We start from the raw sequence: 57,216 nt of genomic DNA, 5'->3' as shown, positions 1-57,216 counted from the left end.
ACCCCCTCCTGAGGTTGCTGCAGTCCGGGATCGACACCGTCCGGGTTCCGCTGTCCGACCTGTTAACCGAAACCAGTCGGACCCGGCTGCTGGATTGGGCCAGTCTCGGCGTGCGCTTTGTCGTTTTCAGCACGACGGTGCCGGACGAGGACTCCGTCGTTTGCCTCAATGCCCACGCGCGTGCACTCGCCGGTTTCGAGTTGATTGACATTCGGGGGACCCTCGACGAAGCGATTGCAACAGCCGCCGAGATCGTCCAACGCACAACGGTGCCTGTCACACTGGCAAAGGCGTCCACATCCGCCGCAACGGCGGATGGCAAGGCGTTCGCGCACACAGCGACGACCGGGTATCCGTTGTCAGACTGCGCTGACATCGTCGCCGCATTGGCCCGGAGCGACGAGCCATGCCCCGGTGTGTTGCTGCAACTGGCGTGGGAGGAGCCGGTGGACGCGCTCACGGAGGCCGTCTCACGCATTCAGGGTGCGGGGTCACGCGTTGCGGTCAACGTGCGGCTGTCACACAGCAACCCGGCCGACGCAAACACCGATGATGTTGCCATCGACAGGAAACTGCGCGCCGCGCTCGCATTTGCCACAGACCATGACGTCGTCGTGCAGTGCGACACCTTCGAGGATGTTGATCGCGGCTACCACCCACGCCATGGCTTGGTGGACCGCCTGCACAATTTTCGACACGCGCACGACACCGATTGAGCCTGCCCGCGACCGGCTATCCGGCAAGTAGCCGGACGGCGTAGACCACGCTCAGAAGCGAACCGAACGCAATGACCGCTCGGCGCAGCAACCGCTCGTTCACCTGATGCGACAGACGGCCACCGAGGTAACCGCCCACCGTGCTGCCGACCATCATGGTCACGGCCTCGGGCCAGGCGACCAAGCCCCCGACACCAAAGACGGCGATGCTGATCAGCGTGAACGCCGTCGCGAGGAGGTTCTTTATCGCGTTGGCAACCGAAAACGCACGGAAGCCCAGTAACTGCGCGATCGCCAGCAGAATGATGCCGAGCCCGGCCCCAAAGAACCCGCCATACACCGATGCGAGGAACAGTCCGGCGAGCACGAGCACCTGACTGCGGCTGCCCGCGGTATCCAACAACCACGCCCGCACCCGGTCCCCGAACGCGAACAACGCGGTCGCCAGGGCGATCAGGGCGGGTACGAGGAGCATGAAGAGCGCGGGGTCGATGAAAACGAGGATCAATGACCCGAGCAAAGCCCCCGAAGCGGACACGACGACCAGTCTCGGCAACACCCCTGCTATCGCCTTCAGGTCGGCGCGGTGTGCCGGCAACGCGGCGGCGTTGGACGGCAGCATGGCGAGGTAGTTGGTGGCGTTGGCTACCACGGGCGGCAGCCCCACCCACATCAAGGCGGGAAAGGTAAACAGCGTGGCTCCACCGGCGACCGCGTTCCACACGCCGCCGATCAGACCGACACCGACCAGAAAAACCCCGCTGACTGCGTCCATCTCGACCCTCCTGCACGAACACTAGGCGAGCCTTGCCATTTACAGAAATGAATATTTATCATTGATCGATGAATAATATCGAACGCTTGGTGCTAACCGGAGATGGGCTGCAAGCCTTCCTTGCCATTGCCGACTGCGGCAACCTCACAGCGGCAGCGAGCCAGCTCAGCAAAACGCAATCGGCGCTGAGTGTGCAGTTGCGCAAAGTGGAATCCGCGCTGAACACGCGCCTGTTCACGCGATCGCCACAGGGCATGAGACTGACGCCCGAGGGTCTCACGCTTCTGCCGCACGCCAGGCAGGTCGTCTCGAGCCTGCGAGACGCACAGGCCGTGTTCGAGGATCGCTTGCAGGGGACCGTGCGCGTCGGCTTGCCGGACGATTGCGCCGGGCCGCTGTTGGAACACGCGCTTCGGCGTTTTCGCGAGTCACATCCGGGGGTGGAAGTGGAGGCATTCGCGGGCTGCACATCAGGCTTCGCGGGCCAGATCGCACGGGGTGAGCTCGATGTCGCCGTGCACTCCGGTCCCGAGGCCCTGTCAGCGCACGTGCACTCGGTGGAGTCCACGGTCTGGGCGGCGAACCCGGGCTTCTCGCTCCCCGCAGACGCGCCGGTGCCGCTTGCCCAACTGGACCGAGCCTGCTGGTGGCGTCAGATGACCGAATCTGCACTCGCGCGCGCGGCGCGCCGCTTTCACACCCGTTTCCTGAGCAACGATTTCACAAGCCTGCGATCCGCGTTGCGTGCGGGGCTCGCCGTGGGCGCCCTGCCGGCATCAAGCCTCGACAGCAGCCTGCGTACACTCGGTCCGCAGGACGGTTTGCCGGCGCTGCCGATGGCCGTGCGTTCGATTCTCACGAACACACGCGCCAACCCGAACCTCACAGCGGCGATGCGAGATGCACTCATGGCCACCCGTCCGGCCACACCGACTGACCGAGACGCCGGGGTCTGTCGCCGCTGATGACGGGGTGACGTCGCTCAGAGGATGTAGCGGCTCAGGTCTTCGTCGCCCGAGAGTTCACCGAGTTGGTCGTCGACGTAGGCGGCGTCGACGGTCAGCGTCTGGCCGCTGCGGTCGGCTGCATGGTAGCTCGCGTCCTCGAGCAGGCGCTCCATCACCGTGTGCAAGCGCCGCGCGCCGATGTTTTCGGTTGTCTCGTTGACGCTCGAGGCCACCGCGGCGATGCGCTCGACACCGTCCTGGGTGAATTCAACCGTAACGTTCTCGGTCTCGAGCAACGCGGTGTACTGGCGCGTCAACGAGGCGTTGGTGTCGGTCAAAATGCGTTCGAAATCGGCCGCCGAGAGCGCACTCAACTCGACCCGGATCGGCAGACGGCCTTGCAGCTCCGGCACCAGGTCGCTCGGCTTGCTGAGGTGGAAGGCACCCGAGGCGATGAACAGGATGTGGTCGGTGTTTACCGGCCCGTGTTTGGTGGTCACGGTGCAGCCCTCGACCAGCGGCAGCAGGTCACGCTGTACCCCCTCTCGGGACACGTCTACACCGCCGCCACCCTCACTGCGCCTGGCGACCTTGTCGATCTCGTCGATGAACACGATGCCGTGTTGCTCGACCGACTCGATCGCCTTGCGCTTGACCTCGGCGTCGTCCAGCATGCCGCGCGCTTCCTCGTCGGCGAGCTGCTCGAGTGCTTCGTTGATGCGCATCTTGCGCTTCTGCTTCGGCGCGTTGCCCATGTTGCTGAACATCTGCTGCAACTGCTCGGTCATCTGTTCCATGCCCGGCGGGCTCATGATCTCGACCCCGAGCGGCGAGCCGCTGACCTCGACCTCGACTTCCTTGTCGTCGAGGTCGCCCTCGCGCAGCTTCTTGCGAAACTTCTGACGCGTGCTGGAATCCGGTGCGGGCGTCGATTCGGCGAAGCCGCTGCCACGCGGCGGCGGCAACAGGATATCGAGGATGCGGTCCTCGGCCGCGTCGAGTGCGCGGTTGCGCACCCGGGCCTTCTCGGCCTCGCGGGTGTCGTTGATGGCGATGTCCACGAGGTCACGCACGATCGACTCGACGTCTCGGCCGACGTAGCCCACCTCGGTGAATTTCGTCGCCTCCACCTTGATGAACGGGGCCTTGGCGAGCTTTGCCAGACGCCGCGCGATCTCGGTCTTGCCCACCCCGGTCGGCCCGATCATGAGGATGTTCTTCGGTGTGATCTCGCCGCGCAGCGGCTCGTCGACCTGTTGCCGACGCCAGCGGTTGCGCAGTGCCACCGCGACCGCGCGTTTGGCGTCGGACTGACCGACGATGTGGCTGTCGAGCGCCTGGACGATTTCACGGGGGGTCATTTCAGTCATGGCAGCTCACAGCTCCAGGGTTTCGATGGTGCGGTGGTGGTTGGTGTAGATGCAGATGTCAGCCGCAATCGACAGGCTGTGCTCGGTGATCGCGTGCGCATCGAGCTCGGTGTGCTCGATCAACGCGCGTGCCGCCGCCTGGGCGAAGGGGCCGCCCGAGCCGATGGCGATCAGGCCGTGCTCGGGTTCGATGACGTCACCGTTGCCCGAGATCACCAGCGAAGCCGAATGATCCGCGACCGCCAGCAGCGCCTCGAGGCGGCGCAGCAGGCGGTCGGTGCGCCAGTCCTTGGCCAGTTCGACCGCCGCGCGGGTCAGTTGCCCGCCGTGCGCCTCGAGCTTGGCTTCAAAGCGTTCGAAGAGCGTAAAGGCGTCCGCCGTGCCGCCGGCGAAACCCGCGAGCACCTTGCCCTTGTACAAGCGTCGCACCTTGCTGGCGTTGCCTTTCATCACCGTGTTGCCCAGCGTGACCTGCCCGTCGGCACCGAGCGCAACCTGATTCCCCCGTCGCACCGCGACCACGGTGGTCCCCCGATATTGTTCCAAGGCCCATCCCCTCGATATTGGCTTTGAACGAGACTGAATTTTGACGCATGCTGTGCAAATCACCTGTAAGTGATTGTCTGCACTGCGGGAGTACGGTGGGTATGAACCTTGCCAATTGCAAGAGCACAGCACCACAGAGGTGGCTGGTAACGACCCACCAGTCAGCCCGGGACCCCGAGACCATGAGCGACGCATCGCACCTTTACACGCCCACGCAACGCAGCCAACGCAGCGCCGACTTCGCAGGCGATCAGAAATCCGTGATGAACTGGCTGCGCGACCTGCGCGAGCTGGCCCCCAGCCTGCGCGTGCGCAGCTTCAAGCTCGGCCTGCAGCGGTCGAACCGCAGCCAGAGCGCGAGCGGCAAGCGCATACAGGTGCTCGAGTGGCTGCGCCCCGAATGCCACCACGCCCAGCAGGTACTGCGCCGCAGTTGGCAGGGCCAGGACATTCCGTTGTCCGCCGACGCCGAACGCGCCTGGCAGGACCAGCTCGCACTGCTCACCGAACTGGGCTTCGGCTACAAGATCGCACTGAGCGATGACCTTGCCGACCCCAAACTCACCACCGCTGCGCGGGCCCACGCGTGTGTGCGCACGCTGGATGTGCTGCACCAGCAGCTGTTGATCGCGCGCGAAACCTACCGATCGGCCCCACCGAAGCTGCTCAAGGACGCCTACAGCCTGTACGCGGTCGCCGAACGCCACGGCTTTGTTGACACGCCGGTCGCCGACAACCTGTTGCGCACGGGTGAGACGCGCACCGTCAGCCAGTTGTTCAAGATGCTGTTGCTCGCCCACAGCGTGGACGCCAACGCGCTGCCGACCACCGCGTTGATCGGCCTGAACCGACGGTTGCCGAGTTGGGTCGACCGCGTCACGCTGCGCGTCGAGCACCCCGGCACGCGCAGCCGCGCGCTGGCTTTCGACCTCGCCGACGACGCGCCCCCTCAAGCGGCACCGTTCCGCGCCCGCGCGGGCCGCGCCACCGTGCGCTGGCTGGTGATGGACGCGCTGGCGCAGGACCTCGAATCCCAGCGGGCGTCGGGCGATTTCGACCCGGCGCTGCTACCGCTCTACCGCTTGTGCAAAGGCCGTCAGGACCGCCGTGAGGCGCGCGCGTTTCGAAACGACGCCGTCAATGTGGTACTCGGGCTGAACGATGTGCACGCCAGTGTGTTGCGCGACCTCGACGGTTCGGGCGACGGCGATTGGGCCATGCGGGACCTCAGCCCATCCGGACTCGGACTCAACAAGACCAGTGCGTCCCCCACCGGCTTGCATGTCGGTGCGCTCGCTGCGGTGAGACGACCCCACGCCGACGACAACGGCATCTGGCGTGTCGGCATCGTGCAGTGGCTTCGCCAGCACGCCGACGAACACTACCAATGCGGTTTGCAGCTGTTGAGCACCGAGGCGCGGGCGGTGTACGCCACCTACCGCGTCGACACCGGTGCGATCCTGCGCACCGAGTGCATGCTCATCCCGGCGGCGCACGGCAACACGTCGCCGTGCCTGGTTCTGCCCCCGCGCCGGTTCAAGACCGGCCAGGCGCTGACCCTGCTGAGCGACGCCGCGCCGAGCACGCACTGGCGTCTCAAGGCGATGCTGCGGAACACCAGCTCGGTGTCGGTCTTTTCCCTGGTGCCGACCGAGCGCTAATCGGACGCCGGTTCCATCGACCCGTCCTCGGGCGCTTCCTGTGCGCCGCGGGCGAGCGCACGCGGGTGCGCCTTCTCGTACACCGCGGCGAGCCGCTGATAATCGAGGTGAGTGTAGATCTGTGTGGTGCTGATGTCGGCGTGCCCGAGCAGCTCCTGCACCGCGCGCAAATCCCCACTCGATTCGAGCACGTGTGTCGCAAAGGAATGCCGCAGCATGTGCGGGTGTACGCGCGCCGTCAGCCCCTGCTTGCGCGCGCGCTGCGCAAGCCGCGCCTGCACCGTCCGCGGCGCGATGCGCACACCCCGCGCGGACACGAACAAAGCGGTCTCATCGACTCCTGCCAACTGGGGGCGCACGTCGAGCCAGGCTTGCAATGCCTCATGTGCACACCGCCCGACCGGCACATCGCGCTCCTTGCCGCCTTTGCCACGCACCCGCAACACCGGTTCGCCACCGCTGACCGCCGCGACGTCAAGTGCAACCGCTTCGGAAAGGCGCAGGCCACAGGAGTAGACCAACTCGAACAGCGCGCGGTCACGCCAGGCGAGAGGTGAATCGGGCGCGTCCTCGAGCAGCGCCGTCGCTTCGTCCACCGCGAGCACGCGCGGCAGCGGCTTGTCACGCTTCGGCGGGCTGATGTCCTTGACCGGGTTGTGCTGGAACCAGCCGCGCTGCAAGCCGAAGGTGAAGAAGGTGCGCAGTGCCGACAGCCGCCGCGAGAGGCTGCGGGGTGCCATGCCGGCGCGGTGCCACTTCGCCACCATGGCCTGGACGTCCGCCCGACGCAGGCTGTCCCACCCGTCCGGCCGCAAGGCCACGGCAGCGAGGAGGTCGCGGCGGTAGTTCGACACCGTGTGGGCGGCGTAGCGCCGTTCGGTCAGGAGGTACTGCAGGTAGGCCTCGATGGCCGGTGACGGGTCGCCCGCCACGTCGGTCATGACACCGTGCGACCGAACGCAGCGCCAACGAGGTCCGCAACCTGCTGCAGAAAGAGGTGGCCCTGGTCGCGCGTGAACACGGTCGGGTCCTGCGCGGCGAGCGCCAACACCCCGAGCCAGCGGTCGGTGCGCAAGGGCGCAATCGCCGAGCTGCCGACCGCGTCGGCATCGCCGAACAGGAAGGTGAGCTGGCCCTCGCTGGCCAGCCCGCAGCGGATCAGGTCGTCGTCGCGCTGCGCGCTGAACGCGTCCCACGCGCGCTCGGACGGCGCGACGTGCCGCAGCACGTCACCCGGCGCCGATGCGTCCGCGGCGTCGTGGCTGAGCACGATCGCCACCCGATCGGCACTCGCGACGCGCAACAACGTGGTTTCGGTCGCCGCGGCCATCTCGGTGGCCGAGTCGCTCGCGAGCAGCGCCTGCGCCAGCGCGTGCACGCCCTCGCTGAGCGTCTGGTTGTGGCGCGCGGCCGAAATCATGTCGTCCACCTGCGAGCGCATGCGGCGGTTGCCTTCGCGCAGGGTGGCCACCTGCCGTTCGACCAGCGACACCGCCGCGCCGCTGTCGTGGGCGAGGTTCAGGCCGGTTGCGGCGCCGGGGTGCCGCATGAAGAAGTCGGGGTGATCGGCGAGAAACTGCAGTACCGTCTCGTCGTCCAGACGCTCCAGGGTGTCGACTGCGTCCAATTCGCTCATGCCTCTACATGTCCGTTGAATACAAAGCTGGCCGGTCCTGTCAGCGTGACCGGGGTGCCCTCGCCCGCCCAGCGGATCTGCAGATCCCCGCCCGGCAGGCTGACCGTGACGTCGTCGTCGACCCAACCCCGCGCGCGCGCGACCACCATTGCCGCACAGGCCCCGGTGCCGCAGGCGCGCGTCTCGCCCACGCCGCGTTCCCAGACCCGCAGCGCTGCGCGGTCGCGCCCGTCGATCTGCAGGAACCCGACGTTGACCCGACGCGGGAAATCCGCGTGGTGCTCGACCTTCGGCCCCTGCGTGATAACGGGTGCCGAGACCACTTTCGGCACGCGAATCACGGCGTGCGGGTTGCCCACTGACACCGCGCCGAATTCGATCGACTCCCCGTCAATGTCTAGCGTATACGCCTCCGATTGCAACTCCCGACGGAACGGCAGCGCGCCTGGGCTGAAGTCCGGCACGCCCATGTCGACCACCACCCGACCGTCGCCGAGGCGCTCGAGGGTGATGGTGCCACCGGACGTGTGCACCGGGATGCGGGCACTGTCGGTCAGGCCGCGGTCGGTCACGAACACGGCAAAGCACCGTGCGCCGTTGCCGCACTGCTCGACCTCGAGGCCATCGGCGTTGAAGATGCGGTAGTCGAACTCGACCCCGTCCCGGCTCGGCGGCTCGACCACCAGCAGTTGATCAAAGCCCACACCGGTTCGGCGGTCCGACAGCGCGCGAATCTGGTCTGTGCCGAGTGCAAAGGCCTGTGCCGTCGCATCGATCACCATGAAGTCGTTGCCGAGGCCGTGCATTTTGGCGAAGTCGAGACGCATCTCAGTCGACCACCGCCGACTCGCCGGCGAACAGGTCCGCCACCGTCTCGCGGCGGCGCACGAGGTGCGCGGTGTCACCGTCGACCAGCACCTCGGCCGAACGAGGACGGGTGTTGTAATTGGACGACATCACCGCGCAGTAGGCCCCGGCCGAGTGCACCGCCAGCAGGTGGCCTTCGTCGATCGACAGCGGCCGCTCCTTGCCGAGGAAGTCGGCCGATTCACACACCGGGCCGACAATGTCCCAGGTGTGCTCCGGCACATTGCGTGTCTCCACCGCCTCGATGTTCTGCCAGGCCTGGTAAAGCGCGGGGCGGATCAGATCGTTCATCGCCGCGTCGACCACGGCGAAATGGCGACCGCCGTTTTCCTTGGTGACGTTCACGCGCGTCAACAGAAGCCCCGCGTTCGCGACGATCGCCCGGCCGGGCTCGACAACCACCGTGAGGTCGCGGCCGTCGAGCAACCTTGACATGGCTGCCTGCCAGGCCTGTAAATCGAGCTGCTGTTCGTCGCGGTAGACCACGCCCTGCCCACCGCCGAGGTCGAGCTCGCGAATCGCGATGCCGTCATCTGCGAGTTGATCGATCAGGCCGAGCAGTCGATCCGCCGCGTCGACAAAGGGCTGCACCTCGGTCAACTGGGAGCCGATGTGGCAATCGATGCCGATCACGTCGAGTGCCGCGTGCGACGCCGCCTGCCGGTAGGCGTCGAGCGCGATGTCGTGCGCGATGCCGAACTTGTTTTCCTTGAGTCCGGTGGAGATGTAGGGGTGCGTGTGCGCATCGACGTCGGGGTTGATCCGCAGCGACACCGCCGCTCGGGCGCCGTGGGCCCGGGCCACCTCGGCCAGCGTGTCGATCTCGCTGAGCGACTCGACGTTGAAACTGTGGATGCCGACCTCGAGCGCGCGCTCGAGCTCGTCTACGCGCTTGCCGACGCCCGAGAAGACCACCCGGTTCGCGTCACCGCCGGCGGCCAGCACGCGCTCGAGCTCGCCGACCGAGACGATATCGAAACCCGAACCGAGCTTTGCCAACACGCTCAGCACACCGAGGTTGCTGTTGGACTTGACCGCAAAGCACACGCGGTGCGGCCAGGGCGCGAGTGCCTGATCGAAGGCGTGCCAGGCCGACTCGATTGCGGCACGCGAATAAATGTACAGCGGCGTGCCGAAACGCTCGGCAAGCTCGGGCAGGGCATGGCCCTCGGCGTGCAGTACGCCATCACGGCGTTCAAACGGGGTCACGGTTGGTCCTCATCGGGCTTGCGGTTCGGGTCGTCCTCGGACGAGTCGGTGACCACCGCACCCGGCAACGCAGTCGCAGCCTCGCCGGGCAGGTAGAGGTCGCCCTTGTTGCCGCAGCCGCTCAACACGGCGACGCAGGCCGCGGCGGCGAGCACGGTGGTGCGCATCGGAAGGTCTCCAGGTCAGTAGGAGAAGTGTACACCGCCACCTTGGTACACACAGCGCACGCCGGCCGGAAAAACATCGCTTTGACAGGGCAGGTTTGATACAAAGCACAGCCACGGCGGGGCGCCCTGAGCGCCCGCCACGCACCGCCGTACGGTGCCGCTCAATCGACCAGCGCACGGGCCACCCATGACCGCCGACACCCTGCGTATTGCCACGCGTAAAAGCCCACTCGCCCTCTGGCAGGCCGAGCGTGTGGCGTGTCTGTTGCGTGCCGCGCACCCGACGCTCGCCGTCGAGCTGGTGCCTTTCGTGACCCAGGGCGACAAACTGCTCGACAGCCCGCTGGCGAAAATCGGTGGCAAGGGCCTGTTCGTCAAGGAGCTCGAGGTGGCGATGCAGGAGGCGCGCGCCGACATCGCTGTGCACTCGATGAAGGACGTGCCCGTGGTGCTGCCCGAGGGCTTTCACATCGCCTGCATCCTCGAGCGCGAAGACCCCCGCGACGCACTGGTCAGCCCGTCACACGCATCGCTCGCCGCCTTGCCCGAGGGCGCGCGCGTCGGCACGAGCAGCCTGCGGCGCGAAGGGGCCGTGCGCATGGCGCGTCCCGACCTCGAGATCGCCATGTTGCGAGGCAGCGTCAACACCCGCCTCGCAAAGCTCGACGCCGGCGACTTCGATGCGATCATCCTCGCGTGCGCCGGGCTCGACCGGCTCGGGCTGGCCGAGCGCATCCGCGAGCGGCTCGCACCGGAGGTGTCCTTGCCCGCCGTTGGCCAGGGCGCAATCGGCGTGGAATGCCGGCTCGACAATGCCCGCATCAACGCCCTGCTCGCACCGCTGCACTGCCCCGACACCGCCACCTGCCTCGCGGCAGAGCGGGCGATGAACCGCCGTCTGGACGGTGGCTGCCAGGTACCGATCGCGAGCTTTGCCACGCTCCAGGGCGGCGAGATCCACCTGCGCGCGCAGGTGTCACACCCGGCGGGCGGGCCCCACTTCGCAGCCGCTTCGCGCGCACCGCGCGAACAGGCCGACCAACTCGGACGGTCCGTCGCCGAGACCCTGCTCGCCGACGGCGCCGACGTGGTCTTGCGCGAGCTCGGCTTGCAACCCGGACGCCACGGGCCGGGGTGATGCAGTCCCTGCGGGTGCTCGTCACCCGACCGGCGCACCAGGCCGACGCGATGATCACCCGCCTGCGCCTGGCCGGTCACCTGCCGCTGCCCTGCCCCACGCTCGCCATCGAGGCCGTCGACGCCGCGCCGATGTCGACCGACACCGGCACCGACGAGCGCGCTTGCGACATCGCAATCTTCGTCAGCACCAACGCCGTGCACATGGCCGCGGGCCCCGAACCACTGACACGGCAACTCGACGGCGTGTCGTCGGTGTTTGCCATCGGCGCGGCGACGGCCTGGGCACTGCACACCCACGGGGTGCGAGCACACACACCGCCCGACGGCGATTTTCGCTCCGAGTCCCTGCTGAACCACGCGGTTTTCGCGGCCGTGGCTGGCAAACGCGTGTGCGTTTTCAAAGGCGCAGGGGGCCGCTCGCTGCTCGCTGACCAGCTCCGCGCGCGCGGTGCCGAGGTCGACGAACGCGTGGTGTACAAACGACGCCCCACAGCTGATTCAGAAACAAAACACACGCAAAATCAGCACTTTTGTGCAGACGTGATTCAAGTGGGCAGTAACGAGGCGCTCGACAACCTTGTTACAATTACGCCCGCACCAATGCGCGATCGGTTGTTCACAACAGCGTTGATCGTCAACAGTGAACGCGGCAAGCGACATGCTGAAACGCTCGGATTCAGCGCACGGATTCAGGTCGCCCACCCAGCGGGTGACGACGGGCAATTGGCCGCACTGGCCCGACTGGCCATTCCAGAGACAACGACACAATGAAGAGCAAACACACAGCACCGCCGACGGCCGCCTCGGGGGATTCCGCGGGCACGCCGTCGCAACCCGACGCGCAGAAAGCGTCGGGCAACGGATTGACCCTGGTTGCGTTCGCACTGGCTCTGGCCGGTATCGGCGGGGCGTGGTACTCCCACAGCAGCTTGTCCGCGCGACTCGGTGCGGTGCAATCGGACCTCGGCGCCCAGCTCGAGGCCGCCCGCGCGGAGACCAACAGCAGCGTGTCCGGCCTCGGTGACACGTTGAAAGCCGAACTCGACACCATCGCCTCGCGTGCGGCGACGCTCGAGGCCGCCGGTTCCGCGCTTGATAATCGCGCGGCGGAACTCGAATCCCGCACCGGCGACCTCGGCACCGCTCTCGACGAAACGCGCTCTGACGTGCAAGCCACGCGCGACGCCCTGTCTGAAGCGACCGAAACACTGACGCAGTCGATCGAATCAAGCAACCAGGCACTGGGCGATTCATTGCAAGCCCGGTCCGACGAGCTGAACGCCACGCTCGAGACCCGCACCGCCGAACTCGACAGCCGCCTCGACATGCGCAGCACCGAGATCGCTGGGCTGGTTGAAGCGCGCAGTGATGAGCTCACCGGCCTGGTTGAGACGCGCACCGGCGAGCTCAACGACAGCCTGCAAGCCACGCAGATGAAGATCAACCGCAGCCAACGGGCCTGGTTGCTCAGCGAGGTCGAATACCTGCTACGAACCTCGGTACACCGCGTTGTGCTCGCCGGCGACACCAATTCGGCGGTGGAAGCGCTCAAAGCCGCCAAGGCGCAACTCAAGGTGCTGGCCGAGGTCGAGTACCTGCCCGTGCAACGCGCGATCAGCGCGGAGATCACCGAGTTGCGCAGCGCCGACCAGCCCGACATCGAGCAACTGATCGTCGACATCCGCGCCCTGTCGCGCTCGGCCGGCGCCTTGCGCATGGCCGGCAGCGAGCCAGCGCCCGACACCGCACAACCGGCCGTCAGCGCAGCCCAGTCACCCGCTGCCGAGACGGCTGACAGCGGCATCGGCAAGCTCGCGTCCAGCCTGCTCGCCAGCCTGCGCCAGAACGTCAGCATCCGAACCTCGGGCGGTCAGCAGTACGGCGAGGGTGGCGAAGGCATCTTCAAAGCCACCGAAGAAGAGAGCACCAACGCCGAGCTCGTGCGTTTGAACCTGCAGGCGGCACAGCTCTCCGCCATGCGCCGCGATCAAGAGGGGTTTGACACCCACATGGACAACGCCCGCACCCGCGTCACATCGCTGTTCGACCCGGCGCAGGCCGACACCCAGGCGTTCATCTCACAACTCGACCTGCTGGCCGAAGTCAGTGTGGTGCCGCGCGCCGAGCAACTGGGCAGTGCGCTGCGGTTGCTGGTTGAAACCAACAAGAAAATCGGGGACCAATCATGAGGGCCATTCTGATCACGGCGGTCATCGTCGCCATCGTCATTGCGGCGGCGGTGTTCCTGCAGCAGGACGCCGGTTTCGTCAGCGCGCAGTTCATGGGCGCGTCCTACGAGGGGCCACTCGCCATCGTCGCTCTGGCTGCGCTGGTCGGTTTCATCGCGCTCTACGTGCTGGTGCGGCTGCTGGGCTGGTTGTTCAACGCGCCAGCGCGCTTCGGCAAGATTCTCAACCGACGCCAGGCCGACGCCGCGCTCACGCGCCTGTCCGAGGGCAACATTGACCTCGCCGAAGGTCGCTTCGCCCGCGCCGAACGGGTGCTGGCCAAGGATGTGCCAGCCGGGCCCCAGGCGACGCTGCACTACATGGCCGCCGCCGAGGCCGCCAACGCCGCGGGCAACAGCGAACAACGCGACGCCTACCTCAAGCGGGCGATCACACAAAACCCGAACGCCAAGAACGCATTGCACATCCTGCAAGCCAGGATGCAGCTGGCGGGCGACGACTACGAAAGCGCGCTCGACACGCTGGAACGGCTGCGCGGCCACGACCCGCGCAGTGCCGTCGTCCAGGGCCTGCGCGCGCGCGCATTGCGCCGCGCGGGGCGCTACGACGATCTGATTGACCAGCTCGGCGAACTGCGCAAGCGCAATGCCCTGCCCGACGCCGAACTCGACGCGCTCGAGGTGGAGACGGCCTCGGCGGTGTTGGCTGACTGCGACGACACCGGGGTCGCAAAAATCTGGAAAGCGCTGCCGGCGTCGACCCGTGACAACGCAGCGGTGATCGAACGCTACGCCCGTCGGCTGCTCGCGATGAACGACCTCGGCAGCGCCGAGCGTGTCGTCGGTGACAGCCTCGGCCGCGCCCTGTCGGACAACCTGGCGCAACTCTACGGCAGCATCGCGAGCCAGGACGGTGCCCGCCAGCTCAGCCGGGTCGAGTCGCTGCTCAAGTCCAACGAGAACAGCGCCAGCCTGCTCGCCGCGGCCGGCCAGATCTGCCTGCGTCAGGAACTCTGGGGCAAGGCCAAGAGCTACCTCGAGCAGTCCGCAGCGATCGCCGACAGCGCAGCGGCACAGGCCGGCCTGGCGGAAGTGGCGCGCCAGAACGGCGAAGCGGAGACGGCGAGCGCGCACTTCGAGCGCGGTCTGAAACTGGCGCTGAACTGAACGCGATCAGCCGCCTGTCGGTCCACCACAGCACACGCGCAACACACGGCGCGTGTGCCAGTGCAGCACCAGGCCACTGGCCCAGGCGAGCACGAGAATCATCCACCAGATCGCAGTGACATCGAAGCCGGCCCAACTGATCAGCAACGGCAACAAGAGCGCAGGCAGCACCAACGAGCGCGCCACTCCGACCCACATCACCGCCTGTGGGCGTTTGACACCCTGCAGCACACCGCCGTTGACGTGGATCAGCGCGTACGCCGGCAGGGCGAAAGCCTCGATCCGAAGGTAACCGACGCCGATCGCAACCACCGTGGCATCGTCGGAGAAGGTCGTCATCACCAGCGCGCCGAAGAGCACCATCAACACCCCCCCGAAGACCAGCAGGATCGCCGCGGCGCGGATGCAGGCGGTCCACGCCGCGTAGACACGTGCGTACTGCCGGGCACCAACGTTGTTCGACGTCATCGCGAGTGCCGCCTGGTTGATTGCCATGACCGGCACCAGCACGAGTTGCTCGATGCGCAAGCCGATGCCGTACGCCGCGACCGCTGCAGGGCCGAACGCGTTGATGTAGGCGTTGGCGAGAAAGAAGAACGCCCCGATCGAACTCAGGCTGGCCGCGAGCGGCGCGGCCTGCGCGAGCAGCCGGGCCAGCCGTGCCGGACGCGGCCTGAGTGCGTCGCAGAGAACCCTGTCAACGAGACCAGTCCGGCGCAGGTGAAACCAGAGGTAGAGCGCCCCGGTGCCCTGCACCAGGAGTGTCGCGAGCGCGATACCGGTGATGCCCATCGCGGGGACACCGAAACCGCCGTAGATGAACCAGGGGTTCAGCACCAGGTTGGCAAAGAAGCCCGCGATCAGCACGTTGCGAAAGACCGCGGTACGGCCCTGTGCGGTGAGCCCCGCGTTGATTGCGAACGGCAGCAACAGGCAGGGGGCGCCGAGGTAGAGCGTGCGTGTGTAGTCGACCGCAGCGTCGAGGTAGGCGCCGTCTGCACCGAGAAACCGCAACACCGGCTCGACTGCGACCAGGCCGAGCACGACGATGACGACACTGAACAGCAATGCCACCACCACGAGCTGGTAACACCACGCCCGTGCGGCCGCCCGGTCGTCGGCGCCGAGCGCGTTGCCGATCAACGCGCCCCCGCCCGCACCGACCGCAGCGCCGAGCACGATGAAGACGAAATACAGCGGGAACGACAGCGAGAGCCCCGCCAGGGCCTCGGTGGAAAGCTGCCCCGCGTACCAACTGTCGACGACGTTGAACAACACGTTGAAGAGGTTACCCACCGCCGCCGGCGCCGCCACCCGCCAGATCAGCGACGAGATCGGGTCCCGGGTGAGGTTCGGCGCGTCAGTCATGGCGTGTCTTGGTGCGGCTGACGCCGAACAGACTCAACAGGGTGACATCGCGCGGCCCCGGCACGACCGTGAAGGCCTCCCCGGCCTCGATCGTACCGGGTGTGACCACCGCGAGGTAGGTGCCACAGCGCCCACTCTCGGCCATGTGACGCGCGGCGCGGGGGTGGCGCAGTGCCGCGTTCAGTTTGGCGCACGGAATGCGGGGCAGGCTCACGCGCAACACGCAGTCGGGAAACTGCCAGGTGTCGCCGACGTACATGTCGGCCTCGAGTACCCCCGCAATGCTGAGATTCTCGCCGAGCCCGCCCGACCTCAGCGGTTCGACCTCACCGCGATCGCCAAGCAGGGCTTGCCAGAACGGCGCGTGCTCCACCGGGTAGGCATGAACGGCCTTCTCCAGGCCCCCGTGCACACTCAAGTCGGCCTGTTCATCGCCCTCGAGGCCGAGGCGCCGCACCGCACAACGGCCGGCAACCGGCTGCTTGGCGATGCTGGAGAGCACCTGTCGGCCACCCACCGGGAGCGGCCGAGCCGCGCCGCAGTGCACGCCCAACACGCACGGCGAGGCGGCGCTAGCGGTGGTCACAAGCCAAGGGTGTCCCAGAGTTCATCGACGCGGCTTCGCACGGCCTCCGACATGCGGATCGGCTCACCCCACTCGCGGGTGGTCTCACCGGGCAACTTGTTCGTGGCATCAATGCCCATCTTCGAGCCGAGGCCCGACACCGGCGAGGCGAAGTCGAGGTAGTCGATCGGGGTGTTGTCGATCAGCGTCACATCGCGGCTCGGGTCGACGCGGGTGGTCATCGCCCAGATCACGTCTTTCCAGTCCCGCGCGTCGACATCGTCGTCGACCACGACGACGAACTTCGTGTACATGAACTGACGCAGGAACGACCAGACGCCCATCATCACGCGCTTGGCGTGGCCGGGGTAGGCCTTCTTCATGCTCACCACCGCCAGGCGGTAGCTGCAGCCCTCGGGTGGCAGGTAGAAGTCGACGATCTCCGGAAACTGCTTCTGCAGGATCGGCACGAAGACTTCGTTCAGGGCCACACCGAGGATGGCGGGTTCGTCGGGCGGCCGACCGGTGTAGGTCGAGTGGTAGATCGGCTTGTCCCGCTGCGTGATGCGGCTGATGGTGAACACCGGGAAGCGGTCGACCTCGTTGTAGTAGCCGGTGTGGTCACCAAAAGGGCCCTCGTCTGCGTCGTCGTCGGGCATCAGGTGGCCCTCGAGCACAATCTCCGCGCTGGCGGGGACCTCGAGATCGGAGTCGATGCATTTGACAAGCTTGGTTCGCTCGCCCCGCAACAGGCCGGCAAAGGCGTGCTCAGCCAGGCTGTCGGGCACCGGCGTGACCGCGCCCAGGATGGTCGCCGGGTCCGCGCCGAGCACGACGGCAATCGGAAAGGGCTTGCCGGGGTGCTGCCGCTGCCAGTCGGCAAAATCGAGCGCCCCGCCGCGGTGCGCCAGCCAGCGCATGATCACCCGGTTGGGCCCGATGACCTGTTGGCGGTAGATGCCCATGTTCTGCCGGGACTTCGTCGGGCCCCGCGTGACCACCAGGCCCCAGGTAATCAAGGGGCCGGCGTCACCGGGCCAACAGGTCTGGATCGGGTAGCGGCCCAGGTCCACCTCGGCGCCGACGAACTGCTCGGCCTGGCAGGGCGCGCTGCGCACGCGCTTCGGTGCCATGTCGAGCACCTTCTTGAAGATCGGCAGCGTCTGCCAGGCGTCCTTGAGGCCCTTGGGGGGGTCGGGCTCCTTGAGGAACGCGAGCAACTTGCCGACTTCGCGCAGGGCGTCAACCGAGTCTTCGCCCATGCCGTAGGCGACCCGCTCGGGTGTGCCGAACAGGTTGCCCAGCACCGGCATGTCGTACCCGGCGGGGTTCTCGAACAGCAACGCCGGTCCGCCGGCGCGCAACACCCGGTCGCAGATCTCGGTCATCTCGAGCGCTGGGCTGACGGCCACGCGGGTTCGCTTGAGCTCACCCATCGACTCGAGTCGGGTCACGAAATCCCGCAAGTCACTGTACTGCACAGCTCACCTCTGTGGATCCGGGTGCGTGGAGGCTGGCCCTCGTTGGCCAGCCGGGGCCTCACCGCCGCAGCGTGCCGATCAGGCAGCGAGGCCGTTGTGGCGCAGCAGGGCATCGACCGTGGGTTCGCGGCCGCGGAACGCAACGAAGGACTCCATGGCCGGCCGTGAACCGCCGCGTTCGAGCACTTCCTGGCGAAACGCCGCCCCGGCGACATCGCTGAAGACGCCCTCCTCCTCGAACCGCGAGAAGGCGTCCGCCGACAGCACTTCAGCCCACTTGTAGCTGAAATAGCCCGCCGCATAGCCGCCGGCGAAAAGGTGCGAAAACCCACACTGAAAGCGGTTCTCGGCCGGTGGCCTCAACAACGACACCTCGGCGCGCACCGCGTCGAGCGTGCCTTGCACGTCGACCGCATCCTCGCCGTCGTGGCTGTGAATCAGCATGTCGAACAGGCCGAATTCGACCTGCCGAAGCATCTGCATCCCCGCGCCGAAGTTCTTGGCAGCCTGCGCACGGGCCAGCAGTTCCTCGGGAATGGCGTCGCCGGTCTCGTGGTGTGCCGCGATCACGTCGAGCGACTCCCGCTGCCAACACCAGTTCTCGAGGAACTGACTCGGCAACTCGACTGCGTCCCACTCGACACCGTTGATCCCCGCAATCGCCGCGTTGTCGATGCGGGTGAGCATGTGGTGCAAGCCGTGACCGAACTCGTGAAACAGCGTGGTGACCTCCTGGTGGTCAAACAGCGCAGGTGCGTCGCCGATCGGTGGCGTGAGGTTGCACACCATGAAGGTGGCCGGCAACTGGACATCGTCGCCCACCCGGTTTCGGTCGACACAGCCCGCCATCCACGCCCCGCCCCGCTTCGATGGCCGGCTGTAGAGGTCGAAATAGAAGTTGCCGATCTCATCGCCGTCACGCGAGATGCGGTAGAGCTGCACGTCGTCGTGGTAGCTGTCTGCACCCGCCACGGGCTCGATCGACACGCCGAACAGGCGCTTGGCCACAGCGAACAGTCCGTTCACGGCCCGGTCGGCCGGGAAGTAGGGTTTGAGCTCTTCGCTGGAGATCGCGTGTCGCTTGAGGCGGAGCTTCTCGGCGTAGAAACCTGTGTCCCAGGGTTGCAATTCACCGTCGAGGCCATCCTCGGCCGCAAAATCGCGCAGCGCCTGGAGCTCCTCTTCGGCGACCACCCTGCTCCGCCCGGCGAGGTCGCGCAGGAAATCGGTGACCTCGGTGGCGCTGCCGGCCATCTTGGTCACGAGCGACAAGGCCGCGTAACTCTCGAAACCCAGGAGCGACGCTTTCTCCTGGCGCAGGGCCAGCAGTTCGTCGATGACCGGTCCGTTGTCCCACTGACCGGCGTGCGGACCCTGGTCGGAGGCCCGCGTGTTGTAGGCGTTGTACACCGCTTCACGCAGCGCGCGGTCCTCGGCGTAGGTCATCACCGCGATGTAGCTCGGCATCTGCAGGTTGACCACATAGGCACCTGCCCCCGCCTGCTCGGCCATCTGTGCGAGCAGCTGCTTGCTGTGCTCGGGCAGACCGCGAAGACGCGCGTCGTCGTCCAGGGTGATCGACCAGGCGTTGGTCGCGTCCAGGAGCTGGTCCTGGTATCGGCTGCCAAGTTCGCTCAAACGCAAACTGATCTCACGGTATCGCTCACGCGCCTCGCCTTCGAGGTCGACACCGGACAGCCGAAAATCGCGCAGCGCCTTGTCAACCACCACGCGTTGTGTGGCATCGAGTCGGTCGTACTCCGGCCCGGCCGCGATCGCAGCATACTGGTCGTACAGCGCCCGGTTCTGGCCGAGGTCGGTGTAGAAGGCCTGCAGTGTTTGCAGGCCGGCGTTGTAGGCATCACGCAGCGCGTCGGTGCTCATGACCGCGTTGAGGTGCGACACCGGTGACCAGTAGCGGTCGATGGCATCGCAGCTGTCGGTCAGCGGCTCGACGAAGTTCTGCCAGCTTGGATCGGCCACGACCGAGAGCGCGTCGATGTCGGTCTGGGCCGTGTCGAGCACGGCTTGCAGCGCCTCGGCGATGCTCGCGGGGTCATAGGCGGAGAAATCCGGTAGACGGCGGTGCGTTTGGACCATGGGTTCAGACATCCAGGTTGGCGACGGTGAGCGCGTTGCTTTCAATGAAATCGCGGCGGGGCTCCACCTGGTCGCCCATCAGCGTGGTGAACACCTCGTCGGCCGCGACCGCGTCCTCGATGCGCACCTGCAACATCACGCGGCGCGATTCGTCCAGGGTGGTTTCGAACAGCTGTTCCGGGTTCATCTCACCAAGACCCTTGTAGCGCTGGATGTGCAAACCGCGTTTGGTCTCGCGCATCAGCCACTGCACGGCGCCGCGAAATTCGGAGACCGGCTGTGCCTTCTCGCCCCGTCGAATCTCGGCGTCCTTTCCGACCAGCCCGCTCAGGGTATCCGACATGTCGGCAATCAGGCCGTACTCCGGCGATTCGAAAAAGTCCCGGTCAAGCTTCAGTTCAACCGAGTTGCCGTGCACCGCGCGGGAAAACAGCACCTCGAAACCGGTCTCACCTGTGACCGGCTCGACCTGCCAGGCCGACTCATCGGGCTCGTCGCGATTCATCCGGGCTTGCATTGTTTTGCACCAGACTTGTATTTTTTCAGCGTCGCTGCGTGTCGTGTCGTCGACCCTCGGCACGTCCACCAGCGCGTCAAGCAAGCCGGCGTCGTAACGCCGAGCCAGCCGTCCGATCATCTTCTCGACCCGCTGAAAGCCATGGCACAGCTGGGCGAGCGCGTCGCCGGTGATGCTTTCGGCACCCGCGCCCGGCACCAGGCTCGCCTCCTGCAGTGCCAGTTCGGTGAGGTAGCTGTTCAAGGCGTCGTCGTCCTTCACGTAGCGCTCGTTCTTGCCCCGCCGCACCTTGTACAACGGGGGTTGCGCGATGAAGACATGGCCGCGCTCGATCAGTTCCGGCATCTGGCGGTAGAAGAAGGTCAGCAACAACGTGCGGATGTGTGAGCCGTCGACGTCCGCGTCGGTCATGATCACGATGCGGTGGTAACGCAGTTTGTCCGGGTCGAACTCGTCCTTGCCGATGCCGCAACCGAGTGCCGTGATCAGCGTGCCGATCTCGGCTGACCCCAGCATCTTGTCGAACCGCGCTTTCTCGACGTTGAGGATCTTGCCTTTGAGCGGCAGGACGGCCTGGGTGCGGCGGTCGCGCCCCTGCTTTGCCGAGCCCCCTGCCGAGTCGCCCTCCACCAGGAAGAGCTCGGCCTTGGCCGGGTCGCGCTCGGAGCAGTCGGCCAGTTTCCCGGGCAGGCCGGCGATGTCCAACGCGCCCTTGCGCCGGGTCATTTCGCGCGCCTTGCGGGCGGCCTCCCGCGCCCGCGCCGCGTCGATGATCTTCGCGCAGATCACCTTCGCCTCGTTCGGGTGCTCGTCCAGGAAGGTGGCCAACTCGCTGTTCGTGATCGATTCGACCACACCTTTCACCTCGGACGACACCAGTTTGTCCTTCGTCTGCGAGGAGAACTTCGGGTCCGGCACCTTGACCGAAACCACGGCGGTCAGACCCTCGCGCGCGTCGTCGCCCGAGGTCTGCACTTTTTCCTTCTTGCCCAGACCCGCCTTGTCCATGTAGGCGTTCAGGGTGCGCGTCAACGCCGCGCGGAAGCCCGCCAGATGCGTGCCGCCATCCCGCTGCGGGATGTTGTTGGTGAAGCAGAAAATGCTTTCCTGGTACGAGTCGTTCCACTGCAGCGCGACTTCGGTGATCACCTCGTCCTTTTCGAGGTTGAAGTAGATCGGCTCCGGGTGCAGTGGCGTCTTGTTGCGGTTGAGGTGTTCGACGAAAGCAGAGATGCCACCGTGGTACTCGAACACGTCCGCCTTGTCGCTGCGCTTGTCGGTCACGCTGATGCGCACACCGCTGTTGAGGAACGAGAGTTCACGCAGGCGCTTCGCCAACACGTCGTAGTGGAAATCGGTGTTGCTGAAAATCTCAGAACTCGGCAGAAAGCGGATCTCGGTGCCGCTGCGGTCGGTTTCGCCGACCACCTTCAACGGGTAGTCCGGCACGCTGTCGGTGTACTCCTGCTTGTGCACCTCGCCGTCGCGCCAGATGGTCATGGTGAGTTTGCTGGACAGCGCGTTGACGACCGACACACCCACACCGTGCAGGCCACCGGATACCTTGTACGAACTGCTGTCGAACTTCCCGCCGGCGTGCAGCACGGTCATGATGACCTCGGCCGCAGACCGGCCCTCCTCCGGGTGGATGTCGGTGGGTATGCCGCGCCCGTCGTCGCTGACCGACACCGAGTTGTCGGCGTGGATGGTCACGGTGACCTCCGAGCAGTGTCCCGCAAGGGCCTCGTCGATCGCGTTGTCCACGACCTCGAAGACCATGTGGTGCAGGCCCGAGCCGTCGTCGGTGTCGCCGATGTACATGCCAGGGCGCTTGCGCACGGCATCCAGCCCTTTCAAGACCTTGATATTGCTGGAATCGTAGCTGTTCGGGTCAGTGGGCTCTGTGGGGTCGCTCATGGCAGATCCAGGGGTTCACGAAACCCCTCATTATACCACCAATTTGACCTCACCTTGTTTCACGTGGAACACCCTAGCCGCCTGATCTGACAGCACTTTTTGCGGCTCTACACCCGTGACAAAAAGCTGGTGTCCGAGACCGAGCAAGCGCTCGAGCACCGCCTGACACCGCGCCGCGTCCAGTTCCGACGCGAGGTCGTCGCAGAGCAGGATCATGCGTCGCCCCCCCTGCTGGTGAAAGTCGTCCGCCTGCGCCAGCGTCAACGCGTAGAGCACGGCTTTTTGCTGCCCGCGGGACAACACCTCGCGTGCCGGCTTGCCATCGACGGTCAGCACCATGTCGCCGCGGTGGGGTCCCACTGACGTCACACGGTAGCGCAAGCAATCCGCGCGGTGCCGCTGCAGCGCAGCCGCGAGGCCATCGTCACCCCGCCACCCCTGCGCATGCTGGCACGCGACTGCGAGGGTGTCCGCGAACGCGCTCGTGTAGGTGGGCAGCAACGCAGCAATGCGGTCGATGTAGGCCTGTCGACACGCCGCAATGGCGTCGCCGTACTGCGCGAGCTGCTCGTCGATGGCGTCGAGCAACGCCGCTTCCGGTTGGCCCTTGAGCACCGCGTTGCGCTGCTCCAGCGCGCGCGCATACCGTCGCCAGGGAAACCGCTCGCGCTGTTCCACGTGGAACACGCCCCAATCCACAAAGCGCCGACGCAACACCGGGCCGCCTGACACCAGCGCGTGGCTGTCTGGCGCCACGGCGCGCAGCGGCATGTGCGCGGCCAGGTCCGACACGCGGTTCACATCGTGTCCATCGACACGCACCCGGGTTGTGCCGTTCCGGTGCTTTTCGATTCCGAGACGGTGGGTGTGGCCGGCGTCGCTGTTCAACGCAGCAGACACCCGCAACAGTCCCTGGTCACGGCGTATCAGGTGACGCAGCTGGGTGGAGCGAAACGATTGCCCGGATGCCAGCACGTGCAGCGCTTCGAGCACCGAAGTCTTGCCGGCGCCGTTCTCACCGTGGAGGTAGTTCAGCGCTCGGTCACACGGCAGTTGCGTGTCCGCTATGACGCGGAAATTCTGAATGTGCAACGACGTCAGCTGCATGACGAGACCCCGAACACGCCGCGCACCGGGGTCCTCAAAGCCGCATGGGCATCACAACGTAGCGGTGGTCGTCGTCGTCGGCAGCGGTGACGAGCGCACTGCTGTTGCCGTCGTTGAGTTTGATCAACACCGTCTCGCAGTCGATGGCCTGCAGCACATCGAGTACGTAGCCCACGTTGAATCCGATTTCGATCGGGTCGCCACCGTACCCGATGGCGATTTCGTCTTCGGCTTCTTCCTGCTCGGGATTGTGTGTCTGCACGGTAAGCACATCCTTGCCGAATTGCAGCCGAACGCCTTTGTATTTCTCGTTGGCGAGAATGGCGACACGGGCCAGGGCTTGACGCAGCGTTTCGCGGTCAATCGTGGCGATGTGCGGGTTGTCTGCCGGCATCACACGCTGGTAATCGGGAAACCGACCGTCGATGAGTTTCGACGTGTACTGCAGGTCCCCCAACGTGAATTGCACGTGGTTCGCTGTCATCGCGACGTGCACATCCGCGTCGTTGTCGGCGAGCAAACGCAGCAACTCCTGAACGCCTTTGCGCGGGACGATGGCCTGGTGCTGGCTGTCGAGATCGATGACCACGGGGTATTCGCTGAGCGACAGTCGGTGGCCGTCGGTGGTCACCGCGCGCAGGTTGCCTGGGGACAACTCCAGAAGAAGCCCGTTGAGGTAGTAACGCACATCCTGCAATGCCATCGAGAAGGCGGTTTTTTGCAACGCGCTGCGCAGCGCCCGTTGGGGCAGACTGAATTCCACCGGGTCTTGCAGGGCGTCGGTGCGGGGAAACTCGTTCGCTGCGAGTGTGGACAAGTTGAAGCGACTGCGGCCGGCCTTCAACGTGGCTTTGTTGCCGCTGACGGACAAGGCCACCTCGGCGCCATCGGGCAAGGTCTTGCAGATGTCCAGCAGCTTGCGCGCGGGCAGGGTGGTCTGGCTGTCGTCGCCCATGACACCGTGCACGGAATCGCGGAGCTCGATTTCGAGATCGGTTGCGGTCAGCGATAAGGTGCCATCGGTGAGGGACACCAACACGTGAGACAACACGGGCATGGTCTGGCGTTTCTCTACGGCGCCGATCACACGTTGAAGCGGGGCGAGAAGGTCTTCACGGGAGAGGGACAGTTTCATTAAATATACCTGTATATATTTAAGAAAATAGTAATAATAATAAGCACGGTGGATATGTTGAAAAGACGAATATGTCTTTCAATTTCAGTACTTTGTGCTTGTCGGAGTTGTGGGAAACCAGGGGTGGATTCGACTTGGCAAACTGTTGACAAAACCGGCTCGACATCGCTCAACAGGCTGTGCCCAGCCGTGTGTCGGGGTTGTCCACAGAGTTGATCACAGGGCATGGGCTCAACTCTCGATGGCGCGGCGCAGGGTGAGGTAGTCGTCGTTCAGCCGCGAATCCGTTTCGCGCAGGCGGGCGATCGTCTTGCACGCGTGCATCACCGTGGTGTGGTCCCGACCACCGAAGGCGTCGCCGATCTCCGGCAGACTGTGGGTGGTCATTTCCTTGCTCAGTGCCATCGCGAGCTGCCGCGGACGCGCGATCGAGCGGGTCCGGCGTTTCGACAGCAGGTCCTTCATCGGTATCTTGTAGTACTCGGCGACCGTTTTCTGGATGTTGGTCAGCGTGATGAGCTTGTCCTGCACCGAAATCAGGTCCCGCAGCGCCTCCCGGGCAAAATCGACGGTGATCGCCTGGCCAGTGAACTGGCAGGTGGCAATCACGCGGCGCAACGCGCCCTCGAGCTCGCGCACGTTCGAGCGCACCCGCTTGGCGATGAAAAACGCCACGTCCGAGGGCAGTTCGACACCGGACTGCTCGGCCTTGCTGTGCAGGATGGCCACCCGGGTTTCGAGCTCCGGCGGGTCGATCGACACCGTCAGGCCCCAGCCGAAGCGCGAACGCAGCCGTTCTTCCAGCCCGTCGACTTCCTTGGGGTAGCGGTCGCAGGTGATGATGATCTGTTGGCGGCTTTCCATCATCGCGTTGAAGTTGTGGAAGAACTCCTCCTGCGAGCGTTCCTTGCCGGCAAAAAACTGGATGTCATCGATCAGCAGGGCGTCGAGCGAGCGGTAGAACTGCTTGAAATCGTCGATGGTGTTGCGCTGCAGCGCCTTGATCATCTCGCGTACGTAGCGTTCGGAGTGCACGTAAGCGATGCGTGCGTCAGGCTTGTATTCTTGCAGGGCATGACCGACAGCCTGCATCAGGTGGGTCTTGCCGAGTCCGACGCCGCCGTAGATGAACAACGGGTTGTAGCCACAGCCAGGGTTCTCGGCGATGCGCATGGCTGCCGCGCGGCCGAAGTGGTTCGACTTGCCCTCGACGAAGCCTTCGAAGGTGTAGTTCGGGTTCAGCTCGGAGCAGAACGGGGTCTTGCCCGGGGGCATGTGGCGGTTCGGGACGCGGTTGCGCTCGACCGCTGCGGCCGGCGCGACCGACCGGGCCGGCGCCGCGTCGACGGTCTCGAGGACCCGCTCGGTGCGGGCCGGTGTGCTCGCGTGGTGACCGATGGCGAGTGCCACGGTCGCCTGTTTGCCGGCGACGGTGCTGGCGACGTCGATGATGCGGTCGAGGTAGTGCTTCTCCACCCAGTCCAGGACGAAGCGGTTGGGTGCCAGCAACCGCAGACCCGACCCGACCACCTCGGCTTGCAGCGGTTTGATCCAGGTGTCGAGCTGCCGTGTCGTCAACTCGGATTCGAGCTGCGCGAGACAGGCGTGCCAAAGCGGTGCGGACAACAGGGTCTCCCGGTGGTGGTGCCAGCTGACGGGTGGGCGTGCTCTCGGGAGCCGTTCACAGGAACGGCCGGTCTCCGGCGCGGGGGGGCGGTCCGGCACCGCGCTGCGACGGCAGCTCGGGGCGGTGCCCACGGTGACGGCGACTGGCCACCTCACCGCGAGCGGCGGGTGGTCCTCACTCCCGAGCCGGGTGTCCAGGGGCACACGCGACGGTTTGTCAGGCGACGCAACGTTGTACTGGTGTTGTTGTGCGTTCGGGTGTGACCGCGGGGCCGGGCACGGGGTACGGGGGCGCTGAGGCGCGCGACCCGGTGCCACGCGTGCCACTTCGGCGTGCGGTCTGTCGCTAGTCTATCGTGGCAGGGGGCAGTTATCCACAGGCGTTTTTCGCGGGCACGAAGCGAATTTACTTTGACGGCAGGAGCGCGTCGGCATACTATGTCCGGCTTTGCTTTCGGCAGAGCCCAGTCCGAGGATCAGGCCATGAAACGTACTTTCCAGCCCAACACATTGCGACGCAAGCGCACCCATGGCTTCCGCGCCCGCATGGCCACCCGCGGCGGTCGCGCTGTCATCCGCGCACGCCGCGCCAAAGGCCGCAAGCGCCTCGCACCGTCCTGATCCGGGACCGTGAGCACTTCGGCCGCGATCGACGTCTGCTGAAGCCCGCCGAGTTTCAGCGCGTGTTGCGCGGCGGAGTGCGTGTCGGCGGGCACTATTTCCGCCTCGTGGGGCGGGTGAGCGACGACGCCAACGGCCGCCTCGGCCTCGCAATCGCCAAGCGGTCACTGAAACGCGCCGTCGACCGAAACGCCGCCAAGCGCACGCTGCGGGAGAGCTTCCGGCGTCAGCAGACCGCGGTAGTGGGGTACCTTGACGTGGTCGCAATGGCCAACCCCAGCGTGCGGGGCGCAACGCCGGCGGCACTGCGCAGCGAGCTCGAACGGCAGTGGAAACGGTTACGGCAAAAATGCGTCGCATCCTGATTCTGCCGATCCGCTTCTATCAGCTGTGCTTGAGTCCGTACTTTCCGGCCAGTTGCCGGTATCATCCGACGTGCTCGGCGTATGCCATCGAGGCGATCACGCGGCACGGCGCGCTCCGCGGCGGCTGGCTCGCGCTGCATCGCATCGTGCGCTGCAATCCGTGGAGCCTCGGGGGACACGACCCGGTGCCACCGCGCGAAGACGCACCTGATAACCCGTCACAGCCTTGATACCCCTGTATGGATAACCAACGCCTGTTTCTCTATGCCGGACTCGGCCTGATGCTGATGCTGATCTGGCAAACCTGGCAGCTCGACTACCACTACGTGCCGCCGGTCGCCGACACCGTCGATGCCACGCAATCCGCCGGTGCAACCGGTGACGCTGCCGTGAACGACGACGGCGCGCTGCCGAGCAACGTGGTGCCGAGCGCCGGCGCGGCACCGACGGTGAACACCGCGACGGAGGCACCCGAGGGTCAATGGGTGCGTGTCCGCACGGACCTGCTCAACATCGAATTCGACTCCCGCGGTGCCAACCCGGTGCTGCTCGAGCTGCTTGATTACCCCGAGGCACTCGAAACACCCACGCGCCTGGTGCGGGTGTTCGAGCCGGGCCCCGCTCGCGTGGTCCAGGTGCAAAGTGGCCTGCAGGCCCGGACAGGGCAGGGCACAGCGCCGACCCACCAGGACATCTACCGCAGCACGGCAACCGAGTTCGAGCTCGGCACGTCCGACACCCTCGAAGTGCCGTTCACCTGGTCCGAGGACGGCGTGGACGTCACCAAAACCTGGGTCTTCACGCGCGACAAGTACGGTTTCGAGGTGGTCTACGATGTCGTCAACAACAGCGATGCACCCTGGCAGGGATGGCACTACGGCCAGCTGATGCGCTCGGCGGTGGGCGACGACGCGAGCGACGGGTTCATTCGCTCTTACACGGGTGGCGTGCTCAGCACACCGGCGGAGGTCTACGAGAAGATCGACCTCGAGGACATCGCCGAGAAAGACGTGCGGGTCGAAGCCGACAGCGGCTGGGTGGCCATGATTCAGCACTATTTCGGCGCCGCGCTGATCCCGGAGCAGGGCGGCCAGACCACCTTCTACAGCAACTATGTGCGCAACACCGACCGCTACATCCTCGGCGCGGCATCGGGCGTGACCTCCCTGCAACCGGGCGAATCAGCGCAGTTTCGCGCGACCGTGTACGCTGGGCCAAAAATACAAGACCGGCTCGAATCCTACGCCGAGAACCTCCGCTTGACTGTCGACTTCGGCTACCTGACCGTGCTCGCGCAGCCGCTTTTCTGGTTGCTCAACAAGATCCACGGCTTTGTCGGCAACTGGGGTTGGTCGATCGTCCTGCTGACGGTGTTGATCAAGGCCTTCTTCTACAAGCTCTCGGAGATGGGCTACAAGTCGATGGCGCGCATGAAGGCGCTGCAACCCAAGATGGTCGAGCTCAAGGAACGCTACGGCGACAACCGCGAGAAAATGGGCCAGGCCACCATGGAGCTCTACAAGAAGGAGAAGGTCAACCCGCTCGGCAGCTGTTTTCCGATGCTGATACAGATCCCGGTCTTCATCGCGCTCTACTGGATGCTGATCGAGTCGGTCGAGCTTCGCCAGGCGCCTTGGTTGCTCTGGATCGAGGACCTTGCGGCCAAGGACCCGTACTTCGTGCTGCCGGTGTTGATGGGCATTTCGATGTTCGTCCAGCAGAAGCTCAACCCGGCGCCAGTCGACCCGATCCAGCAGAAGGTCTTCATGATCATGCCGTGGATGTTCATGGTGTTCTTCATGTTCTTTCCGGCGGGCCTGGTGCTGTACTGGATCGTCAACAACGTGTTGTCGATTGCGCAGCAGTGGTACATCACCCGCGTGGTGATCGGCGAGACCTCGACCAAACCGGCGTAGGCGTGACGGCCCCGTCCGACACCATCGTCGCGGTGGCCACACCGGCCGGGCGGGGCGGTATCGGCGTGGTGCGGCTCAGCGGGCCCGCGGCGCACCGCATCGCCGCCACGCTCTGTGACGGCGAATTGGACCCGCGGCGGGCGCACCACCGCCGGTTTCTCGACGACAGCGGCGGGGTGATCGACGACGGCATCGTGCTGTTCTTCGCCGCCCCTGCCTCATACACCGGCGAGGACGTGGTCGAGTTGCAGGGGCACGGCAACCCGGTGCTGCTCGACGCGGTGGCGTCGCGGTGCTGTGCTCTCGGCGCACGGCCGGCGCGCCCCGGGGAATTCACTGAACGGGCGTTTCTCAACGACCGACTCGACCTCGCCCAGGCCGAAGCCGTGGCCGACCTTATCAACGCCAGCACCCTTGGCGCGGCACGGGCCGCCACCCGCTCGTTGCAGGGTGCGTTCTCCGAGTCGGTGGCCGAGCTCTCGGATGCCCTGACGGCGCTGCGCGTGCACGTCGAATCGGCGCTCGACTTCCCGGACGAGGACATCGATTTCCTCGCCGAGGCGCCGGTGCGCAACGAGCTGGCCGCGGTGCGCGACCGGCTGCAACAGTTGCACGCGCGCGCCGAGGCCGGCATGCGCTTGCAGGACGGGGCGGTCGTGGTGCTCGCCGGTCAGCCCAATGCGGGCAAGTCCAGCCTGGTCAACCGCCTGGCGGAGCGCGATGTCGCGATCGTCACTGACGTGCCCGGGACCACGCGCGACGTGCTCAAGGTCATGCTCGACCTCGACGGTGTGCCGGTCGAACTCGTCGACACCGCCGGGATGCGCGACGCGCGTGACGCGGTCGAACGTGAAGGGGTGCGCCGCGCACGCGCGCAGCTCGACGAAGCCGATGCGGTGGTGCTGGTGTTCGACCTCACGCTCGGGGTCGGCGAGGCGGACCGCGCGCTCGCGGACGCCTGTGGCGACACCCCGATCTGCTGGGTCGGGAACAAGGCCGACCTGTCCGGTGCGGCCCCCGAACCGCCGGACCGCGCGCCGCTGATCCGGGTCTCGGCGCGCACCGGCGAGGGCCTCGACGCACTGCGGGCGGCGCTCGTTCGCCGGGTGGTGCCCGAGCGGGACGCCGCCGGCGGCACGGTCAGCGCGCGCCGTCGACACCTGGCGGCGCTGGACGCCGTGTCCGTGGCCCTGCAGCGTGCGGCGGAGACGCTCGCCAGCGGCACCGGTGGCGAGCTTGTGGCGGAGGACCTGCGAGCGGCGCATGCGTCGCTCGAGTCGATCACCGGCCGGTTCACCGCCGACGACCTGTTGGGTGAAATATTTTCGTCATTCTGCATTGGCAAGTGACCAAAGCTTCAGGAATGTGAAGCAAAAGCCCGTCGGCGCGACAGACTGGCCCCGAGCTTGCACACGGATGGGAGACAGATCGCCCTCGGCAGATCCACCACCCGCCTTGAAGCCAGTTTCGGAACGGTCCTATGAATAAGATGTTGCCAACGCCCACGCGAATCAAACACGAACGTGAGATCACGGTTTTGTTGACGACGCTGAGCGAACACACAACGGCGTGCGAGAAGCGCATCGTTGAGCTCGAAAAGCGCCTGAAAACGGAATCCGAGGCCGCCACGCAACACAAGCGGGCCGCACGCAAGGCAGAACAACAAGTTGCGACGCTGCGCCAGCGGCTCGAGGACGGCAAAGGTGAAGCGGCTGCCCTCGCAACCGACCTCAAGTTGGCCCGAGCGGCGCAGAAGACCGCCGAGAAAGACTCGGCCGCTGCACTTGCGGCTCGAACCGCCGTCGAGGGCAAGCTCGCCACGGCTCAGGCGGAGCGCGATGCACTCACGGTCGAGATCGCCAACGCCGAAAAGGCGGCCGACGCGTTTCGCGCTGACATTGCGTCACGCGACGCTGCGTTGGCGGATGCGCGTTCGGAAATTGACGCTTTCGAAGCCATGGTGGCGGAATTCCGCGACACCGATCAGGCGCTGCGCGAGCGGATTGCCTTGCTCGAGGGGCAACTGTCCGACGAGCGCACCAAGGCGGGCAAGGACCTGTTGCTCCGGATCATGGAACTCGAGACGATGCTCGAGGCCGAGCGCAACAAGGTCGGCGACCTGCAGGAGCTGCCGAGTGTGGTCAAACTCGAGACCCGTTCGGTGGCGGCCAACGCAAACGCGATCAAGACCAGTCGACGTGTGAGCGGCGGCAAGCGCTGAACGCCCGCAGGTTCAACGCCGGCGCAGGCTGACCCCGGCGCTCGTCAGAGCTCGCTCAGGTCGACCGTCTGCGCCTCGCGCGCCACCTCGGCCGGCCAGCCGTGCACCTCGTTGAGATGGTCGACCAGGCCCTGTTTGGCCCGGTCGTTGCCGTGCACGACGTACACCGGCGGCGTCGTGCGAAACCCCCGCAACCACCGCATCAGATCGGCCTGGTCACCGTGCGCAGACAACCCACCCACCGTGTGTACGGTCGCGCGGTTGTCGATCCACCGTCCGTGGATCTTCACCTGATCTTCGCCGTTGACCAGTCGCCCGCCGAGCGTGCCGGGCGACTGATACCCACAGATGACCACGTGCGTGCGCGGGTTGGCGAGGTTGTTCTTGAGGTGGTGCAGAATGCGACCACCGGTACACATGCCGGAGCCTGCGATCACAATAGCTCCGCGCTTGTATTCAGCGATGGCCTTGCTGTCCTCGACCGACCGACTGAAGTGCAGATTCTGCAAGCGTGGCATGTCGTGTATGCCCTTGCGCAGGCGTGTGGATTCGTCGTCGTAGAGCTGCGGGTAGTCCCAGTAGACCTTGCTGGCCTCGATCGCCATAGGCGAATCCAGAAAGACATTCCAGTTTGACAGGCCCCAGGCGTCGTAGTGGGTACCGAGGTGGTAGAGCAACTCCTGGCTGCGGCCGATCGCGAATGCCGGGATCAGGATGTTGCCGCCGTCGCGGTGGGCGGCGTCGACAATCTCACCGAGCTCCCGGATGGTGTCCTCGCGGTCGCGGTGGTGACGGTTGCCGTAGGTGCTTTCCATGATGATCGCGTCGGCTTCTGCAACGGGTGTGGGGTCGTTGATGATCGGTGTGTCGTGCTGGCCGATGTCGCCGCTGAACACCAGGGTGCGCGATACCCCGTTCTCGCTAAGCTGCAATTCGACAATGGCCGAACCGAGGATGTGGCCAGCGTCCAGCAAGCGTGCCGATATACCCGGCAGTACCTCGAAACGCGCGCCGTAGCGGTGGCCGACGACCCGGCCCAGCAGCGTCTCGACGTCAGCAGGTCGGTAGAGCGGCTCGCGCAGGGCCTCACCGTCCTTGCGCCGTTTGCGGTTGTACCAGTCAGCGTCGTACTCCTGCAGCCTGGCCGAGTCTTTCAAAAGAATATCGATTAGGTCCGCGCTGGCGTTCTGCGTGTGGATTCGGCCGCGGAAGCCGCGCTTGTATAAAAGGGGTAGCCGGCCCGAGTGATCGATGTGCCCGTGCGACAGCACCACGGCATCCACTTCGGCCGCGTCGAACGGAAAGGCGTCGCGGTTGAGCGCGTCAGCCTTGTGCGAACCCTGAATCAATCCGCAATCGAGCAGCACCGTGTGACCGTTGCACCGCAGGATATGGCAGGAGCCCGTGACGGATTCCGTGGCGCCGTAGAAGGTCATGTCCATGGTTGAGGGTGTTCCGAATATCGCGTGGTAGGGCTTGAAAAACGCCGGTGCGTCCCGAGATTGGGGAGTGCAGGCGGCGGGTCTCCGAGTAGAGCGCCGGTTGCACTATCGCTTAATCAACGAGGATACACGACATGACAACCATAGACTTTTCGCCGCTCTACCGCACCACCGTGGGCTTCGACCGCATGGTCAATCTGCTCAACGCTGCGGTGGGCTCCGAGCCGTCGAGCTACCCGCCGTATAACATCGAAGCGACGGGCGAGAACACCTACAGCATCAGCATCGCGGTCTCCGGTTTCGGCGAAGACGAAATCGACCTCGAGGTCGAACGCGGGGTGCTGGCGGTGCGTGCGCGCAAAGCCGAAGACACCACAGAACGGCGCTATCTGCACCGCGGCATCGCGACCCGCAGTTTCGAGCGCAAGTTCAACCTCGCCGACCACATCGAGGTGACCGGTGCCCGGCTGGTCAACGGTTTGTTGACCATCGAACTGGTGAAGGAGCTGCCCGAGGCGATGAAGCCGCGCAAGATCGCCATTGGCGGTGACGCGACCCGCTCGATCGAGCACGAAGCTGCCTGAGCCATTTACCTGGCGATAAAACACAAGCCCGTCTCCTGACGGGCTTGTGCCGTCAGGAGACCCGCAGCGTCTCGCTCAACGCGGTCAGCATCGCGTGGCAGCGTTCCAGCTGGTCGAGCTCGAGGTATTCGTCAGCCTTGTGCGCCTGGGCGATATCGCCCGGGCCACACACCACGACCGACATGCCAAGCTGCTGAAAGAGCCCCGCCTCGGTGCTGAAGGGCACCGTGTGCGCCTCGTGCTGGCCGGTGAGCTCGGCGACGATGGCGTGGGCCTCGTTGTTGCCCAACGGCTCGAGCCCGACCACCTCGCCGATGGTTTCGACCTCGATCGCCGCGTCGGCGTGCACCGCGCGCATGGCCGGCAACAGCTCACCCTGCACGCAGCGATCGAGCTCGCGCCTGACGAAGTCGGCGTCGGTGTCCTGCACCGGGCGCATCTCCCAGTCGACTTCCGCCGTGCTCGGTATCACGTTGTGGGCCACGCCGCCGCGCACCGCGCCGACATTGATCGTGGTCCACGGCGGGTCGAAGGGCGAGGACACCGGCGCCCGCCGTTTGAGTTCGTCTGCGAGCGCGAGCAGTCGGGAGACGTAGCGCACCGCGTATTCGACGGCATTGACCCCGTGCGCTGGCGCCGAACCGTGGCCGGCCAGGCCGCTGAAACGCGCGCTGTACTCGCAACACCCCTTGTGGCCGTTGACGATGCCCATGCTGGTCGGCTCGCCGATGATGGCCACGCCTGGCCGGGTTGTCCGTTGCGCAAGGGTCTCGACCAGCGCGCGACCGCCGAGGCAGCCGACCTCTTCGTCGTAGGTGAACGCGAAGTGCACCGGCCGCGCGGTGGCCGCGTCGGCGAACAGCGGGGCGAGGTCCAGACACGCGGCGATGAACCCTTTCATGTCACAGCTGCCGCGGCCGTGCAGCCGGTTGCCGATCGCCGTCAGTGTGAACGGGTCGGTGGCCCAGTCCTGGTCGGCAACCGGCACGACATCGAGGTGCCCGGACAGCACAACGCCACCGTCGGTGTCCGGGCCGAGCGTGGCGTACACGTTGGCCTTGTCGCCGGCGCGGTTCGGCAGGAGCTCGACGCGCGCGCCGACGTCGGCCAGGCGCGCCGCCACGCACTCGGCGATGTCGAGGTTGCTGCGCGACGAGACGCTCTGGAACGCGACCAGCTCACGCAACCAGGCCACAGTGGTGTCGATCATGCTGTCGGGTGCACGCGGGCGGGCGGAGTCCGCAGTGTGGACTGCAGCGCTCCCGCTGCCAACGTTCGGTCAACGCGGTCGACGACCCGCGGCGTGCAGGGGTCACGCTTTGGCGAGGCGGTCTTGGTGACGACCGCTGTGCGACGCTAAACTACTCGGCTGCCCACACGCTTGGCATAACCATGCAGTACCCAACCCGATACGACGTCATTGTCGTCGGTGGCGGCCACGCCGGCACCGAAGCGGCGCTCGCGGCCGCGCGCGTCGGTGTGCGCACCCTGCTGCTCACGCACAACATCGAAACCATCGGGCAGATGAGTTGCAACCCGGCGATCGGCGGGATCGGCAAGGGGCACCTGGTCAAGGAGATCGACGCGTTGGGTGGGGCGATGGCCGTGGCCGCCGACCGTGCCGGCATCCAGTTCCGCACGCTCAACGCGCGCAAGGGCCCGGCGGTGCGCGCCACGCGTGCGCAGGCGGACCGCACACTCTACCGCTCGGCCGTGCGCGCACGGGTTGAACAGCAGCCCGGTCTCGACCTCTTCCAGGCCTCGGTCGATGACCTGGTGCTCAGCGGCGACACCGTCAGCGGTGTGCGCACGCAGACCGGCCTGACGTTTTCGGCACCCTGTGTGGTGCTGACCGCCGGCACCTTCCTCGCCGGACTGATCCACATCGGAGAGGTCAAGACCCGGGCCGGACGCGCGGGCGACCCAGCGGCCGAAACCCTTGCGGCGCGCTTGCGCGACCTGGACCTCGGCGCGGGTCGTCTGAAAACCGGCACGCCCCCGCGCATTGACGCGCGCAGTGTGGATTTCTCGGTGATGAGCGAGCAGCACGGCGACGACCCGCTGCCGGTGTTCTCCTACCTCGGTTCGGTTGCGGACCACCCGCGTCAGATCCCGTGTCACATCACCTACACCAACGCGACGACCCACGGCATCATCGCGGACAACCTCGACCGGTCGGCGATGTACAGCGGCGAGATCGACGGCGTCGGACCGCGGTACTGCCCCTCGATCGAGGACAAGGTGGTCCGCTTCGCCGACCGGGACCGGCACCAGATCTTCGTCGAGCCCGAGGGGCTCGAGAGCACCGAGTTGTACCCCAACGGCCTGTCCACGAGCCTGCCATTCGATGTGCAACTGCAGTACATCCGATCGATAGCGGGGTTCGAACAGGCCCACATCACCCGGCCGGGCTATGCGATCGAGTACGACTTCTTCGACCCGCGCCGCCTGTCCGCGAGCCTTGCAGTCAACAGTGTTCAGGGCTTGTATTTTGCGGGGCAGATCAACGGGACTACCGGTTACGAGGAGGCCGCCTCACAGGGGTTGCTCGCCGGCCTCAACGCGGCGCGGGCGGTGCGCGGCCTCGAGCCGTGGTGGCCGCAACGCGACCAGGCCTACCTCGGTGTGATGGTCGACGACCTCGTTACCCAGGGCACCCACGAGCCCTACCGCATGTTCACCAGCCGGGCCGAACACCGACTGATCTTGCGCGAAGACAACGCGGACTGGCGTCTCACCGAACGCGGCCGTGAACTCGGCCTGGTCGACGAGCGGCGCTGGCGCGCCTTCGACACCAAGCGCGAGGCGGTCGAGCGCGAACGGCAACGCTTGCACACCGGTTGGTTGCGCCCGGGGCAAGTGGCGCCCGAGGTCGAAGTGGCGTTGCTGGGCGAGCCGCTGAAGAAGGACCAGCGGTTGGCGGAGTTACTGCGCCGACCGGGCGTCGACTACGCCGGCCTCGTCGAGGCGGGACTCGGTCCGGCGGCGCCCGCGAACGCGGCCGTGGCAGCGCAGGTCGAGGTGCAGATCAAGTACCAGGGCTACATCGAGCGCGCGCAGCAGGAGATCGCGAAGGCGTCGCGTCACGAGCACACCGCCTTGCCGTCGGATTTCGACTTCGGTGCCGTGCACGGGCTCTCGGCCGAGGTTCAGCAGAAGTTCCTCGAGCACCGGCCACACACGGTCGGGCAAGCGAGCCGGATTCCGGGCGTGACGCCGGCGGCCGTGAGCCTGTTGCTGGTGCACCTCAAGAAACACCGACAGCGCGGCGGCGCGTCCGCGCGCGAGGCGGGATGACGCCCGGCGAGCGCCTCGACGACGGGCTCGCGCAGCTCGATATGACAGTGACCCCCGAGGTCCGTCAGCGCCTGCTCGATTTCACCGCGCTGCTGCTGCGCTGGAACCGCGTGACCAACCTCACGGCGGTGCGCGAGCCGATTGCCGTGGTCGATCGCCACATCCTCGATTGCGCTGCGGTGCTGCCCCACGTGCGCGGCGCGCACGTGCTTGACCTCGGGTCGGGTGGCGGGCTGCCGGGGCTGATTTTCGCGATCGTTCAACCGCAGTGGCAGCTCACGCTGCTCGACAGCAACGGCAAGAAAACGCGGTTCCTGACCCAGGCGGCCATCAGCCTCGGGCTCGACAACGTGGCGGTGGTCAACGCCCGCGCGGAAAGCTGGCAGAATGGTCGGGATTTTGACACCGTCATCTCGCGCGCGTTTGCCGATCTGGCGGCCTTCACGCGCATCGCGACGGCCTATGTGCGAGCCCGGGGCACGATTGTGGCGATGGTTGGCAAAAAAACAGGCCACACTCTGGGTGAGGCCATCGACGACTGCACCGTGGTGTCGGTGGACGCGTTGCGCGTGCCCTTCACCGACGGTGAGCGGCACGTGGTCAGCTTGCAACGGACCGAGACGGCAACACCATGACGCGCATCATCGCGATCACCAATCAGAAGGGCGGGGTCGGCAAGACCACGACCTGCGTCAATCTGGCGGCGTCGCTGGCGGCGACCAACCGCCGTGTGCTGCTGGTCGACATGGACCCCCAGGGCAACGCCACCACCGGGTGCGGTCTCGACAAGGACGACCTCGCGCGCAGCGTCTACCACGTGCTCGTCGGCGAGAGCACGGCGGCGGACGCGATCATGCCGGTGTCCGACTACCAGTTCAGCGTGCTCGGCGCCAACAGCGAATTGACCGCGGCCGAAATCACCCTGATGGACAAGCTCGCGCGAGAACAGCGCTTGCGCCGGGCGCTCGAGCCAGAGCGGGAGCATTTCGACTACATCCTGATCGACTGCCCGCCCTCGCTGAACCTGCTCACACTCAACGCGCTGGTTGCCGCCGACGGCGTGATGATCCCGATGCAGTGCGAGTACTACGCGCTTGAAGGCCTGTCTGCGCTCATTTCAACCATTGAGGACGTGCGCCACTCGGTCAATCCGCGGCTGACCATCGAGGGCCTGTTGCGCACCATGTTCGACGGCCGCAGTAACCTCGGCAACGATGTGTCCCAGCAGCTCGTGCGACACTTCGGCGACAAGGTCTACCGCACCATCGTGCCCCGGAACGTGCGCCTGGCGGAGGCGCCGAGCCACGGCCGGCCGGTGCTGTACCACGACAAATCGTCGCGCGGGGCGTTGGCCTACCTCGCGCTGGCCGGCGAGATCATCCGGCGCGACGCGCTGCAGCGCAAAGCGGCCGAGCCCGAGCGACAACCCGATGCGGACCGACTGGCGGAGAACGCGACCGATGAGTAATGGCAAGCGTGCCCTGGGCAAGGGGCTGGAGGCGCTGTTGGGCGGCGGGTCCGACCTGAGCGCCCTCGAACGTCCACTGGAGCGCGACGGCAGCCTGTCGACGATCCCGATCGAGCAGATCACCCGAAGCCCCTACCAGCCGCGGCGTCAGTTCGACGATGAGGCGCTCGACGAACTCGCCGATTCCATCCGGGCGCAGGGCCTGGTGCAGCCGATCGTGGTGCGCGCGGTGGGTGACCGCTACGAATTGGTCGCGGGCGAGCGTCGCTGGCGGGCGGCGCAACGCGCGGGCCTGCACGACATGCCAGCGTTGGTGCGCACACTCGACGACCGCGCCGCCGCGGCCATTGCGCTGATCGAGAATATCCAGCGCAAGGACCTCAACCCGCTCGAAGAAGCCAGCGCGCTCAAGCGGCTGCAGCAGGACTTCTCGCTGACCCACGCCGAGGTCGCCGAAGCGGTGGGCCGTTCGCGCGCCGCCGTGAGCAACCTGCTGCGGCTGCTCGACCTGCACCCGGAGGTCAAGGCACTGGTCGACAGCGGTCGGCTCGAAATGGGCCACGCGCGGGCGCTGCTGTCGCTCGAAGGCAGTGACCAGCTCGCTGTGGCGCAAGCGGTGGTCGAGCGCGGCCTCAGCGTGCGCGCAACCGAGGCGCTGGTGAAGGAACGGCTCGACCCGGGCAAGCGTCCGCCGGCACGCCGCGCGCCGGACGACCCCAACATCCGCAAACTCGCCGAGGAACTCGGCGAGCGCCTCGGCGCGCCGGTGGAAATCCGCACCGCGAGCAAAGGGCGCGGCGTTGTGGAGATTCGTTACAGCTCGTTGGTCCAGCTCGACGGTATCCTGGGTCGAATTCGCTAAGCCATTGATCCGCTTTGTCTTGACCCCTTGTGTTGTGAATCCTATACTTGAGTTGATAGTTTCGCCGCGCACCGTGGCGGCCGGGGAAAATGCGAAATAGCCTATTTTATCAAAGGGTTATTTCGCAACACGACACGAGCACCGCAACGCGATGACCTCCAGACCTCCGGCCATCCGATTGTTGCTCCGCCTGCAGGCGGTGGTGGTGCTGTCGGTCCCCGTGCTGTGCCTTGCGGTGGGGTCGGACTGGGCCGTATCAGCGCTCGTGGGCGGACTGGCTTACTGGTTACCCAATCTCGCGTTCGCAGCGCTGGCGTTTTCACGCCAAGGCGCGCGCGCAGCGGGTGCGATCCTCGCCGCGTTCACGCTCGGTGAGGTCATCAAGCTGGTGGCGGTCGCCAGCGCGGTGGCGCTGGCGCTGGCCTACTGGCCGGGCGTCCAGCCCTTCGGACTGCTGCTCGGCGTGGTCGCCGCGCAATCCGTGGTGTGGTTATTTCCGCTTGTCGACGGCTACCGCCGGCGGCAGGCCAAATTTTCAAGGGCATGACGTGGCATGGCGGGTACAGCAAAAGAGTACATTGAGCACCACCTCACCAACCTGACGTTGGGTGTGCACCCCGAGAACGGTTTCGGCTTTGCGCACAACGGCAAGGAAGCGGCCGAGATGGGTTTCTGGGCGATCCACGTGGATTCGATGTTGTGGGCCATCGGCCTCGGGTCGTTGTTCTGCTGGGTGTTCAAGCGCGTGGCGGACAACATGCACTCGGAGGTCCCGAGCGGCTTGCAGAATGCGGTTGAGATGATCATCGATTTCATCGACACCGCGGTGAAGGAGTCGTTTCACGCCAAGAACGCGCTGATCGCACCGCTGGCGCTGACGGTGTTCGTGTGGATCCTGCTCATGAACGTGATGGATCTCGTGCCAGTCGACTGGATCCCCACCTTCGCCACGGTCTTTGGCGTTCACTACATGAAGGTGGTACCGACCACCGACATCAACGTGACCTTCGGCATGTCGCTGTCGGTCTTCGCGTTGATCATCTACTACAGCCTCAAGGTCAAGGGGCCGGGTGGCTTCTTCGCGGAGCTGGCCTTCCAGCCGTTTCCGAAGTGGATGTTTCCGGCCAATCTGCTGCTCGAGGGCGTGGGGCTGATCGCCAAGCCGCTGTCGCTTGCGTTGCGGTTGTTCGGCAACCTCTACGCCGGCGAACTGATCTTCATCCTGATCGCGCTGTTGCCCTTCTACCTGCAATGGACACTGGCACTGCCCTGGGCAATCTTCCACATCCTGGTGGTGGTGTTGCAGGCGTTCATTTTCATGACACTCACTATCGTCTACCTCGCCATGGCGCACGAGCACCACTGACGGCGGTATGACACCACGGTTTTTTCTTTCCACAACCCAAACTTGAATCGATCTGGGAGTTAACAATGGAACTCGGACTCAAATACATCGCTGCCGCCATCATGCTCGGTTTCGCCGGCGCCGGTACGGCCATCGGCTTCGGTCTGCTCGGTGGTCGCTTCCTCGAAGGCGCGGCGCGTCAGCCGGAAATGGTCCCGATGCTTCAGACCAAGATGTTCATCGTCGCCGGTCTGATCGACGCCCTCGCGATCATCGCCGTGGCCATGGCGCTCTACCTGCTGTTCGCAGTCTGATCTTCAACAGACCTATTCGACGGCTCCAGGGCGTGGTCCCGGTGCTGTCCGATAGCCTAACTGAGGGGTAGGACATGTATTTCAATGCCACATTGCTGGGCCAGGCGATCTCCTTCGGGTTGTTCGTGTGGTTCTGCATGAAGTTTGTGTGGCCGCCGATCATCGCTGCGATGAACGAGCGGCAAGCGAGAATCGCGGACGGGCTCGCGGCGGCTGAGAAAGGCGCCGAAGCGGAAGAAGTTGCCAAGCGCGAAGCCGAGCAACTGATTTCCGACGCCAAGGCCCAGGCTGCCGAGATCATCGCCCAGGCGCAAAAGCGGTCCAACCAGATGGTCGACGAGGCGCGTGATGAAGCGCGCAGCGAAGGCGATAAGGTGAAGGCGGCGGCGCAGTCGGAAATCGACCAGGGTGTTGTCAGTGCCCGCGAGGCCCTGCGTGCACAGGTGTCGGCACTTGCCGTGACCGGTGCAGAACGCATCCTCGGTCGGGAAATCGACGCGAACGCCCACGCGGAAGCGCTGGACGATCTGGTCAAGCAGCTCTGAGGGTGACCTGAGATGTCAGAACTCAGCACAGCAGCCCGGCCCTACGCCAAAGCGGTGTTCGAAATGGCGCACGCCGACGGCGAGATGCAAGCGTGGAGCGATACGCTGTCCACGCTCGCGGCGGTGGTCAGCAACGACGACATGCGCGGCTTGCTCGAATCGCCCGCGGCGACGGCAGCGGCACGGGCCGATGCGGTCTGCCAGGTGTGCGGCGACAGCCTCGGTGACAAGGCGAAGAACGTGGTTCGGCTGATGGCCGAGAACGATCGCCTGTCGCTGATGCCCGAAGTGGCGCGTCAGTACGAGACGCTGCGCAGCGATGCCGAGGGCACCGTTGAGGCAGACGTGCGGACTGCCATGGCACTGACCGACGAACAAGCTGCAACGCTCGCCGAGGCGCTCGGCAAGCGCCTGTCGCGTACCGTGAAGATCAACAGTGTGGTCGATGAATCGCTGCTGGGCGGCGCCATCATCCAGGCCGGTGACTTGGTTATAGACGGTTCCATCCGGGGCAAGCTCGAGAAGCTTGGACAAGCGCTGAACCGCTGACCCCCGACGACGACCGAACACAGGAAAATTCGATGCAACTCAATCCATCTGAAATCAGCGAGCTCATCAAAGAGCGGATCGGCAATTTCGAATCCGGCGCTGAAGCACGCACCGAGGGCACCATCGTCAGCTTGAACGACGGGGTGGCGCGTATTCACGGTCTGACCGACGCCATGTACGGTGAGATGATCGAGTGTCCGGGCGACACCTTCGCCATGGCACTCAACCTCGAGCGCGACTCCGTCGGTGCGGTGGTTCTTGGTGGCTACTCCCACCTCGCCGAAGGCGACAAGGTGCGCTGCACCGGCCGCATCCTCGAGGTGCCGGTGGGCGAAGGCCTGCTCGGACGCGTGGTCGACGTGCTCGGCAACCCGATTGACGGCAAGGGCCCGATCGACGCGGCCGGCACCGCGCCGATCGAGAAGGTGGCACCGGGCGTTATCACGCGCCAGTCGGTCAGCCAGCCGGTCCAGACGGGCCTGAAGTCGATCGACTCCATGGTGCCGATCGGCCGCGGCCAGCGCGAACTGATCATCGGCGACCGCCAAACCGGCAAGACCGCGGTGGCGATCGACGCGATCATCAACCAGAAAGGCACTGGCATCAAGTGCGTCTACGTCGCCATCGGCCAGAAGCAGTCGTCGATTGCCGGCGTGGTGTCGAAGCTTGAAGAGCACGGTGCGCTCGACCACACCATCGTGGTCGCCGCCGGCGCCTCGGACTCCGCGGCCCTGCAGTTCATCGCGCCCTACGCGGGTTGCTCCATGGGTGAGTACTTCCGCGACCGCGGCGAAGACGCGCTGATCATCTACGACGATCTGACCAAGCAGGCCTGGGCCTACCGTCAGGTGTCGCTGCTGCTGCGTCGCCCGCCGGGCCGGGAAGCGTACCCCGGTGACGTCTTCTACCTGCACTCGCGTCTGCTCGAGCGTGCGGCGCGAATCAACGAAGCCGAGGTCGAGAAGCTCACCAACGGTGAAGTCACAGGCCAAACCGGCTCACTGACGGCCCTGCCGATCATCGAAACGCAGGCCGGTGACGTCTCGGCCTTCGTACCGACCAACGTGATCTCGATCACCGACGGCCAGATCTTCCTGGAATCCGATCTGTTCAACGCGGGTATTCGCCCGGCCATCAACGCCGGTGTGTCGGTCTCGCGGGTGGGTGGAGCGGCCCAGACCAAGATCATCTCGAAACTCGGCGGCGGTGTGCGTCTCGCGCTCGCTCAATACCGCGAGCTCGCGGCCTTTGCCCAGTTCGCATCCGACCTCGACGAGCAGACGCGCAAGCAGCTCGAGCGCGGTGAGCGCGTGACCGAGCTCATGAAGCAGAAGCAGTACTCACCGCTCAGCATCGGCGAGATGGCGATGTCGCTGTACGCGGCGAACGAGGGCTACCTCGATGACGTTGACGTCAACAAGGTGGTGGATTTCGAGGAAGCGCTGCACGACTACGCGCGCAGCAACCACGGCGATCTGATCCAGCAAATCAACGACACCGGTGCGTACTCTGACGAGATCCTCGAGGGCCTGAAGGCCGTCCTGGACGGGTTCAAAGCCAACGGCGTCTGGTAAGACGGAGCGGACCCATGGCAGGCGCCAAAGAAATACGGACGAAGATCAAGAGTATCCAGAATACTCAGAAGATCACGAAGGCGATGGAAATGGTCGCGGCGAGCAAGATGCGCCGTGCCCAGGACCGGATGTCTGCGACGCGACCGTACGCGAAAAAGATGCGCGAGATGATCGGGCACGTGGCGGCCGCGGACGCGGAATACCACCACCCCTACCTGACCAACCGCGAGACGAAGCGGGTGGGCATGATCGTGGTCTCCACCGACCGCGGTCTGTGCGGCGGCTTGAACATCAACCTGTTCAAGAAGGCTATCAGCGAGCTCGCGACCTACCGCAGCGAGGGCGTCGAGGTCGACGTCTGCCTGTTCGGTCGCAAGGCGGGCAGCTTCTTTCGGCGGCTCGACTGCAACATCGTGGCAGAGGCCTCCGGCCTCGGTGACGCGCCCGAACTCGACCAGATCATGGGTGCGGTTCAGGTCATGCTGCAGGCCTACGACGAGGGCAAGATCGACAAGCTGATCCTGGTGCAAAACGACTTCGTCAACACCATGACGCAGTCGCCCGAAGCCGTGCAGCTCGTGCCTGTGGTGCCGGACTCCGACGAATCCCTGTCTCACCACTGGGATTACCTCTACGAGCCCGATGCCAAGGACGTCGTCGACGGGGTCATGACCCGCTACATCGAGTCGCTGGTGTACCAGGCCGTGGTCGAGAACGTCGCGTGTGAAATGGCGGCGCGGATGGTCGCCATGAAGGCTGCGTCGGACAACGCCGGTACGCTCATCAACGAATTACAGCTCGTGTACAACAAGGCCCGTCAGGCTGCGATCACGCAAGAGATTGCCGAGATCGTGGGTGGCGCAGCGGCCATCTGATGACACAGCCAACAACCAGTTACAGCATTTCCAGGGGAACGAAACAATGAGTTCTGGAACCATCGTAGAAGTCATCGGCGCGGTCGTCGATGTCGAATTTCCGCGCGACGCGGTGCCCAAGGTCTTCGACGCTCTGAACGTCGGCAGCGCCGATCTCGTGCTCGAGGTCCAGGGCCAGCTCGGTGACGGCGTGGTCCGCACCATCGCCATGGGCGCCTCGGACGGTTTGCGCCGCGGCCTCGACGTCGAGAACACCGGCGCGCCGATCTCCGTGCCGGTGGGCACTGGCACACTCGGCCGCATCATGAACGTCCTCGGCGAACCACAGGACGAGCGTGGCGACGTGGTCACCGATGAGAAGTGGGCGATCCACCGCAGCGCGCCGAGCTACGCCGAGCAGTCGGGCTCAACCGAACTGCTCGAGACCGGCATCAAGGTCATCGACCTGCTCTGCCCGTTTGCCAAGGGCGGTAAGGTCGGCCTGTTCGGCGGTGCGGGTGTGGGCAAGACGGTCAACATGCTCGAGCTCATCAACAACATCGCAACGCAACACTCGGGCCTCTCGGTGTTCGCCGGCGTGGGTGAGCGCACCCGCGAGGGCAACGACTTCTACCATGAGATGTCCGAAGCCGGCGTCATCAAGCTCGACCAGCTCGACGAGTCCAAGGTGGCGATGGTCTACGGCCAGATGAACGAGCCGCCGGGCTGTCGCCTGCGCGTGGCACTGACCGGTCTGACCATGGCGGAGTATTTCCGCGACGAAGGCCGCGACGTCCTGCTCTTCATCGACAACATCTACCGTTACACCCTCGCCGGTACCGAGGTGTCCGCACTGCTCGGCCGCATGCCGTCGGCGGTGGGCTACCAGCCGACGCTGGCAGAGGAGATGGGTGTGCTGCAGGAGCGGATCACCTCCACCAAGACCGGCTCGATCACCTCGATCCAGGCGGTCTACGTCCCTGCGGACGACCTGACCGACCCGTCGCCGGCGACGACCTTCTCGCACCTGGATGCGACGGTCGTTCTCTCGCGTGACATCGCGTCACTCGGTATCTACCCGGCGGTTGACCCGCTCGATTCCACCAGCCGTCAGCTCGACCCGCTGATCCTCGGCGACGATCACTACGACACCGCCCGCGCGGTGCAGAACACCCTGCAGCGCTACAAGGAACTGCGTGACATCATCGCGATCCTCGGCATGGACGAGCTCTCCGAAGAAGACAAGCTCATTGTCTACCGGGCGCGCAAGATCCAGCGCTTCCTGTCGCAGCCCTTCTTCGTGGCTGAGGTCTTCACCGGCGCACCGGGCAAGTATGTCTCGCTCAAGGACACCATTGCGGGCTTTCAGGGTATCGTGAACGGCGAGTACGACGACCTGCCCGAGCAGGCCTTCTACATGGTCGGTTCGATCGAAGAAGCCGTCGAGCGCGCCAAGAGCATGTAAGGTCAGGCGCGACCTGATTCCGCCGCCCACACCGGGCGTGCGGCCGGGTCGGCCGAGCAAACAACACGGGGGTTGCTGTGGCAACGATCAGCGTCGAAATAGTCAGTGCTGAACGCGCGATGTGGAGCGGCGAGGCGGAAATGGTGGTCGCCAGTGCGGAGGCCGGTGACGTCGGCATTTCACCCGGCCACGCCGCGTTCATCTCGCGGCTGCGCCCGGGCGAGGTGCGCGTCATCAACGGCGACGAAGAAGAGGCCATTTTCGTATCAGGTGGCATACTCGAGGTGCAGCCGAAGCAGATCACCGTCCTCGCCGACACCGCCCTGCGCGGTGACGAGATGGACGAAGCCGCTGCCGAAGAGGCTAAGCGCCGCGCCGAAGAGATGATGGCGAACAAAAGTGGCGAGATCGACATCGAGCGCGCCCAGGCAGAGCTGGTGCAAGCGGCGGCGCAGTTGCAGTTCCTCAAGAAGATCCGCTCGAAGAAATAGCGGCGTTTTCGGCACGGAACGGCAGAAAAGGGGGCATAACGCCCCCTTTCTTGTTTGTGGCCACACGGATTTCACGACACGGTCAAAAGGCCTGGCCAGGCCATCAACACGCACTATCCTTGGGCGTGAGGGGCGGGTATTCGCCAGGTGTCCCTTGAGTTATCCCCCTCTACTGCCGCTTTAGCTTTCTCTGTACCGAGCGTTTTGGATCCATGAGCCTTTCTATTGTCATTCTCGCGGCCGGCAAAGGCACCCGGATGAACTCGGCTTTGCCGAAAGTGCTGCAGCCCCTGGGTGAGCAGGCCCTGTTGCACCACGTGATCGACACCGCACGTCAGCTCGAGCCGTCGCGCATTTGCGTGGTCGTCGGGCACGGTGCCGACGCGGTTCGGGAACGCACCGAGGCGGACGTGAGCTGGGCGATGCAGGCCGAGCAGAAGGGCACCGGACACGCCGTGCAGCAGGCCTTGCCGGAGATTCCCGACGACGACCACGTGTTGGTTCTGTACGGGGACGTGCCGCTGACCCGGGTGGAAACCCTGGAACGGCTGTTGGCCAACCGCGACGGGGTCGGTCTGCTGACCGTCGAACTCGACAACCCGACCGGCTACGGTCGGATCGTGCGCGCCGGCGGCGCTGTCACCGCGATCGTCGAGGAAAAGGACGCGAACGACGCGCAGAAGGCCATCACCGAAACCAACACCGGCATCATGTCCGGACGCTGCGGCACCCTGCTCGCGTTGCTCGACCAGGTCGGCTGTGACAACGCGCAGGGCGAGTATTACCTGACCGACATTGTCGGCCTTGCCCACGCCGAAGACCTGCCGATCCACACCGCCCAACCCGACGCCGAGTGGGAAGTGCTCGGGGTCAACAACCGCGACCAGCTCGAGCAGCTCGAGCGTTTGCTGCAACGCAACCGCGTGCAGCGGCTGCTGGACGACGGCGTGACGGTCAAGGACCGTCAGCGCCTCGACATCCGCGGCCGAGTGCAGACCGGACGCGACGTGGTGCTCGACGTCGGCGTGGTGCTCGAGGGCGACGTGCGCCTCGGCGACGGCGTCGTGGTCGGGCCCTACTGTGTGGTGCGCGACAGCCACATCGCGGCGGGCACCGTGTTGCAGCCACATTGCGTGGTGGAGAACGCCCGTGTCGGCGAGGCCTGCAAGCTCGGCCCCTTTGCGCGGCTTCGCCCCGGCGCGGCGCTGGCCGGGCACAACCACGTCGGCAATTTCGTCGAGATCAAGAACGCCGCCGTTGGCGAGGGCAGTAAGGTGAACCACCTGAGCTATGTCGGTGACGCCGAGCTCGGCGAGCGTGTCAACGTGGGCGCCGGCACCATCACCGCAAACTACGACGGGGCCAACAAACACCGCACCGTGTTGGGCGACGATGTGTCAACGGGCTCAAATTCTGTGCTGGTCGCGCCGATAAGCGTGGGAGCGGGTTCGACCATCGGCGCCGGCAGCACCTTGTCGAAGGACGTGGACGCCGGTGTGTTGGTGTACACACGGGCCCCCGTCAAAACGCGGGCGGACTGGTTGTCCCCCAAGAAAAAAGCAGCAAAGGGCTAACTGAGAATGTGCGGAATCATTGGTGCACTGGCGCAACGCGATGTCACTCCGATCCTGATTGAAGGGTTGCGGCGGCTCGAGTACCGCGGCTACGACTCGGCGGGTGTGTCGGTTGTCCTCGACGACGGTTCAATCGGCCGGGTGCGCGCCATGGGCAAGGTGCAACGGCTGGCTGACGCGCTCGACGCCTCGCCGGTGGCGAGCCAGATCGGCATTGCGCACACGCGCTGGGCCACCCACGGCGAACCCAGCGAGCGCAACGCGCACCCGCACAACAGCAGCGGCAAGGTCTCGTTGGTGCACAACGGCATCATCGAGAACCACGAGGAGCTGCGCAGCGAACTCACCGCGGCCGGCTACAGCTTCACCTCCGAGACCGACACCGAGGTGATCGCGCACCTGTTACACCGCGAGCTCGAGCGGGTTGGCGAGTTCCTGCAAGCCGTGCGCACCACCGTCGCGCAGCTCGAGGGCGCCTACGCCCTCGCCATCATCAACAGCGATGAACCGGACCGGATCATCGCGGTGCGGCGTGGCAGTCCGCTGTTGCTCGGTGTCGGGGTCAAGGAGTACTTCCTCGCCTCGGACACCTCGGCGTTGATTCCGGTCACGCAGCAGTTCGTCTACCTCAACGACGGTGATCTCATCGACGTGCGGCGCAGTGGCTACGCCATCGAGGACGAGCACGGCGAACCGGTGATGCGTGAGCTGAAACGCTCGGAGCTCAGCGATTTCTCGGTCGACAAGGGCGACTTCAAGCACTTCATGCTCAAGGAGATCTACGAGCAGCCCCTCGCGATTCGCAAGACCATCGAGGGCCTCGTGCACAACGGTGAACTGGTGCTTGACCACGTCGGGCAGATCGACCAGGCCATGTTGGCGCAGGTCGAGCAGATCCACCTGGTCGCCTGTGGCACGAGCTCCTACGCCGCCGGCGTGGCGCGCTACTGGCTCGAGCAGTACGCCGGCGTGCCCGCGAGTGTCGAGATCGCGAGCGAGTACCGCTACCGCACCGTTCAGGTGCCGAAGAACACGCTCTACATCACCTTGTCGCAATCCGGCGAAACCGCCGATTCGATGGCGGCGCTCGAAGAGACCAAGCACAACCCCAACTACCTCGCCTCGCTTGCCATTTGCAACGTGCCCGAGAGCAGCATGACGCGCGAGGCGGATGCCACCCTGCTGACCCGTGCGGGCACCGAGATCGGCGTGGCGTCGACCAAGGCCTTCGTGACCCAGCTCGCCGCTCTGCTGGCGCTGACCGGCCTGGTGGCGCGCGCAAAGGGCTGCGACGAGCAGGTGGTGCGCGACATTGCGACCGGCCTCGAGGCCTGTGCCGGCCTGGTCGAGCAGGCGCTTGAGATGGACACGGAAATCGAGCGTTTCGCCGAGGATTTCGTCGAGAAGCACAACGCGATCTTTCTCGGCCGAGGGCCTTTTTTCCCGATCGCGCTTGAGGGCGCGCTGAAGCTCAAGGAAATCTCCTACATCCACGCCGAGGGCTACCCGGCCGGCGAGCTCAAGCACGGCCCCCTCGCGCTGATCGACAACGACATGCCGGTGGTCACCGTGGCCCCGAACGATGTGCTGCTCGAAAAGCTCAAGGCCAACATGGAGGAGGTTCGCACCCGCGGTGGTCAGCTCTACGTGTTCGCCGAGCAGAGCTCGGACATCAAGGACGCCGACGGCTTCAAGATCCTGCGCCTGCCGGACTGCCCGGAGTCGGTCGCGCCGATCGTGTTCACCATCCCTGTGCAGCTGCTGAGCTACCACGTGGCGGTGATGCGTGGCACCGACGTGGACCAGCCGCGCAACCTAGCCAAGAGTGTGACCGTCGAGTAGGCGCACACCCGGGTGGCTTCGGGCAACCCGACACTCGGACCGAAAAAGGCCGCGGTGACGCGGCCTTTTTTTGTGCCCTGCCAGCGGGTTCAGCGGGTGGCGGTGTAGAGCTCGTTGTCGCCGATCTCACGCAGCAGCGGGTTCTGTCTCGCGCGGACCGTCGGCTGGGCGGGGCGACCGTGGTCGAGCACCGCGTCGCCTGCGGCGTACAGCGTCGCGCCGCTCTGCAGCGCGATGGTGGTCGAGACCGGCACCACGGCAATGCCAAGTTTCGCGAGCGACGGCAGCTTGCGTTCGAGCACGGCAATGGTGGCAGGGTGCGGGTGGCCAATGGCCACGGCGTGCCCGTCGCGCAGCGCCCGTGTCACGAGACGGTCGAACTGCCGGCTGATCACGGTCTCGGACACCTCGTGGTCGAGGAACACGTCGCGGTCGCTGGTGGCGATGCCGTAGCGCGTCGCAATGCGGTTGGCCGGTGAGCGACCAATCGTCCGGCTGTCGACAAAGAACACGTTGCGGTTGGCAATCTCGGCCATCATCCACTCGAGCCGCGGTGCGTTGCCCATCATCAGGCTGCCCTGGTGGTTGTTGATGCCGGTGTACCCGTCAAAAGCGCCGAGGTTGCTGCGCAGCGTGGCCATGAAAGTCGGGTGGGCCATGTCGGCTTCAAGCTGGTTTGGATACGCCGCCCGGTTGCCGATGGCCTGCATCGGCATGTGCAACATCACTTCCTTGCCGAGTGTCCGCCCGAGGTTGGCGAAGTGCTGATCGAACGGCGTGTGCGGCAGGATCGACAGGGTCAGGGGCGCGGGCAGTCGGGCGACACGCTCGCCGTAGCGCCGGTTGTGTCCGACATCGTCGATGATGATCGACACCGTGGCGCGGCTCTCGGCCAACGCCGCCGTGACATTGGGCAGGGCGTCAGCGGCGTGTGCAAGCGGGGACAGGAGGGTCAGCGGCAGGGTGATGCCAACAGCCAGGTTGGCCAGCCAAGGTGTGATGCGCACGCACGGTCCCCACAGGAGTATAGACGACGCGTAAAATTATACGGAGAAGGGTCGGCGTAGCGCCACGTTGACATTGGGCGTTGTTAGTGCTGCCGATCTGAGACAGCGCGACGCCGCACCGGCCGGGTCGATCGGCCGGGGGGCGTGGGCCGCTTCAGGAGTCGCGCGCAGCGGAGCGGGTGATGTCCAGGCCCCGCAGCAGGTTGACGGCTTCGTACAGCGTGTAGTCGCTGTTGGCGATCTCGCGCAGTGTGGTGGGCGCGTTCGGGTCCAGTTCGGCGGCGTCAGCGGCGTCGGCCGACTCGGCGTCAGCTTCGTCGTTCGGGTTGCTCAGGTGGCCGCTGAGTGACGACTCCGAGATCGGCGAGAGCCGGTTCGCGCTCTCCTGCTGCAGCTGGAAGTTGCCGACTTCGATATCCGGCACGATGCCCTCGGCCTGGATGCTGCGGCCATCCGGCGTGTAGTAACGCGCGGTGGTCAGCTTCACGGCGCCGCCGTTTGGCAGGTCCTGGATGGTCTGCACCGAGCCTTTGCCGAAGGTGGTGTGGCCGAGGATGATGGCGCGGCGGTGATCCTGAAGCGCACCGGCGACGATCTCGGACGCCGAGGCCGAGCCCTGGTTCACCAGGACCACGAGCGGCGCGCCGTTGAGGATGTCGCCGCGGCGTGCGCTGTAGCTCAGGTGGTTGTCGCGGTCGCGGCCGTCGGTGTAGACCACCAGCCCCTCTTCGAGGAAGGCGTCCGACACGCCCACTGCCGCGGACAGCACGCCGCCGGGGTTGTTGCGCAGGTCCAGCACCAGGCCGCGCAGGTCGTCGCCGTGGCGATCGGTGAGTTCCCGCACCGAGCTGACCAGGTTGCGCGTGGTCTTGTTCTGGAAGCTCGAGATGCGGACGTAGCCGAAACCGCCTTCGATCAGGCGATCACGCACGCTGCTGACCTGGATGATGTCGCGCACGACCTCGATGGTTAGCGGGGCGTCTGCCCCCTCACGCACGATCGTCAGCGAAATCGGGCTGCCGGGTTTGCCCCGCATCAGTTTGACGGCGTCGTTGAGTGACAAGCCTTTGACGGATTTGTCGTCCAGGCGAATGATGAGGTCCCCGGCGAGCACACCGGCGCGTTGGGCCGGGGTGTCGTCGATCGGTGAGACCACCTTGACGAAACCGTCCTCCATGCCGACCTCGATGCCGAGGCCGCCGAATTCACCCGAGGTGCCGATGCGCAGCTCGTTGTACTGCTCCTCGTCGAGGTAGGCCGAGTGCGGGTCCAGCCCCGAGAGCATGCCGCGGATGGCGAGTTCGAGCAGGTCTTCGTCGCTGACTTCTTCGACGTAGTTGCGTTTGATGCGGGTGAAGACGTCCGTGAAGGTGCGCAGTTGGTCGATCGGAATCGCGCCCGGGTCATTGCGCGTTGCCAGCACACTGTGGCCGAGCGTCAGGGAGGCGCCGATCAAGACCCCGATCAGTACACCAAGGTAGTTTTTTCTGACTGCGGGCATATCGCGGGGTCCTGTGCACGAGGCTGTGTATACGGTTTGTCTGCCAAAACCGCACAAGGGTTCACTGACACAGATTCTACACAGTCTGTGCCAGCCCAAGGGTAGCGCTTTTACCTACGGGATTTCCGTGCGCTGCTCGTGGTTTCAACTCGGTGTGGTGGTCAGCCAGTCGAGCGGATCGACCGCCTGGCCCTCCAGGCGAAGCTCGAAGTAGAGCTGTGCCTGCTCGACCGACCCCTCGGCTCCGACCACCGCGACCGGGTCGCCCGGCGCCACCCGGTCGCCAACCGAAACCAGCAGGCGCTGGTTGTTGCCGTAGACCGCCATCATGCCGTTGCCGTGGTCGACCACCGCCAGGAGGCCCTGGCCCCGCATCCAGTCGGCAAACACCACCACGCCGGCGTCGACGGCGTGCGCGGTGTCGCCCGCGACGGCGTCGATCTGGATTCCGCGTGAGGCCTGCTTGGTCGCGGGCGTCTTCTCACCAAAACGCGTGCGCACCCGACCAACCAACGGCCACGGCAGGCCGTGGTCCGCCAGTGCCGTGTCGGCGGTTTCGAGTGTGTGTCGGACCGCGTCGGTCTCGGCGTAGAGCGTGATCAGGTTGTCGCCAGCAGCCTCGATTGCGGTTTCGAGCTGCAGCAACACCGGCTGACGGCTGGCCTGGAGGTGTTTGAGGTTGCTGCGCTCCTGCCGCAGTGCCTGTTCATCACCGGTGAGCGTGCGTTGCACCGCATCGGCCTCGTGCACCGTGGCCATCACGTCGACCAGAGCGAGGCGCGCGTGCCCGCGCTGGCGGGCCAGGTGGTCGTTCACGGCGGCGATGTACCGCTGGGTTCGGCGCCAGCCGCGCGGCGGGGTGCGGTACTGTTCGGCGCGCTGTTGCTGGACGCGGTGCAGCCGCCAGGTGGCTCGGATCTGTGCGCGGACGTGCGCTTGCTGGGCCGCACTGATGTCGCGCCGCGCTTCAATGGTGCGTCGCAGCGCGGTCAGCACATCGCTGCTTTCGTCGATGCGCGTCTGCAACGCGTCGATGCGCGTTTCGGCGTCGCCGATCGTGCGGTCCACAGCCGCCAGTTCGGACAGCAGGGATTCGTGGGTTTGGTGGCGGGGCGCGGGGCGCGGTGCCTCGGCAGGGGTGCCGCTGTCCAGGCGGGCAAGCAGCTGTTCGCCCGCCGCCACGGGCACCTGTGCGAGCGGCCCGGCCGCCAACCCGAAGACCGTCAGGAGAAAGAACCTCGAAACCACAGCGGACCGCGTGTTGGGGCAGTCCTTTCAGTATAGGAAGCACTCGCCGCAGCGGGGCGTGAAATCACTCGATCCAGTTGATCTCGCGCGCCGTGTGCGGACCGATGCGCGAGCTGCGCAGGCTGTGGGCCATGACCGAGCGAAACTCGGACGTCGGGATGCGGCCGGCCATGATCTCGGCAGAGCGTTGCGGGTAGAGCGGCTTGCGTGTGGGGTTGGCGTAGCCCTGGGGGAAAATCGGGTTGCCCACCTGGTTGTATTTATCCGTTGCGCCCACCGTGTGCAGCAGCTCGTGCGCGACCACGACGATGTTCTGCGACGTCTGGCGCGGCTCGGCGAAACCGTGCACGAGTCCGATCAGGCCTTTCTGCATGCCGATGCTGTGAGGCAGGTACTTCGGTCGGTTGGCGCCGTGCAGCACCAGATAGATGCGCACCGTGCGCCAATTCCAGAAGGCCTCGGGTGAGTTGAAAGCGGCCCACAGGCGCATCCGCAGTTGCCAGAGGATCAACCAGGCCACGCCGTCGAGTTCGGGGTAGGGCGGCGGCAGGGTGTTCAGCGTCGGTCCGAGCCGGACCCGGGTGGGCACTGGGTTGGGCAGCTTGTAGCGCTCGGCCTCGCGCGCCATCCAGCGGTCGATGATCTCGAAGTCCGCGGTCTTGAGCGTGTCAATGTAGTCGAGGACGTCGCGGTCGGGGGTGGCCGCGATCGGGTAGACGACCACGGGCAGCGCAACGCCCCAGTTGCGCGAGTAGAGCAGCTGAACCGCTGCCACGAGCAGGAACGACAGCAAAAACACGGCGAGCGTGGCTTGCCTGATCGTTGCCCATCGCATGTTCCGGTCCCCTGTCTCGGCTCGCTCGTCTCAGCCCGGTGTGAACACCCCCACCAGACCCTCCTTATCGGCCGGAATCGGCAATGCTCCAGAGCTTGTCGCCCTGCAAGCGGCTGCGCATACTGGCGAGCCGGATTTCTGGACGTTTCCACATGGGTTCCGCCGCCGCGCACCGCACCGTTCACCGGCTCGACTACCAGCCGCCGCCGTTCTGGCTCGACGCGGTGTGGCTGCAATTCGACCTCGACGACGCGTCCACGAGGTTGCGCAGTCGCTTGACGGTGCGCCGCAACCCCGACGTCGCCAACCCCGAAGGGCTTTGGACGCTCGACGGCGAGGCGTTGACCCTGCTGGGTGTGCGGATCGACGGGCAGCCGTTGGCGCGTGCGGCCTACGAGGTGGACGAGCACGGCCTGACGCTCCGCGGCTTGCCCGAGCACTTCGAGCTCGAAGTCGACACGCGGATCGCACCGGCGGACAACACCGCCTTGAGCGGCCTCTACGTCAGCAACGGGGTCTACTGCACCCAATGTGAAGCCGAGGGCTTTCGGCGTATCACCTACTTCCCCGATCGCCCGGACGTGCTCGCGCCCTACCGCGTGGTGTTGCGCGCCGACAGGGCCCGCTGCCCGGTGTTGTTGAGCAACGGCAACCCGGTCTCGACCCGCGCCATCGACCCGCGGCGTGTCGAAGCGGTCTGGGACGACCCGCACCCGAAGCCGGCGTACCTGTTCGCCCTCGTTGCCGGTGACCTCGCCTGCCGCAGCGATGCGTTCACCACGTCGGCGGGGCGCGAGGTGTCGCTGAACATCTTCACCACCGACGCCTACATCGACCGCACCGCGCACGCCATGGCCTCGCTCAAGCGGGCGATGGCGTGGGACGAACAGCGCTACGGGCTCGCCTACGACCTCGACGTGTTCAACATCGTCGCGGTGGACGATTTCAACATGGGGGCGATGGAAAACAAGGGCCTCAACATCTTCAACACCAAGTACGTGCTGACCGACGCCGAGACCGCCACCGACACCGACTTTCTCGGCGTCGAGTCGGTCGTCGCACACGAGTACTTTCACAACTGGACCGGCAACCGGGTGACCTGCCGAGACTGGTTCCAGTTGAGTCTCAAGGAGGGCCTGACCGTCTACCGGGATCAGGAGTTCTCCAGTGACCTGCACGTGCGCGCGCTCAAACGCATCGAAGACGTGCGCCTGCTCAAGGCGCGTCAGTTCCCGGAGGATGCCGGTCCCATGGCACACCCGATCCGGCCGGAGAGCTACGTCGAGATCAACAACTTCTACACCCTCACGGTCTACGAGAAGGGCGCCGAAGTTGTCCGCCTGTACGACACCCTGCTCGGCGAGGACGGGTTCCGGCGGGGCATGGACCTGTACATCGAGCGCCACGACGGCTCGGCGGCGACCTGCGACGACTTTCGCCGGGCGATGGCCGACGCCAACGGCGTCGATTTCACCCAGTTCGAGCGCTGGTACGCGCAGGCCGGCACGCCGGAGCTGCGCGTGGACAGCCACCACGACGCCGAGCTGCAGCGGTTCACCTTGACCTTCAGCCAGCGGATACCAGGGCAGGCTGAAGCCGGACCGCTGGTGATCCCCGTGCGGCTCGGGCTGCTTGGCCGCGACGGCGGCGCCATCCCGCTGCGGCTGGCGTCAGACGCCGAGGCACCGCTCGAGCGCGTGCTGGTGGTCGACAGCCGCGTGGCGCAGTTCGTCTTCGAGGGCGTGGCGTCGCCGCCGGTGGTGTCGCTGTTGCGTGGGTTTTCAGCCCCTGTGACCCTGGTGCACACGGTCAGCGACGCGGACAACCTTGTCCTGTTGCAGCACGACAGCGACCTCTTCAACCGCTGGCAGGCGGCGCAGGACATGCTCGGCAGCCGCGTGCGCGCCCTCGCCGATGCCGCGGAGCCGGATGCGACGGCCGAACTGTCCGAGGCGGTCGTTGACGGGCTTGCGACGGTGTTGCGCGACGGCTCGCTGCCGCCGGGCGTGCGCGCCGAGGCGCTGACCCTGCCCGACGTGAACACGGTGACGGCCCAACTCGACACGGTCGATATCGACGCGGTCGACCGTGGCCTCACCGTGCTCAAGCGCAGCCTCGCTGAGCGGCTCGCACCGCACCTGCGCGCGGTCGTCGAGGCGCCGCGGTCGGCGCAGTTCTCGCTCACGCCCGACGCCGTCGGCGAACGCGCGCTGCGCGCGCTGTGCCTCGATTGGCTGAGTTGTTCGGACCCGAGCTGGGCGCATCCGGTGCTGGCCGATCAGTACCACAGCGCGGGCAACATGACAGACCGCCTGGCCGCGCTGCGCATCGTCACGCACGCCACCGACCCCGGCTACGAGGCGCTGCGGGCAGAACTGCTCGGCGACTACGAGCAGCGGTATACCGGTGACAAGCTTGTCATGGACAAGTGGTTCGCGTTGCAGGCGACCAGTCCGCGTGGGGCGGTGGTCGAGGACATCAGACGCCTCCGGCAACGGGCCGATTTCGACGTGCTCAACCCGAACCGGGCGCGCGCGCTGTTTGGCGTGTTTGCGTTCAACAACCCGGTGCGGTTTCACGCCGCCGACGGCAGCGGCTACCGCTTGCTGGGTGATTTCCTGGCCGATTACGACGCCATCAACCCCCAGACCGCGGCGCGGCTTGCGAGCGCGCTGGCGCAGTGGCGGCGGCACACGCCCGCGCGTCAGGCCCACGCCCGTGCGACCCTGTCGGCGTTGCGCGATCGCGAGGGGCTCTCGCGAGACACCTGGGAGATCGTGTCCAAGGCCTTGCATGACGCGTGACAGGGCGCCGTCCACGGGCCTGAACAGCGCGCGGGTGGCCATCGGGGTCTGTGTCGCGCTGTTTGCCCTCGGTCAGTTTCACCGCGCGGCGGGTTCGGTGTTCTCGCCGATCGTGATCGAGCGGTTCGCGCTCTCGGCCTCGGCGGTGGGCCTGCTGGTGTCGACCCTCTTTTTTGCCAGCGTGGTGGCGCAGGTGCCGGCGGGTGTCTGGCTCGACCGCGTCGGGCCTCGCCGTGCCCTGCTGGTGTCGTCCGCGTGTGTGGCGCTCGGCACGCTCGGCTTTGCCC

Annotated in this window: 53 protein-coding genes (2 of these 53 running past the window's edge); 31 read left to right on the top strand and 22 right to left on the bottom strand. The window is 65.8% G+C overall.

Going from position 1 to position 57,216, the window contains the following annotated elements:
- A protein-coding gene (locus tag AAGA11_01770) for a metallophosphoesterase (protein ID MEM9601565.1) crosses the window boundary here: on the top strand, window positions 1-716 show its end. Its footprint begins 988 nt before the window's first position; the window shows 716 of its 1,704 coding nt (coding positions 989-1,704); the start codon falls outside the window, past its left edge; it ends in the stop codon at window positions 714-716.
- A 16-nt stretch (window positions 717-732) separates the two neighbouring features.
- On the opposite strand, the gene AAGA11_01765 is transcribed toward AAGA11_01770, so the two are convergent.
- Complete coding sequence (locus tag AAGA11_01765) at window positions 733-1,491, bottom strand: sulfite exporter TauE/SafE family protein (GenBank protein MEM9601564.1); 759 nt, start codon at window positions 1,489-1,491, stop codon at window positions 733-735.
- A gap of 89 nt (window positions 1,492-1,580) precedes the next feature.
- On the opposite strand from AAGA11_01765, the gene AAGA11_01760 reads away from it, so the two are divergent.
- Window positions 1,581-2,456, top strand: coding sequence for a LysR family transcriptional regulator (locus AAGA11_01760; protein MEM9601563.1), 876 nt, complete (start codon window positions 1,581-1,583; stop codon window positions 2,454-2,456).
- 17 nt (window positions 2,457-2,473) lie between these two features.
- On the opposite strand, the gene hslU is transcribed toward AAGA11_01760, so the two are convergent.
- On the bottom strand, window positions 2,474-3,808 hold the full coding sequence (gene hslU, locus AAGA11_01755) for an ATP-dependent protease ATPase subunit HslU (protein ID MEM9601562.1): 1,335 nt from the start codon (window positions 3,806-3,808) through the stop codon (window positions 2,474-2,476).
- Between the two features lie 6 nt (window positions 3,809-3,814).
- Window positions 3,815-4,354 carry an ATP-dependent protease subunit HslV gene (gene hslV / locus AAGA11_01750; GenBank protein MEM9601561.1) on the bottom strand — a complete coding sequence of 180 codons (540 nt, stop codon included), beginning with the start codon at window positions 4,352-4,354 and terminating at the stop codon, window positions 3,815-3,817.
- Between the two features lie 182 nt (window positions 4,355-4,536).
- Here hslV and AAGA11_01745 point away from each other — a divergent pair, with 182 nt between their 5' ends.
- Window positions 4,537-6,015 carry a hypothetical protein gene (locus tag AAGA11_01745; GenBank protein ID MEM9601560.1) on the top strand — a complete coding sequence of 493 codons (1,479 nt, stop codon included), beginning with the start codon at window positions 4,537-4,539 and terminating at the stop codon, window positions 6,013-6,015.
- On the opposite strand, the gene xerC is transcribed toward AAGA11_01745, so the two are convergent.
- The 5 genes from xerC to AAGA11_01720 are packed head-to-tail and all read right to left on the bottom strand — an operon-like array spanning window position 6,012 to window position 9,894.
- Window positions 6,012-6,956 carry a tyrosine recombinase XerC gene (gene xerC / locus AAGA11_01740; protein ID MEM9601559.1) on the bottom strand — a complete coding sequence of 315 codons (945 nt, stop codon included), beginning with the start codon at window positions 6,954-6,956 and terminating at the stop codon, window positions 6,012-6,014. The two genes, AAGA11_01745 and xerC, sit on opposite strands and share 4 nt — an antisense overlap.
- Window positions 6,953-7,651, bottom strand: coding sequence for a DUF484 family protein (locus tag AAGA11_01735; protein ID MEM9601558.1), 699 nt, complete (start codon window positions 7,649-7,651; stop codon window positions 6,953-6,955). Before AAGA11_01735 ends, xerC begins: the two co-directional genes overlap by 4 nt.
- On the bottom strand, window positions 7,648-8,478 hold the full coding sequence (dapF, locus tag AAGA11_01730; protein MEM9601557.1) for a diaminopimelate epimerase: 831 nt from the start codon (window positions 8,476-8,478) through the stop codon (window positions 7,648-7,650). The genes AAGA11_01735 and dapF overlap by 4 nt, the downstream gene beginning before the upstream one ends.
- 1 nt (window position 8,479) lies before the next feature.
- Window positions 8,480-9,727, bottom strand: coding sequence for a diaminopimelate decarboxylase (gene lysA / locus AAGA11_01725; GenBank protein ID MEM9601556.1), 1,248 nt, complete (start codon window positions 9,725-9,727; stop codon window positions 8,480-8,482).
- Entirely contained in the window at window positions 9,724-9,894 is a 171-nt protein-coding gene (locus AAGA11_01720; GenBank protein ID MEM9601555.1) for a lipoprotein, read from the bottom strand. Before AAGA11_01720 ends, lysA begins: the two co-directional genes overlap by 4 nt.
- 187 nt (window positions 9,895-10,081) lie before the next feature.
- On the opposite strand from AAGA11_01720, the gene hemC reads away from it, so the two are divergent.
- Genes hemC through AAGA11_01700 form a run of 4 tightly spaced genes read left to right on the top strand, consistent with a single transcriptional unit; the run spans window position 10,082 to window position 14,389 of the window.
- Window positions 10,082-11,032 (top strand): hydroxymethylbilane synthase, encoded by a 951-nt coding sequence (hemC, locus tag AAGA11_01715; GenBank protein MEM9601554.1) that lies wholly within the window; start codon window positions 10,082-10,084, stop codon window positions 11,030-11,032.
- On the top strand, window positions 11,032-11,805 hold the full coding sequence (locus AAGA11_01710) for a uroporphyrinogen-III synthase (protein ID MEM9601553.1): 774 nt from the start codon (window positions 11,032-11,034) through the stop codon (window positions 11,803-11,805). The genes hemC and AAGA11_01710 overlap by 1 nt, the downstream gene beginning before the upstream one ends.
- Window positions 11,802-13,223 (top strand): uroporphyrinogen-III C-methyltransferase, encoded by a 1,422-nt coding sequence (locus tag AAGA11_01705; GenBank protein MEM9601552.1) that lies wholly within the window; start codon window positions 11,802-11,804, stop codon window positions 13,221-13,223. The genes AAGA11_01710 and AAGA11_01705 overlap by 4 nt, the downstream gene beginning before the upstream one ends.
- Entirely contained in the window at window positions 13,220-14,389 is a 1,170-nt protein-coding gene (locus tag AAGA11_01700) for a heme biosynthesis HemY N-terminal domain-containing protein (protein ID MEM9601551.1), read from the top strand. Before AAGA11_01705 ends, AAGA11_01700 begins: the two co-directional genes overlap by 4 nt.
- A 6-nt stretch (window positions 14,390-14,395) precedes the next feature.
- Here AAGA11_01700 and AAGA11_01695 read toward each other — a convergent pair whose 3' ends face one another.
- The 8 genes from AAGA11_01695 to dnaA form a co-directional block, all read right to left on the bottom strand.
- A complete protein-coding gene (locus AAGA11_01695) occupies window positions 14,396-15,757 on the bottom strand; it encodes an MATE family efflux transporter (protein MEM9601550.1) in 1,362 nt (453 codons plus the stop codon).
- Window positions 15,750-16,343: an MOSC domain-containing protein gene (locus tag AAGA11_01690; GenBank protein MEM9601549.1), complete on the bottom strand. Its 594-nt coding sequence runs from the start codon at window positions 16,341-16,343 to the stop codon at window positions 15,750-15,752. Before AAGA11_01690 ends, AAGA11_01695 begins: the two co-directional genes overlap by 8 nt.
- Window positions 16,340-17,803, bottom strand: coding sequence for a 4-hydroxy-3-polyprenylbenzoate decarboxylase (gene ubiD / locus AAGA11_01685; GenBank protein MEM9601548.1), 1,464 nt, complete (start codon window positions 17,801-17,803; stop codon window positions 16,340-16,342). The genes AAGA11_01690 and ubiD overlap by 4 nt, the downstream gene beginning before the upstream one ends.
- A 78-nt stretch (window positions 17,804-17,881) precedes the next feature.
- Window positions 17,882-19,915, bottom strand: a complete 2,034-nt coding sequence (locus tag AAGA11_01680) for a M3 family metallopeptidase (GenBank protein MEM9601547.1) — start codon at window positions 19,913-19,915, stop codon at window positions 17,882-17,884.
- On the bottom strand, window positions 19,908-22,337 hold the full coding sequence (gene gyrB / locus AAGA11_01675) for a DNA topoisomerase (ATP-hydrolyzing) subunit B (GenBank protein ID MEM9601546.1): 2,430 nt from the start codon (window positions 22,335-22,337) through the stop codon (window positions 19,908-19,910). Before gyrB ends, AAGA11_01680 begins: the two co-directional genes overlap by 8 nt.
- Window positions 22,338-22,367: 30 nt before the next feature.
- On the bottom strand, window positions 22,368-23,444 hold the full coding sequence (recF, locus tag AAGA11_01670) for a DNA replication/repair protein RecF (GenBank protein ID MEM9601545.1): 1,077 nt from the start codon (window positions 23,442-23,444) through the stop codon (window positions 22,368-22,370).
- A 34-nt stretch (window positions 23,445-23,478) separates the two neighbouring features.
- Entirely contained in the window at window positions 23,479-24,579 is a 1,101-nt protein-coding gene (gene dnaN / locus AAGA11_01665) for a DNA polymerase III subunit beta (protein MEM9601544.1), read from the bottom strand.
- A gap of 231 nt (window positions 24,580-24,810) precedes the next feature.
- The gene (dnaA, locus tag AAGA11_01660) at window positions 24,811-26,208 is read right to left on the bottom strand and encodes a chromosomal replication initiator protein DnaA (GenBank protein ID MEM9601543.1); all 1,398 of its coding nucleotides are present in this window, start codon (window positions 26,206-26,208) and stop codon (window positions 24,811-24,813) included.
- Between the two features lie 480 nt (window positions 26,209-26,688).
- Between dnaA and rpmH the strand changes: the two genes are divergently transcribed.
- From rpmH to AAGA11_01630, 6 genes are all read left to right on the top strand, one after another.
- A complete protein-coding gene (gene rpmH, locus AAGA11_01655) occupies window positions 26,689-26,826 on the top strand; it encodes a 50S ribosomal protein L34 (protein ID MEM9601542.1) in 138 nt (45 codons plus the stop codon).
- A 62-nt stretch (window positions 26,827-26,888) separates the two neighbouring features.
- Window positions 26,889-27,191, top strand: coding sequence for a ribonuclease P protein component (gene rnpA, locus AAGA11_01650; GenBank protein MEM9601541.1), 303 nt, complete (start codon window positions 26,889-26,891; stop codon window positions 27,189-27,191).
- Window positions 27,176-27,421 (top strand): membrane protein insertion efficiency factor YidD, encoded by a 246-nt coding sequence (yidD, locus tag AAGA11_01645; GenBank protein ID MEM9601540.1) that lies wholly within the window; start codon window positions 27,176-27,178, stop codon window positions 27,419-27,421. Before rnpA ends, yidD begins: the two co-directional genes overlap by 16 nt.
- Window positions 27,422-27,430: 9 nt before the next feature.
- Window positions 27,431-29,107, top strand: a complete 1,677-nt coding sequence (gene yidC, locus AAGA11_01640) for a membrane protein insertase YidC (GenBank protein ID MEM9601539.1) — start codon at window positions 27,431-27,433, stop codon at window positions 29,105-29,107.
- 2 nt (window positions 29,108-29,109) lie between these two features.
- Entirely contained in the window at window positions 29,110-30,456 is a 1,347-nt protein-coding gene (gene mnmE / locus AAGA11_01635) for a tRNA uridine-5-carboxymethylaminomethyl(34) synthesis GTPase MnmE (protein ID MEM9601538.1), read from the top strand.
- 131 nt (window positions 30,457-30,587) lie between these two features.
- On the top strand, window positions 30,588-31,328 hold the full coding sequence (locus tag AAGA11_01630; protein ID MEM9601537.1) for a hypothetical protein: 741 nt from the start codon (window positions 30,588-30,590) through the stop codon (window positions 31,326-31,328).
- A 44-nt stretch (window positions 31,329-31,372) separates the two neighbouring features.
- On the opposite strand, the gene AAGA11_01625 is transcribed toward AAGA11_01630, so the two are convergent.
- The gene (locus AAGA11_01625; protein ID MEM9601536.1) at window positions 31,373-32,770 is read right to left on the bottom strand and encodes an MBL fold metallo-hydrolase; all 1,398 of its coding nucleotides are present in this window, start codon (window positions 32,768-32,770) and stop codon (window positions 31,373-31,375) included.
- Between the two features lie 134 nt (window positions 32,771-32,904).
- On the opposite strand from AAGA11_01625, the gene AAGA11_01620 reads away from it, so the two are divergent.
- Window positions 32,905-33,354 (top strand): Hsp20 family protein, encoded by a 450-nt coding sequence (locus tag AAGA11_01620; protein MEM9601535.1) that lies wholly within the window; start codon window positions 32,905-32,907, stop codon window positions 33,352-33,354.
- Window positions 33,355-33,406: 52 nt separating this feature from the next.
- On the opposite strand, the gene argE is transcribed toward AAGA11_01620, so the two are convergent.
- Entirely contained in the window at window positions 33,407-34,564 is a 1,158-nt protein-coding gene (gene argE, locus AAGA11_01615; GenBank protein MEM9601534.1) for an acetylornithine deacetylase, read from the bottom strand.
- A gap of 182 nt (window positions 34,565-34,746) precedes the next feature.
- Here argE and mnmG point away from each other — a divergent pair, with 182 nt between their 5' ends.
- From mnmG to glmS, 15 genes are all read left to right on the top strand, one after another.
- Window positions 34,747-36,651, top strand: coding sequence for a tRNA uridine-5-carboxymethylaminomethyl(34) synthesis enzyme MnmG (gene mnmG / locus AAGA11_01610; protein ID MEM9601533.1), 1,905 nt, complete (start codon window positions 34,747-34,749; stop codon window positions 36,649-36,651).
- Complete coding sequence (gene rsmG, locus AAGA11_01605) at window positions 36,648-37,286, top strand: 16S rRNA (guanine(527)-N(7))-methyltransferase RsmG (protein ID MEM9601532.1); 639 nt, start codon at window positions 36,648-36,650, stop codon at window positions 37,284-37,286. The genes mnmG and rsmG overlap by 4 nt, the downstream gene beginning before the upstream one ends.
- A complete protein-coding gene (locus AAGA11_01600; GenBank protein ID MEM9601531.1) occupies window positions 37,283-38,119 on the top strand; it encodes an AAA family ATPase in 837 nt (278 codons plus the stop codon). The genes rsmG and AAGA11_01600 overlap by 4 nt, the downstream gene beginning before the upstream one ends.
- Window positions 38,112-38,981: a ParB/RepB/Spo0J family partition protein gene (locus AAGA11_01595; GenBank protein MEM9601530.1), complete on the top strand. Its 870-nt coding sequence runs from the start codon at window positions 38,112-38,114 to the stop codon at window positions 38,979-38,981. Before AAGA11_01600 ends, AAGA11_01595 begins: the two co-directional genes overlap by 8 nt.
- Before the next feature lie 151 nt (window positions 38,982-39,132).
- Entirely contained in the window at window positions 39,133-39,528 is a 396-nt protein-coding gene (locus AAGA11_01590) for an ATP synthase subunit I (protein MEM9601529.1), read from the top strand.
- A gap of 6 nt (window positions 39,529-39,534) precedes the next feature.
- Entirely contained in the window at window positions 39,535-40,347 is an 813-nt protein-coding gene (gene atpB / locus AAGA11_01585) for a F0F1 ATP synthase subunit A (GenBank protein ID MEM9601528.1), read from the top strand.
- A gap of 65 nt (window positions 40,348-40,412) precedes the next feature.
- Window positions 40,413-40,640 (top strand): F0F1 ATP synthase subunit C, encoded by a 228-nt coding sequence (atpE, locus tag AAGA11_01580; GenBank protein MEM9601527.1) that lies wholly within the window; start codon window positions 40,413-40,415, stop codon window positions 40,638-40,640.
- 74 nt (window positions 40,641-40,714) lie between these two features.
- Window positions 40,715-41,185 carry a F0F1 ATP synthase subunit B gene (locus AAGA11_01575; GenBank protein ID MEM9601526.1) on the top strand — a complete coding sequence of 157 codons (471 nt, stop codon included), beginning with the start codon at window positions 40,715-40,717 and terminating at the stop codon, window positions 41,183-41,185.
- Window positions 41,186-41,197: 12 nt separating this feature from the next.
- The gene (locus tag AAGA11_01570; protein MEM9601525.1) at window positions 41,198-41,734 is read left to right on the top strand and encodes a F0F1 ATP synthase subunit delta; all 537 of its coding nucleotides are present in this window, start codon (window positions 41,198-41,200) and stop codon (window positions 41,732-41,734) included.
- 32 nt (window positions 41,735-41,766) lie between these two features.
- Window positions 41,767-43,308: a F0F1 ATP synthase subunit alpha gene (gene atpA, locus AAGA11_01565; protein ID MEM9601524.1), complete on the top strand. Its 1,542-nt coding sequence runs from the start codon at window positions 41,767-41,769 to the stop codon at window positions 43,306-43,308.
- Window positions 43,309-43,322: 14 nt separating this feature from the next.
- Window positions 43,323-44,183 (top strand): F0F1 ATP synthase subunit gamma, encoded by an 861-nt coding sequence (gene atpG, locus AAGA11_01560; protein MEM9601523.1) that lies wholly within the window; start codon window positions 43,323-43,325, stop codon window positions 44,181-44,183.
- Between the two features lie 46 nt (window positions 44,184-44,229).
- Window positions 44,230-45,627, top strand: coding sequence for a F0F1 ATP synthase subunit beta (gene atpD, locus AAGA11_01555; protein MEM9601522.1), 1,398 nt, complete (start codon window positions 44,230-44,232; stop codon window positions 45,625-45,627).
- A 77-nt stretch (window positions 45,628-45,704) separates the two neighbouring features.
- Window positions 45,705-46,118: a F0F1 ATP synthase subunit epsilon gene (locus AAGA11_01550; protein ID MEM9601521.1), complete on the top strand. Its 414-nt coding sequence runs from the start codon at window positions 45,705-45,707 to the stop codon at window positions 46,116-46,118.
- Window positions 46,119-46,330: 212 nt separating this feature from the next.
- Complete coding sequence (gene glmU / locus AAGA11_01545; protein MEM9601520.1) at window positions 46,331-47,692, top strand: bifunctional UDP-N-acetylglucosamine diphosphorylase/glucosamine-1-phosphate N-acetyltransferase GlmU; 1,362 nt, start codon at window positions 46,331-46,333, stop codon at window positions 47,690-47,692.
- 6 nt (window positions 47,693-47,698) lie between these two features.
- A complete protein-coding gene (gene glmS, locus AAGA11_01540) occupies window positions 47,699-49,534 on the top strand; it encodes a glutamine--fructose-6-phosphate transaminase (isomerizing) (protein ID MEM9601519.1) in 1,836 nt (611 codons plus the stop codon).
- A gap of 89 nt (window positions 49,535-49,623) precedes the next feature.
- On the opposite strand, the gene AAGA11_01535 is transcribed toward glmS, so the two are convergent.
- The 4 genes from AAGA11_01535 to AAGA11_01520 form a co-directional block, all read right to left on the bottom strand.
- Entirely contained in the window at window positions 49,624-50,541 is a 918-nt protein-coding gene (locus AAGA11_01535; GenBank protein MEM9601518.1) for a divergent polysaccharide deacetylase family protein, read from the bottom strand.
- Between the two features lie 154 nt (window positions 50,542-50,695).
- The gene (locus tag AAGA11_01530; protein MEM9601517.1) at window positions 50,696-52,042 is read right to left on the bottom strand and encodes a S41 family peptidase; all 1,347 of its coding nucleotides are present in this window, start codon (window positions 52,040-52,042) and stop codon (window positions 50,696-50,698) included.
- 144 nt (window positions 52,043-52,186) lie between these two features.
- Window positions 52,187-53,290: a peptidoglycan DD-metalloendopeptidase family protein gene (locus AAGA11_01525; protein ID MEM9601516.1), complete on the bottom strand. Its 1,104-nt coding sequence runs from the start codon at window positions 53,288-53,290 to the stop codon at window positions 52,187-52,189.
- Between the two features lie 64 nt (window positions 53,291-53,354).
- Window positions 53,355-54,125 carry a hypothetical protein gene (locus AAGA11_01520; GenBank protein MEM9601515.1) on the bottom strand — a complete coding sequence of 257 codons (771 nt, stop codon included), beginning with the start codon at window positions 54,123-54,125 and terminating at the stop codon, window positions 53,355-53,357.
- A 152-nt stretch (window positions 54,126-54,277) separates the two neighbouring features.
- Between AAGA11_01520 and pepN the strand changes: the two genes are divergently transcribed.
- Together pepN and AAGA11_01510 are read left to right on the top strand one after the other, a co-directional pair.
- Complete coding sequence (gene pepN / locus AAGA11_01515) at window positions 54,278-56,929, top strand: aminopeptidase N (protein MEM9601514.1); 2,652 nt, start codon at window positions 54,278-54,280, stop codon at window positions 56,927-56,929.
- Window positions 56,919-57,216 carry the beginning of an MFS transporter gene (locus tag AAGA11_01510; GenBank protein MEM9601513.1) on the top strand. The gene runs 938 nt beyond the window's last position, so the window shows 298 of its 1,236 coding nt (coding positions 1-298); the start codon lies at window positions 56,919-56,921; the stop codon falls past the right edge of the window. Before pepN ends, AAGA11_01510 begins: the two co-directional genes overlap by 11 nt.

This window comes from Pseudomonadota bacterium (assembly GCA_039196715.1).
Taxonomy (GTDB): Bacteria; Pseudomonadota; Gammaproteobacteria; order CALCKW01; family CALCKW01; genus CALCKW01.
This window is presented reverse-complemented; position numbering and strand designations above follow the sequence as displayed.

Bases quoted from the DNA above. Each gene is read 5' to 3' on its own strand.
- AAGA11_01765 (MEM9601564.1), bottom strand. From the start codon at position 1,491: ATGGACGCAGTCAGCGGGGTTTTTCTGGTCGGTGTCGGTCTGATCGGC.
- hslU (MEM9601562.1), bottom strand. From the start codon at position 3,808: ATGACTGAAATGACCCCCCGTGAAATCGTCCAGGCGCTCGACAGCCAC.
- AAGA11_01745 (MEM9601560.1), top strand. From the start codon at position 4,537: ATGAGCGACGCATCGCACCTTTACACGCCCACGCAACGCAGCCAACGC.
- xerC (MEM9601559.1), bottom strand. From the start codon at position 6,956: ATGACCGACGTGGCGGGCGACCCGTCACCGGCCATCGAGGCCTACCTG.
- AAGA11_01735 (MEM9601558.1), bottom strand. From the start codon at position 7,651: ATGAGCGAATTGGACGCAGTCGACACCCTGGAGCGTCTGGACGACGAG.
- dapF (MEM9601557.1), bottom strand. From the start codon at position 8,478: ATGCGTCTCGACTTCGCCAAAATGCACGGCCTCGGCAACGACTTCATG.
- AAGA11_01720 (MEM9601555.1), bottom strand. From the start codon at position 9,894: ATGCGCACCACCGTGCTCGCCGCCGCGGCCTGCGTCGCCGTGTTGAGC.
- hemC (MEM9601554.1), top strand. From the start codon at position 10,082: ATGACCGCCGACACCCTGCGTATTGCCACGCGTAAAAGCCCACTCGCC.
- AAGA11_01710 (MEM9601553.1), top strand. From the start codon at position 11,032: ATGCAGTCCCTGCGGGTGCTCGTCACCCGACCGGCGCACCAGGCCGAC.
- AAGA11_01705 (MEM9601552.1), top strand. From the start codon at position 11,802: ATGAAGAGCAAACACACAGCACCGCCGACGGCCGCCTCGGGGGATTCC.
- AAGA11_01700 (MEM9601551.1), top strand. From the start codon at position 13,220: ATGAGGGCCATTCTGATCACGGCGGTCATCGTCGCCATCGTCATTGCG.
- AAGA11_01695 (MEM9601550.1), bottom strand. From the start codon at position 15,757: ATGACTGACGCGCCGAACCTCACCCGGGACCCGATCTCGTCGCTGATC.
- AAGA11_01680 (MEM9601547.1), bottom strand. From the start codon at position 19,915: ATGTCTGAACCCATGGTCCAAACGCACCGCCGTCTACCGGATTTCTCC.
- gyrB (MEM9601546.1), bottom strand. From the start codon at position 22,337: ATGAGCGACCCCACAGAGCCCACTGACCCGAACAGCTACGATTCCAGC.
- recF (MEM9601545.1), bottom strand. From the start codon at position 23,444: ATGCAGCTGACGTCGTTGCACATTCAGAATTTCCGCGTCATAGCGGAC.
- dnaN (MEM9601544.1), bottom strand. From the start codon at position 24,579: ATGAAACTGTCCCTCTCCCGTGAAGACCTTCTCGCCCCGCTTCAACGT.
- rpmH (MEM9601542.1), top strand. From the start codon at position 26,689: ATGAAACGTACTTTCCAGCCCAACACATTGCGACGCAAGCGCACCCAT.
- yidD (MEM9601540.1), top strand. From the start codon at position 27,176: ATGCGTCGCATCCTGATTCTGCCGATCCGCTTCTATCAGCTGTGCTTG.
- yidC (MEM9601539.1), top strand. From the start codon at position 27,431: ATGGATAACCAACGCCTGTTTCTCTATGCCGGACTCGGCCTGATGCTG.
- AAGA11_01630 (MEM9601537.1), top strand. From the start codon at position 30,588: ATGAATAAGATGTTGCCAACGCCCACGCGAATCAAACACGAACGTGAG.
- AAGA11_01625 (MEM9601536.1), bottom strand. From the start codon at position 32,770: ATGGACATGACCTTCTACGGCGCCACGGAATCCGTCACGGGCTCCTGC.
- AAGA11_01620 (MEM9601535.1), top strand. From the start codon at position 32,905: ATGACAACCATAGACTTTTCGCCGCTCTACCGCACCACCGTGGGCTTC.
- argE (MEM9601534.1), bottom strand. From the start codon at position 34,564: ATGATCGACACCACTGTGGCCTGGTTGCGTGAGCTGGTCGCGTTCCAG.
- mnmG (MEM9601533.1), top strand. From the start codon at position 34,747: ATGCAGTACCCAACCCGATACGACGTCATTGTCGTCGGTGGCGGCCAC.
- rsmG (MEM9601532.1), top strand. From the start codon at position 36,648: ATGACGCCCGGCGAGCGCCTCGACGACGGGCTCGCGCAGCTCGATATG.
- AAGA11_01600 (MEM9601531.1), top strand. From the start codon at position 37,283: ATGACGCGCATCATCGCGATCACCAATCAGAAGGGCGGGGTCGGCAAG.
- AAGA11_01595 (MEM9601530.1), top strand. From the start codon at position 38,112: ATGAGTAATGGCAAGCGTGCCCTGGGCAAGGGGCTGGAGGCGCTGTTG.
- AAGA11_01590 (MEM9601529.1), top strand. From the start codon at position 39,133: ATGACCTCCAGACCTCCGGCCATCCGATTGTTGCTCCGCCTGCAGGCG.
- atpB (MEM9601528.1), top strand. From the start codon at position 39,535: ATGGCGGGTACAGCAAAAGAGTACATTGAGCACCACCTCACCAACCTG.
- atpE (MEM9601527.1), top strand. From the start codon at position 40,413: ATGGAACTCGGACTCAAATACATCGCTGCCGCCATCATGCTCGGTTTC.
- AAGA11_01575 (MEM9601526.1), top strand. From the start codon at position 40,715: ATGTATTTCAATGCCACATTGCTGGGCCAGGCGATCTCCTTCGGGTTG.
- AAGA11_01570 (MEM9601525.1), top strand. From the start codon at position 41,198: ATGTCAGAACTCAGCACAGCAGCCCGGCCCTACGCCAAAGCGGTGTTC.
- atpA (MEM9601524.1), top strand. From the start codon at position 41,767: ATGCAACTCAATCCATCTGAAATCAGCGAGCTCATCAAAGAGCGGATC.
- atpG (MEM9601523.1), top strand. From the start codon at position 43,323: ATGGCAGGCGCCAAAGAAATACGGACGAAGATCAAGAGTATCCAGAAT.
- atpD (MEM9601522.1), top strand. From the start codon at position 44,230: ATGAGTTCTGGAACCATCGTAGAAGTCATCGGCGCGGTCGTCGATGTC.
- glmU (MEM9601520.1), top strand. From the start codon at position 46,331: ATGAGCCTTTCTATTGTCATTCTCGCGGCCGGCAAAGGCACCCGGATG.
- glmS (MEM9601519.1), top strand. From the start codon at position 47,699: ATGTGCGGAATCATTGGTGCACTGGCGCAACGCGATGTCACTCCGATC.
- AAGA11_01530 (MEM9601517.1), bottom strand. From the start codon at position 52,042: ATGCCCGCAGTCAGAAAAAACTACCTTGGTGTACTGATCGGGGTCTTG.
- AAGA11_01520 (MEM9601515.1), bottom strand. From the start codon at position 54,125: ATGCGATGGGCAACGATCAGGCAAGCCACGCTCGCCGTGTTTTTGCTG.
- pepN (MEM9601514.1), top strand. From the start codon at position 54,278: ATGGGTTCCGCCGCCGCGCACCGCACCGTTCACCGGCTCGACTACCAG.